The 56,028-nt window shown below is 45.4% G+C and carries 51 protein-coding genes (1 of these 51 cut by a window edge); 34 read left to right on the forward strand and 17 right to left on the reverse strand.

Translation table 11 applies throughout. From position 1 onward, the window contains the following. A protein-coding gene (locus R7Q48_RS19065) for a diacylglycerol kinase family protein (protein ID WP_318132408.1) crosses the window boundary here: on the forward strand, positions 1-198 show its 3' portion. 1,467 nt of this gene lie to the left of the window's left edge; the window shows 198 of its 1,665 coding nt (coding positions 1,468-1,665); its start codon lies off the left edge, out of view; the stop codon is at positions 196-198. 202 nt (positions 199-400) lie between these two features. On the opposite strand, the gene R7Q48_RS19070 is transcribed toward R7Q48_RS19065, so the two are convergent. After that, positions 401-799, reverse strand: a complete 399-nt coding sequence (locus R7Q48_RS19070; RefSeq protein WP_005379193.1) for a hypothetical protein — start codon at positions 797-799, stop codon at positions 401-403. A 148-nt stretch (positions 800-947) separates the two neighbouring features. Then, entirely contained in the window at positions 948-1,385 is a 438-nt protein-coding gene (locus R7Q48_RS19075) for a DUF2383 domain-containing protein (protein ID WP_065274999.1), read from the reverse strand. A 361-nt stretch (positions 1,386-1,746) separates the two neighbouring features. On the opposite strand from R7Q48_RS19075, the gene R7Q48_RS19080 reads away from it, so the two are divergent. The 4 genes from R7Q48_RS19080 to R7Q48_RS19095 are packed head-to-tail and all read left to right on the forward strand — an operon-like array spanning position 1,747 to position 3,988. Next, positions 1,747-1,995, forward strand: coding sequence for a hypothetical protein (locus R7Q48_RS19080; protein WP_005379196.1), 249 nt, complete (start codon positions 1,747-1,749; stop codon positions 1,993-1,995). A gap of 48 nt (positions 1,996-2,043) precedes the next feature. Beyond that, positions 2,044-2,556: a phage holin family protein gene (locus R7Q48_RS19085; RefSeq protein WP_005379198.1), complete on the forward strand. Its 513-nt coding sequence runs from the start codon at positions 2,044-2,046 to the stop codon at positions 2,554-2,556. Next, the gene (locus R7Q48_RS19090) at positions 2,546-2,872 is read left to right on the forward strand and encodes a hypothetical protein (RefSeq protein ID WP_005379200.1); all 327 of its coding nucleotides are present in this window, start codon (positions 2,546-2,548) and stop codon (positions 2,870-2,872) included. Before R7Q48_RS19085 ends, R7Q48_RS19090 begins: the two co-directional genes overlap by 11 nt. 45 nt (positions 2,873-2,917) lie before the next feature. Next, on the forward strand, positions 2,918-3,988 hold the full coding sequence (locus R7Q48_RS19095; protein WP_005379202.1) for an AI-2E family transporter: 1,071 nt from the start codon (positions 2,918-2,920) through the stop codon (positions 3,986-3,988). 18 nt (positions 3,989-4,006) lie between these two features. Here the strand turns inward: R7Q48_RS19095 and R7Q48_RS19100 are convergent, their stop codons facing one another. Then, positions 4,007-6,454 (reverse strand): EAL domain-containing protein, encoded by a 2,448-nt coding sequence (locus R7Q48_RS19100; protein WP_256903256.1) that lies wholly within the window; start codon positions 6,452-6,454, stop codon positions 4,007-4,009. A 194-nt stretch (positions 6,455-6,648) separates the two neighbouring features. After that, on the reverse strand, positions 6,649-7,554 hold the full coding sequence (locus tag R7Q48_RS19105; RefSeq protein WP_213912308.1) for a DMT family transporter: 906 nt from the start codon (positions 7,552-7,554) through the stop codon (positions 6,649-6,651). Positions 7,555-7,722: 168 nt separating this feature from the next. Here R7Q48_RS19105 and rmuC point away from each other — a divergent pair, with 168 nt between their 5' ends. From rmuC to tatC, 7 genes are all read left to right on the forward strand, one after another. Continuing rightward, positions 7,723-9,255 (forward strand): DNA recombination protein RmuC, encoded by a 1,533-nt coding sequence (rmuC, locus tag R7Q48_RS19110; RefSeq protein WP_213912307.1) that lies wholly within the window; start codon positions 7,723-7,725, stop codon positions 9,253-9,255. Between the two features lie 77 nt (positions 9,256-9,332). Beyond that, positions 9,333-10,112, forward strand: a complete 780-nt coding sequence (gene ubiE, locus R7Q48_RS19115) for a bifunctional demethylmenaquinone methyltransferase/2-methoxy-6-polyprenyl-1,4-benzoquinol methylase UbiE (protein WP_005379210.1) — start codon at positions 9,333-9,335, stop codon at positions 10,110-10,112. A gap of 11 nt (positions 10,113-10,123) precedes the next feature. Further along, positions 10,124-10,759 carry an SCP2 domain-containing protein gene (locus tag R7Q48_RS19120; RefSeq protein ID WP_005379213.1) on the forward strand — a complete coding sequence of 212 codons (636 nt, stop codon included), beginning with the start codon at positions 10,124-10,126 and terminating at the stop codon, positions 10,757-10,759. Then, positions 10,756-12,390: a ubiquinone biosynthesis regulatory protein kinase UbiB gene (gene ubiB, locus R7Q48_RS19125; protein ID WP_005379226.1), complete on the forward strand. Its 1,635-nt coding sequence runs from the start codon at positions 10,756-10,758 to the stop codon at positions 12,388-12,390. Before R7Q48_RS19120 ends, ubiB begins: the two co-directional genes overlap by 4 nt. 52 nt (positions 12,391-12,442) lie before the next feature. After that, on the forward strand, positions 12,443-12,688 hold the full coding sequence (gene tatA / locus R7Q48_RS19130; RefSeq protein ID WP_005382958.1) for a Sec-independent protein translocase subunit TatA: 246 nt from the start codon (positions 12,443-12,445) through the stop codon (positions 12,686-12,688). A 3-nt stretch (positions 12,689-12,691) separates the two neighbouring features. Then, positions 12,692-13,090: a Sec-independent protein translocase protein TatB gene (gene tatB, locus R7Q48_RS19135; protein ID WP_137281628.1), complete on the forward strand. Its 399-nt coding sequence runs from the start codon at positions 12,692-12,694 to the stop codon at positions 13,088-13,090. 68 nt (positions 13,091-13,158) lie between these two features. After that, positions 13,159-13,911: a twin-arginine translocase subunit TatC gene (gene tatC, locus R7Q48_RS19140; protein ID WP_005379234.1), complete on the forward strand. Its 753-nt coding sequence runs from the start codon at positions 13,159-13,161 to the stop codon at positions 13,909-13,911. 460 nt (positions 13,912-14,371) lie between these two features. Here the strand turns inward: tatC and R7Q48_RS19145 are convergent, their stop codons facing one another. Beyond that, positions 14,372-15,133: a TatD family hydrolase gene (locus R7Q48_RS19145; protein WP_203345744.1), complete on the reverse strand. Its 762-nt coding sequence runs from the start codon at positions 15,131-15,133 to the stop codon at positions 14,372-14,374. Positions 15,134-15,317: 184 nt separating this feature from the next. Here R7Q48_RS19145 and hemB point away from each other — a divergent pair, with 184 nt between their 5' ends. From hemB to polA, 3 genes are all read left to right on the forward strand, one after another. Beyond that, complete coding sequence (gene hemB, locus R7Q48_RS19150; RefSeq protein WP_256903267.1) at positions 15,318-16,379, forward strand: porphobilinogen synthase; 1,062 nt, start codon at positions 15,318-15,320, stop codon at positions 16,377-16,379. Positions 16,380-16,506: 127 nt separating this feature from the next. Further along, positions 16,507-16,941: a GNAT family N-acetyltransferase gene (locus R7Q48_RS19155; RefSeq protein ID WP_005379245.1), complete on the forward strand. Its 435-nt coding sequence runs from the start codon at positions 16,507-16,509 to the stop codon at positions 16,939-16,941. 618 nt (positions 16,942-17,559) lie between these two features. After that, positions 17,560-20,346, forward strand: coding sequence for a DNA polymerase I (gene polA, locus R7Q48_RS19160; protein WP_256903255.1), 2,787 nt, complete (start codon positions 17,560-17,562; stop codon positions 20,344-20,346). 747 nt (positions 20,347-21,093) lie between these two features. Here the strand turns inward: polA and yihA are convergent. Continuing rightward, the gene (gene yihA / locus R7Q48_RS19165) at positions 21,094-21,753 is read right to left on the reverse strand and encodes a ribosome biogenesis GTP-binding protein YihA/YsxC (protein WP_017635019.1); all 660 of its coding nucleotides are present in this window, start codon (positions 21,751-21,753) and stop codon (positions 21,094-21,096) included. Positions 21,754-21,912: 159 nt separating this feature from the next. Between yihA and R7Q48_RS19170 the strand changes: the two genes are divergently transcribed. From R7Q48_RS19170 to hemN, 5 genes are all read left to right on the forward strand, one after another. After that, a complete protein-coding gene (locus R7Q48_RS19170) occupies positions 21,913-22,530 on the forward strand; it encodes a c-type cytochrome (protein WP_005379248.1) in 618 nt (205 codons plus the stop codon). An 838-nt stretch (positions 22,531-23,368) separates the two neighbouring features. After that, positions 23,369-24,007, forward strand: a complete 639-nt coding sequence (locus R7Q48_RS19175) for a class I SAM-dependent methyltransferase (RefSeq protein WP_005379250.1) — start codon at positions 23,369-23,371, stop codon at positions 24,005-24,007. After that, positions 24,007-24,549, forward strand: a complete 543-nt coding sequence (yihI, locus tag R7Q48_RS19180) for a Der GTPase-activating protein YihI (RefSeq protein ID WP_005379252.1) — start codon at positions 24,007-24,009, stop codon at positions 24,547-24,549. The genes R7Q48_RS19175 and yihI overlap by 1 nt, the downstream gene beginning before the upstream one ends. A gap of 7 nt (positions 24,550-24,556) precedes the next feature. Further along, entirely contained in the window at positions 24,557-25,045 is a 489-nt protein-coding gene (locus R7Q48_RS19185) for a DUF2489 domain-containing protein (RefSeq protein ID WP_005379254.1), read from the forward strand. A gap of 184 nt (positions 25,046-25,229) precedes the next feature. After that, the gene (gene hemN / locus R7Q48_RS19190) at positions 25,230-26,621 is read left to right on the forward strand and encodes an oxygen-independent coproporphyrinogen III oxidase (protein WP_025768296.1); all 1,392 of its coding nucleotides are present in this window, start codon (positions 25,230-25,232) and stop codon (positions 26,619-26,621) included. Between the two features lie 69 nt (positions 26,622-26,690). Here the strand turns inward: hemN and add are convergent, their stop codons facing one another. The 6 genes from add to glnA form a co-directional block, all read right to left on the reverse strand. Then, positions 26,691-27,695 carry an adenosine deaminase gene (gene add, locus R7Q48_RS19195; protein WP_005382965.1) on the reverse strand — a complete coding sequence of 335 codons (1,005 nt, stop codon included), beginning with the start codon at positions 27,693-27,695 and terminating at the stop codon, positions 26,691-26,693. A gap of 147 nt (positions 27,696-27,842) precedes the next feature. Then, positions 27,843-30,389 carry an EAL domain-containing protein gene (locus R7Q48_RS19200; RefSeq protein ID WP_167415594.1) on the reverse strand — a complete coding sequence of 849 codons (2,547 nt, stop codon included), beginning with the start codon at positions 30,387-30,389 and terminating at the stop codon, positions 27,843-27,845. Between the two features lie 102 nt (positions 30,390-30,491). After that, a complete protein-coding gene (gene glnG / locus R7Q48_RS19205) occupies positions 30,492-31,895 on the reverse strand; it encodes a nitrogen regulation protein NR(I) (RefSeq protein ID WP_256903254.1) in 1,404 nt (467 codons plus the stop codon). 57 nt (positions 31,896-31,952) lie between these two features. After that, a complete protein-coding gene (gene glnL / locus R7Q48_RS19210; protein ID WP_017821940.1) occupies positions 31,953-32,999 on the reverse strand; it encodes a nitrogen regulation protein NR(II) in 1,047 nt (348 codons plus the stop codon). 132 nt (positions 33,000-33,131) lie between these two features. After that, positions 33,132-33,713, reverse strand: coding sequence for a DUF4124 domain-containing protein (locus tag R7Q48_RS19215; RefSeq protein WP_256903253.1), 582 nt, complete (start codon positions 33,711-33,713; stop codon positions 33,132-33,134). 195 nt (positions 33,714-33,908) lie between these two features. Further along, entirely contained in the window at positions 33,909-35,318 is a 1,410-nt protein-coding gene (glnA, locus tag R7Q48_RS19220; RefSeq protein WP_005379275.1) for a glutamate--ammonia ligase, read from the reverse strand. Positions 35,319-35,848: 530 nt separating this feature from the next. Between glnA and typA the strand changes: the two genes are divergently transcribed. Next, complete coding sequence (gene typA, locus R7Q48_RS19225) at positions 35,849-37,678, forward strand: translational GTPase TypA (protein WP_005379276.1); 1,830 nt, start codon at positions 35,849-35,851, stop codon at positions 37,676-37,678. Between the two features lie 72 nt (positions 37,679-37,750). Continuing rightward, positions 37,751-38,293 carry an AAA family ATPase gene (locus tag R7Q48_RS19230; RefSeq protein ID WP_005382971.1) on the forward strand — a complete coding sequence of 181 codons (543 nt, stop codon included), beginning with the start codon at positions 37,751-37,753 and terminating at the stop codon, positions 38,291-38,293. 31 nt (positions 38,294-38,324) lie between these two features. On the opposite strand, the gene R7Q48_RS19235 is transcribed toward R7Q48_RS19230, so the two are convergent. Then, positions 38,325-38,966 (reverse strand): DUF2959 domain-containing protein, encoded by a 642-nt coding sequence (locus R7Q48_RS19235; RefSeq protein WP_005382972.1) that lies wholly within the window; start codon positions 38,964-38,966, stop codon positions 38,325-38,327. Positions 38,967-39,000: 34 nt separating this feature from the next. Here R7Q48_RS19235 and R7Q48_RS19240 point away from each other — a divergent pair, with 34 nt between their 5' ends. The 3 genes from R7Q48_RS19240 (at position 39,001) to R7Q48_RS19250 (ending at position 41,375) form a co-directional block, all read left to right on the forward strand. Beyond that, positions 39,001-39,945: a virulence factor BrkB family protein gene (locus R7Q48_RS19240; protein WP_005379281.1), complete on the forward strand. Its 945-nt coding sequence runs from the start codon at positions 39,001-39,003 to the stop codon at positions 39,943-39,945. Further along, positions 39,917-40,351 carry a D-aminoacyl-tRNA deacylase gene (dtd, locus tag R7Q48_RS19245; protein ID WP_005379282.1) on the forward strand — a complete coding sequence of 145 codons (435 nt, stop codon included), beginning with the start codon at positions 39,917-39,919 and terminating at the stop codon, positions 40,349-40,351. The genes R7Q48_RS19240 and dtd overlap by 29 nt, the downstream gene beginning before the upstream one ends. A gap of 106 nt (positions 40,352-40,457) precedes the next feature. After that, positions 40,458-41,375 carry a bifunctional GNAT family N-acetyltransferase/hotdog fold thioesterase gene (locus R7Q48_RS19250; RefSeq protein WP_005379283.1) on the forward strand — a complete coding sequence of 306 codons (918 nt, stop codon included), beginning with the start codon at positions 40,458-40,460 and terminating at the stop codon, positions 41,373-41,375. On the opposite strand, the gene R7Q48_RS19255 is transcribed toward R7Q48_RS19250, so the two are convergent. The 4 genes from R7Q48_RS19255 to hslR all read right to left on the reverse strand — a co-directional run bounded on the left by R7Q48_RS19255 (position 41,361) and on the right by hslR (position 46,930). Beyond that, positions 41,361-43,481 carry an AsmA family protein gene (locus tag R7Q48_RS19255; RefSeq protein WP_256903252.1) on the reverse strand — a complete coding sequence of 707 codons (2,121 nt, stop codon included), beginning with the start codon at positions 43,479-43,481 and terminating at the stop codon, positions 41,361-41,363. The genes R7Q48_RS19250 and R7Q48_RS19255 overlap by 15 nt on opposite strands. Positions 43,482-43,671: 190 nt before the next feature. Beyond that, entirely contained in the window at positions 43,672-45,300 is a 1,629-nt protein-coding gene (gene pckA, locus R7Q48_RS19260; protein ID WP_054576821.1) for a phosphoenolpyruvate carboxykinase (ATP), read from the reverse strand. Between the two features lie 336 nt (positions 45,301-45,636). Then, complete coding sequence (gene hslO / locus R7Q48_RS19265; RefSeq protein WP_213877196.1) at positions 45,637-46,512, reverse strand: Hsp33 family molecular chaperone HslO; 876 nt, start codon at positions 46,510-46,512, stop codon at positions 45,637-45,639. Between the two features lie 31 nt (positions 46,513-46,543). After that, the gene (gene hslR / locus R7Q48_RS19270; RefSeq protein ID WP_005379292.1) at positions 46,544-46,930 is read right to left on the reverse strand and encodes a ribosome-associated heat shock protein Hsp15; all 387 of its coding nucleotides are present in this window, start codon (positions 46,928-46,930) and stop codon (positions 46,544-46,546) included. 253 nt (positions 46,931-47,183) lie between these two features. On the opposite strand from hslR, the gene gspC reads away from it, so the two are divergent. From gspC to gspK, 9 genes are all read left to right on the forward strand, one after another. Next, entirely contained in the window at positions 47,184-48,110 is a 927-nt protein-coding gene (gspC, locus tag R7Q48_RS19275) for a type II secretion system protein GspC (RefSeq protein WP_256903251.1), read from the forward strand. 36 nt (positions 48,111-48,146) lie between these two features. Continuing rightward, on the forward strand, positions 48,147-50,165 hold the full coding sequence (gspD, locus tag R7Q48_RS19280) for a type II secretion system secretin GspD (protein WP_005379295.1): 2,019 nt from the start codon (positions 48,147-48,149) through the stop codon (positions 50,163-50,165). After that, positions 50,165-51,667 (forward strand): type II secretion system ATPase GspE, encoded by a 1,503-nt coding sequence (gspE, locus tag R7Q48_RS19285; RefSeq protein ID WP_005379296.1) that lies wholly within the window; start codon positions 50,165-50,167, stop codon positions 51,665-51,667. The genes gspD and gspE overlap by 1 nt, the downstream gene beginning before the upstream one ends. Next, entirely contained in the window at positions 51,667-52,884 is a 1,218-nt protein-coding gene (gene gspF, locus R7Q48_RS19290) for a type II secretion system inner membrane protein GspF (RefSeq protein WP_033905910.1), read from the forward strand. The genes gspE and gspF overlap by 1 nt, the downstream gene beginning before the upstream one ends. A gap of 59 nt (positions 52,885-52,943) precedes the next feature. Continuing rightward, positions 52,944-53,387 (forward strand): type II secretion system major pseudopilin GspG, encoded by a 444-nt coding sequence (gene gspG / locus R7Q48_RS19295; protein ID WP_005379298.1) that lies wholly within the window; start codon positions 52,944-52,946, stop codon positions 53,385-53,387. Between the two features lie 29 nt (positions 53,388-53,416). Beyond that, positions 53,417-54,016, forward strand: coding sequence for a prepilin-type N-terminal cleavage/methylation domain-containing protein (locus R7Q48_RS19300; protein WP_017635010.1), 600 nt, complete (start codon positions 53,417-53,419; stop codon positions 54,014-54,016). Beyond that, complete coding sequence (gspI, locus tag R7Q48_RS19305; protein ID WP_017820691.1) at positions 54,003-54,392, forward strand: type II secretion system minor pseudopilin GspI; 390 nt, start codon at positions 54,003-54,005, stop codon at positions 54,390-54,392. Before R7Q48_RS19300 ends, gspI begins: the two co-directional genes overlap by 14 nt. Next, positions 54,379-55,056, forward strand: coding sequence for a type II secretion system minor pseudopilin GspJ (gene gspJ, locus R7Q48_RS19310; protein WP_047103742.1), 678 nt, complete (start codon positions 54,379-54,381; stop codon positions 55,054-55,056). Before gspI ends, gspJ begins: the two co-directional genes overlap by 14 nt. Next, on the forward strand, positions 55,049-56,028 hold a 980-nt coding region (gspK, locus tag R7Q48_RS19315), incomplete at its 3' end, for a type II secretion system minor pseudopilin GspK (protein WP_318132409.1). The genes gspJ and gspK, both read left to right, overlap by 8 nt.

Below are 56,028 nucleotides of genomic sequence, written 5' to 3' on the forward strand. Positions count from 1 at the left end.
ACGAGCGTAGGCGCACAGGAAGAATCGACACATTTTCAATACGCGACGGCTCAGAGCGTTACTATTTCTGCGAATAAACCGATTGAATATGTGATTGATGGTGAACTGTATTCTGATGAGCAACTGGCAATCAAGCTGCGTCCAAAGTCATTGAACGTATTTGTTCCAAGCCAGAGACGTAAATCAGCTTCGCTTTAACACAGATAATCCGCGGATAACGCGCCATTTGCTTCGTATTCTACATGGCGCTTTTTCTGTGCTGTTTGATGATTTGGTGTGCGTCGTAAAAAGGCTATCAAGGTCGCTGCGTAGATGCAGCGGCTTTTGTCTATCTGCACCTTTTTATTAGGTTGATTGGGGATGAGGGTTAAACAAAGTGAAGAAAGAAGGGCGAGTATAATTACTCACCCTGAGGTAAGTGCTTTTCAATTTCATCGTTTTCAACTTGTAAAGCAGCTAACCAATAAGAAACAAGTGCGGTTAAGTTGGTGTCGTCAATGGCTCTAAGCAGGGCTTTTAAATCATCTAACAGTAATTTATTCATAAAATGCATTTCTTTGTAATTACCTAGCTCGGCAACGCCGTATTCGGTGGCATTTTCTGCAATGAATTGTTCACCATCTTGGTCGAAAAACAGCTTCGCCATCTTTTTGATCATCACTTTTTCTATTTTCACGAATCGATATGCCGCTCTTGCGAGTGTCATATGTGATTGCGGGTTAACGAGAGGCAAACACGTTTGGCGATGGTGTGTCATTTTTACGAGTAGCTCCCTTACTCGATTGTTATCCAATGTCATAGTGACCTCTTTATTTGTGATTATTGTCGTGGGACATTTCTCGTGACGGTTATGTTAATGCGCCTGTGGGCTTGTCAGAAATGGCCAAAGCAAGTTGGCCATTTCTTTGCTCAATACCGAGCTTTATTGCAAGGGCGACCACCAGGTTTTAGCTAATAAGGCTGATGCTGCTGAGTTTTTCTTTGCAACTTTTTATATCGCTACGAACTTTCAGCAGAACCGAGTTATCCGCCTGCTCTGGGTGGGAAGTAATCAAATTCTCAATCTCTTTGAGTACCTTGCTTTCGACACCTTCAAGCTGTTCTAAATACATTGACTCTTTGTCAGAGGACACTTCCTTCATCACGTCGCTGTAGACCTCACGCGCCTTGATGGTGTAGGAAACCGGAGTGTCGTCGGCAGATTCTTCATTGTTACTTCCTAGAGAGTAGGGAGTGAGCTCAATGACTGCATGCTCACGTACTCTGAGCAGTTCTACCAACACATTATTCAAAGAAGTGTTGTCGATGTTCTCGATGGCCTTGTTGTAAATTTCATTTCCGCTTTCGATAAGCTCAATGATTGAGGCGATGTTTTCATTTTTCATATGCCACTCCTTATTTACTGGTGATAGGGGTGTTTGAGCGTATGGAATACAAACACGATGTTTCATCTTTAATTGCAGGTTGTATGCCAATGAATTTTAAGTCTTATTAATCAGTGACTTAATATCTTTTTTTGCAATAACTTGCTAACAGTCGGTAAGGCGCTAAGAAAAAATTACAAGAATGGCGGGGAAAGCTTGGAAAGAATTACACGTACAGATACGGCTTTTTATCGAAATGAAAATAAAATCAATAAAAAACAATAACTTAAAATTCTGGCATGGATATGGCTTTGTAGGGAGTAAGTGAGGTCAAACATTGTTTCACTTGATTCACTATTCAACTCATTAATGGAGGCTAGTTATGGCTACTACAAAAGAAAGCACAGTAAAACCTCAAGAGCAGTTAGAAGAAGCATATCACTTAGCGGAACAAGCCACGACGGAAGCCGTTGGCGCGATGAAAGACCAAGCCAAAGAGAAGCTGGATGTCGGTGCACAGCAAGTTCAGCAGGCGACTAAGTCGGCAGAAAATGTAATCAAGGAGCGCCCATTGCTGAGCATAGGCTGTGCCTTCCTTGCTGGTTGGGCGGTTTCGAAGCTGATCAAATAATAGTGGTCACCAAGGATTAAGCCACACAACAGAAAGGCGAGGCTTCACATGAATAACTCAGGGCAAGTTACCAATCAGCAATCAGGCTCGGCGGCTTCAGACAGCGGCCGAGCCCCTGATGGGGCAGAAGAACAGGATATCCAACAAACCATTAATGGTTTGAGTAGCATTCTTGCGCAATTGGACCAACTGACGAAATCGCTAAAAGCATGGTCAGGTTCAACGTTGGATTTGTTCCTCTTGGAGATGAAAGTTAACGTGTCCGCAGTGCGTCAGATTTTGCTGTGTACCGTTGTTTTTACCCTATTGTCGGTATTGTTCGTATTCAGTTTGTGCCTTGCCTCTGGGGTGGTGGCTTATCAGTTAACTGCCAACGTATATGTTGCCGTGGGTGTATTTATCACATCATTAGGCTTGGCATTATTTGCTTTAGCCTGGTGGCAGAAGCGTTTAGTTGGATTTCTTGGATTCAAAAATACGACAGAACAATTACAGGAGGGGTGGGATGCGCTCGCTACAAAAGCTCAATCGAGCCATGCGGATCAAGCGGATGGAAGGTAAAGCGTCTCTAGAGCAATGCTGTTTGTCGATGGAAATGTTCACGTTTACCACCAAGAAGTTTGTGAGAGAAAACCCTTGGACGACATTAGGCATTAGTGCTGTCGTTGCCGTTACCGCAGCAAAAGCAGGTCGATTGTCTCGACTGACTTCTTCTATTTCGTCAATGGGGCTATTGGTTAGCAGCGTGTCTGATATTACCGATTCGCTCACAAAGCCGGTCGCGGCAGCTTCTCTGGATGAGTCAGATGCGGAGCAAAATGGAAATGCAGCAACACAAGTAAGCAACGCTGCGACGACAGAGGGCGAACCACTCTAACAGCGGATTTCACCGCAAAATTTTCTTACCGATTCTGAGCTTATTATGACAGCGAAATTGAACATTCCTGCCAACACTGCGATTGGTGCAACGCTTCTCGTCCTGTTACTCGTCCCAGGGCTGTATTTTGCCAAGCCAATATTGTTACCTATTGTGCTTAGCACCTTTATTTCTCTGCTGTGCAGCCCTTTCATTAATTATCTTGAAGACAAAGGTTTACCACGTGCTATTACCGTCGTGTTGACGCTGTCATTCCTCGTTGGCGCCTCAATTATTGGTCTTGCCGCCATGTCGGAGCCCGCCAAGCAATGGTGGTCTGAGCTGCCCAGTATCGTGAAAAATGTGTCGCAAGAAGTGAGTGAAGTGACTAAAGCTTCGGCTGATCACCTTAATACTCCATTGAATATCGCCAACGATATGAGCATGGATGAGGTCGGGAACAACACCGTATTTTCTTTGGTAAAAACGCTCGCGACCACTACGCCGACGATTTTGACACAAGCGATGATCGTGCTGTTTATGGTTTACTTTATGCTCAATCATGGACGAAGCTTATTTCGAAAGTCAGTGTCTTACCTACATGGGTTCGCCAAACAGCGCCAAGCGATTGAGTTGGTCAAAGCGCTACAGAAAGACCTATCTCGATACATTGGCACCATCACTTTAGTGAATGCGGGGCTGGGGTTGAGTGTTGGGGCCGTGTTTTTTGTTCTAGGCCTTGAAGATCCATTTCTATGGGGCGCATTTGCAGGCGTGATGAATTTTGCGCCGTACCTCGGCCCTGTCATATCCATGGTGAGCTTTGGCTTTGTTGCTTATCTTCAGTTGGAGTCGGTCAGTTTTATGCTGACGGTGGTGTCTATCTATTTACTGCTCAATTTGATTGAAAGTCAGTTTGTTACACCAACACTATTGGGGAAAAGGTTTAACTTAAACCCGTTAGTGATTTTTGTTTGGCTTGTTTTTTGGGGCTGGCTTTGGGGCGGAATGGGACTATTGATCGGTGTGCCGTTGCTGGTTTGTATCAATATTTTGGTTGATCGTCTAGAGCTATGCCAATCAACCCAAAATCAAGCAAAACAAATCACCTCCGCGGACGTGGCACCGCGAGAGTGACTTGAGGATCAAGCTGGTTCAACGAAACAGTTTTTCAGCGCTCACTGGCTGACTAAACAAATATCCCTGACCATAAATACAGCCTTTTTCGAATAAATAATCGGCTTGTTCCCGAGTTTCTATCCCTTCCGCGACGACTTTCAACGACAGCGTTTTTCCCATGGCAATAATGGCATTCACAATCGCGTTGCTGTCGCTATTACTTGGGACATCACTGACAAATGAGCGGTCAATTTTCAGTTTGTTGATTGGCAAACCTTTCAAGTAAGACAAAGACGAATAGCCAGTTCCAAAGTCATCCAGAGAAATCTCAATACCAAGTTCTCGTAATTGATTTAACGATGCAATGGCTTGTTGAGGGTCGATCAGTAAAAAGCTCTCTGTGATCTCCAAATCTAACCGTTGGGCAGGGTATCCGGTGTTATCGAGGATAGTACTTAATCGCTGAATGAAATTTGACTGCTGAAGCTGCAACGCAGAAACATTGACGGCGATTTTGCTAAACTCGATGCCTTGGTCCAGCCAAGCATTACCTTGCAAACAAGCTTGTTGTAACACCCACTCACCAATGCTTTGAATCAGCCCTGTTTTTTCTGCAATTGGAATAAAGTCTGCTGGTGGTACAAGGCCAAACTCTGGATGCTGCCAGCGTAATAAAGCTTCCACGCCGACAATCGTATTTTGTTCCAAGTTGTATTGCGGTTGGAACTCTAACCGGAGTTGTTGTTTTTCTATTGCTTGATGCAAAGCGGATTGAATGCGTACATGGGATACGGATTTATCGGTCAAATCCGGTGAGTAAAACGCGTAGCCGTTGCGTCCATTTTTCTTCGCTAAGTACATCGCAGTGTCTGCGTTTTTCAGTAAGGTTTCACTGTCTTGACCGTCTCTTGGGTACAAGGCAATACCAATACTGGTCGAGACACGAAGTGAGTCGTGATTTGCTAAGTCGAATGGTTGCTGGAATACGCTTAGAATATCGCCGACGGTTTCCAGTAAGGCAACATCACTATGGATGTCTGGTAAAATAATCACAAATTCATCGCCGCCAATACGAGCCACATGCGCATTGAGGTGAAGCACATCTTGCAGACGAATCGCTAACTTAGACAGCAATTGGTCACCACAGAAGTGGCCCATGCTATCGTTGATGTGTTTGAAATGGTCGATATCTAAGAATAGGGTGGCAAACGTCTGCTGGTTTTTGTGTCCGGTTTCGATGTGTTGTTCGAGTAAGCTGAGTAAATGGGTGCGATTAGGTAGATTGGTTAATGGATCGTAAAAAGCCATGCGCTGCAGCTTTTCTTCGTGTGCCTTACGCACAGAGATATCTTCAAACACACAAATGTAGTTAATAAGGTGGTTTTTATCGTCCATTACGGCGCTAATGGTCGCTAATTGCGGATAAATGCTGCCATCTTTCTTTCTGTTGATGAATTCGCCTTTCCATTGGCCTTTGTTTTCGAGTTGATGCCACAACTGTTGATAGAAACCTTGATCATGATGGCCTGAGCGCAGAATTCGTGGGTTTTTTCCTATCACCTCTTCAGAGCGGTAACCTGTAATTTGGGTAAAAGCCGTGTTTACATCAATGATGTTGGCATTGCGGTCTGTAATGACCATGCCTTCTTGCGAATTGTTGAAAATTTGGGACGCTAAGGAGAGCTGCGTTTCTACCATTTTTCGGCGGGTGATGTTACGTGTCATCCCCAGAATGCCGATTAAGTTTCCCGCATGATCACGGACAGGAGACTTAATGGTTTCTAGCCAAGTGGGGTTATTGTTTTCATCAATTTGACGGCATTCTTCAACAATATTTTGCGTGCCCGTGGCTACCACCAATTTATCGGCATCAATGAATTTTTCCGCACGTTCATGGCTAAACAGAGCAAAATCGTCTTTTCCAATGATTTCACTGTTGGTTTTTTGCCACGCGTTTTCTACGCTTCGGTTGGTCATCGAATAAAGACCATCCATGCCTTTTATCCATACGTGGTCTTCAAGGCAGTCGATAAACTCTTGTAGTGTTGGTGTTGGCTTTATTTCCGCGCTTTGATGTCGCGTTTGTTCTTGCTGACAGTGCAAGTTGATATCAAAGCTGATCCGCCCCGCGATTGCGCTTAGCCATGCCGAAACAACCGTTGATTGATCATTAGGGTGAGTCAGTGTCAGTACGGCAAGCAATTCGCCATTAGGTAGCCAAATCGGTCCAATGCTCAAGGTTTGCTCTTCAAAGGGGGTATGGCTAACTGTAAAATCTGTCGGCGTAAAGTGATCGACAACTTGCGTTATCACATCGACGATAGCACGATGATTTTGGGTTGAGGTGGACACCTCAGTCGATAGCCACTGCTGAGTATCGCTCAGAGTATAAAGCTGTCCCTGAGCTTGAGTTACATTACAGCATTGTCGCAGAACGTGTTGCCAGTCTGCCATCAAAGGCGAAGGAATAGCGAAGCGAAACATAATTAATAACGAGTCCTAAATCGCCCAAAGGTAATTATATTAGAATCTAGCGTAAGCTATTGGGCTTTGTGAGTATCGTATCCAACGCGTAGCTAAATCCTAGCAGCGTAAAGTGCTTTCTATCATTAAAATGTTATCTATATCTCTTTTTTATCCAACTTATTGCATCGTTTTTTAGGGCTTTTGATAGGTGATTAAGAAGCGTTTACCGCTTTGGTTTTCTTGCCCCATGAGACTTGCTGAATGACTAAGCCACTGATGATCAATACCAGGCCAATCAAGGTTGAAGGGTGAATTTCTTCGCCGATGATGGTAGCTAACAACATGAGTGAGATAAATGGAGAAGCAAAGATCAGATTACTGATACGCGCGGTGTTTTGCGTTGATTTGAGTGCGCTCAGCCACAAAACGAAAGTGATCCCCATTTCAAACAGTCCGACATACGTCACCGCTGCCCAGCCTTTAGCTGAGATTGCCTGCCAGCTCGCACCTTCATAAAGACTTAAACCAATGGCGAATGGAATAGCGACCAAAAAGCCGAGCAGAACGCCAACCACAGGGTCGGCCTTATTTTTGGTATTTAAAATCCAGTAACCGGCCCACAGCAGCGTTGATAGCAGCGCAAGACCAACACCCAACGGGCTCTCAAATTCCATGCCTAAAAGATTGCCTTGTGTGGCAATCACTATCACGCCGACATAACTAAAACCGCAAGCCAGCCAGTCCTTACCACGGATCTTTTGTCCTAAGAAAACAGCGGCCATTAGCGTTAAGGTGATGGCCCAGCTGTAGTTGATCGCTTGAGCCTGAGATGCGGGCAGCAAGTCATATGCTTTGAACAGAATAACGTAATACGCCAAAGGGTTAATCAAACCAAGCAGTAGGTAATACCAAGGGTTTGAGAAAAATGTAGCGCTTAACTGGCCCAATTTACCTTGCACACCACAGATTACTGTTAGTGCAATCGCAGAGACGATGCTGGCAATGCATAGCATTTGAATCGGCGTAAATTCTGCCAGCGTGAGTTTAAATGCGGTTGCAACGGTAGACCAAAGTAATACTGCTGAGAGCCCAAATCCTAGGGCGCGACGCTCGTTCATGATGCCTCTGCGTGATGATGTGCCGCTCGGTTTGGATAATTTGAGCGGAAGAAAGAATATTATAGGAAGGCCTAGTGTATGCGAGGATTTTTCATCCAACAAACTGGACATTTATCCAGTGTCTAAATACCATTGTTATAGATACAAAACACAGGCTAACTCGCTATTATGCAATGGATTCTTGAGTACCAATCTCTCATTCTCTCTTCTCTTTGTGCTGCCACGCTTAGTGGTGTCGCTGCCGGTTGGTGGGTGAAACAGCGTTTTATCACCCAAGCTCAGCTTCTCGAGCAACAACTTTTTTCAGAAAAACAGCTTCATCAACAGCAACTTGAACAGGTCAAGCAAAGCCTTGCCGATGCTCAGCAAGAGTTGGATGCATTAGATGATGAGCGCGATAAAGCCGCGTTTGAAGTACGCCAAACACATGGAAAGCTGATGGCAGCAATGGAAAAACTACGTTACTTCGAGGCTGTAAAGCAAGAGCGCCAGCAATACTTTGATGAGCTTGGCCAAATGCGTGAACACAAATCACGTCTAGAAACGCAGCTGCGTGAACAGCAAGCTCGCCATGAGCAAATTAACCAAGCTAATGCCGAAAAACTGCAAATTTTAGAACAAGCAGAAGCACGCTTGAAACAACAATTTGAGCACTTGGCCAATCAACTGTTTGAAGAAAAAACCGCGAAGGTCGATTTGCAAAACCGTCAGAGTTTAGAAGGCTTGTTGTCACCGCTTAGAGAACAGTTAGAAGGGTTCAAAAAGCACGTTAATGACAGCTTTAGTCAAGAAGCTAAAGAGCGCCATACCTTAGTGCATGAGCTGAAAAACCTGCAACGTTTGAACGAGCAAATGACGCGCGAAGCGGTTAATTTGACCCAAGCGTTGAAAGGGGACAACAAACAGCAAGGTAACTGGGGCGAAGTGGTGCTCGCTAGGGTACTTGCCGAATCTGGCTTGCGTGAAGGGCACGAATATCAGACTCAGGTGAACTTACAAAATGAAGCAGGTAAGCGTTACCAACCTGATGTCATTGTGCATCTCCCACAAAACAAACAAGTGGTTGTGGATTCTAAAATGGCGCTGGTTGCCTATGAGCGCTACTTCAACGCCGAAACTGATGCTGAGCGCGATCAGGCTTTGAATGCGCACTTAGCTGCTCTACGTGCACATATCAAAGGGTTAAGCATGAAGGACTACCACAAACTCAAAGGTATTCAGAGTTTGGACTATGTTCTGATGTTTATCCCGGTTGAGCCGGCGTTCCAAGTCGCGATTCAAGCCGATCCGAGCTTGATTAAAGACGCGATGGAGCAAAACATCATTTTGGTGAGCCCAACAACGTTGCTGGTGGCATTGCGCACCATTGATAATCTATGGCGCAATGAACGCCAAAATGAAAACGCCAAAATGATTGCGCAGCGTGCGACAAAACTCTACGACAAATTACGATTGTTTGTAGACGACATGGAGGGGCTCGGCGGTGCGCTGGATAAGGCGAATCAAAGCTATCAAGGTGCGATGAACAAGCTTGCCACAGGGCGCGGAAATGTGATTCGCCAAGCCGAAAGCTTTAAACACTTGGGAGTTGAAATTAAACGACCGATTTCTTCCGACCTCGCGCAGTTAGCGCAGAGTGATGCATTTTCAGAAAATGACCCGTTAGTAGAAAGACATCCGGCTGAGGATAAAGTAAACTAATCGCCCGCAGTGCAGTGGGCGATTTTATTTGTCAACAAACGCCCCGTAGAGGAAAGCGCTGCCTAAGAGGAATTAGAATGACGGACACAAGTTTGCAATCCAATACAGCGTTAGAGAATGAAACCACTCACTTTGGTTTCTCTACAGTGGCAAAAGACGAAAAAGTGACTAAGGTTGCCGAAGTATTCCACTCCGTGGCAACAAAATACGACATCATGAATGACCTGATGTCTGGTGGTATTCACCGCCTTTGGAAGCGCTTCACTATCGATTGTAGTGGTGCTCGCCCTGGCCAACGTATTCTTGACCTAGGTGGTGGTACGGGTGATTTGACGGCGAAATTCTCGCGCATTGTTGGCGATGAAGGCCATGTCATCCTTGCCGATATCAATAACTCAATGCTTAACGTTGGTCGCGATAAACTGCGTGACAACGGTATTGTGGGTAACGTGCATTATGTTCAAGCCAACGCAGAAGAACTGCCGTTCCCTGATGATTATTTTGATGTTATCACCATCAGTTTTTGTTTGCGTAATGTGACAGACAAAGACAAAGCGCTTCGTTCAATGTTCCGCGTACTGAAGCCTGGCGGCCGTCTATTGGTGTTGGAATTTTCAAAACCAGTGCTAGAGCCGTTATCTAAAGTATACGACGCATATTCATTCCACTTGTTGCCGAGAATCGGTGAGCTAGTTGCGAATGACTCAGAGAGTTACCGCTACCTAGCGGAGTCAATCCGTATGCATCCAGACCAAGAAACGCTGGAAGGCATGATGCAAGACGCAGGTTTTGAAAACACCAAATACTACAACTTAACTGGTGGTATTGTGGCTTTGCATCGCGGTTATAAATTCTAAGGGTTAACGGCATGCCATTTGAACCACTTATCACCGCTGTGATTGAAACGTCACTGAATACACTGATCAAAGACGACCCTGCATTGGGCCGTCGTTTAGCGCGTCTAAAAGGTCAAGTTATTCAAGTTCACCTGAAAGAGATCAATAAAACACTGACATTCGTTTTTAGTCAGCAAATTGATGTGCTTGGTCATTACGAAGGGCAGCCTAACTGCTATCTATCGCTCAACTTGAGTGTGTTACCAGAGCTGCGCGATCAGGCCAACATCACTCGTCTTATTAAACAAGATAAACTTGAACTCGAAGGCGATATTCAATTGGCGCAGAAATTCTCTCAGTTGATGGTGGATTGCAAACCAGATGTTGAAGAGTGGTTGTCTCGCGTGACTGGCGATGTCGCCGCACATACCTTTGTGCAAGGTTCAAAAAACATCGGCAACTTTCTTGCGTCTCAAGCAGAAAAACACCAGCGTCATCTTGCGCAAGTAGTGACTGAAGAATGGAAACTGGCTCCCGCTCCGTTAGAAGTGGCCTATTTCTGCGACCAAGTTGATGAGGTTCGCAGCCAGGCTTCTCGCATTGAAGCTCGTTTAACGGCTTTGCTGAATAAGCTGGATGCAGATAAGCCTGCATTGGAGAAACCATGACGCCAGCAGAACTAAAGCGCTTATACCACATCGCCAAAGTACAACTGGAATACGGCTTAGATGAGCTGCTTCCCGATCACCAACTGACCAAAGCTCCGCTTTTACTGCGCAAAAGCTTGTTTTGGATTAAGAACAAGCATCCAGAAAAACCACTCGGTGAACGTCTGCGTTTAGCACTGCAAGAGCTGGGGCCGGTTTGGATTAAGTTCGGTCAGATGATGTCGACGCGCCGTGACTTATTTCCTCCGCATATCGCTGATCCCCTAGCTTTACTTCAAGACCAAGTCGCGCCTTTTGATGGCGAGTTGGCAAAAAAGCAGATGGAGCAAGCATTGGGAGGTCCGTTAGAAAAATGGTTTACCGAGTTTGATATCAAACCACTGGCGTCTGCGTCGATTGCTCAAGTACATACTGCGCGCATAAAAGACACTAACCAAGAAGTGGTATTAAAGGTTATCCGCCCAGATATTCGCCCAGTCATTGATTCAGATCTAAAACTGATGCACCGAATGGCGCGTATAGTCGCCGGAGCGATGCCTGAAGCACGTCGTTTAAAACCAGTTGAAGTCGTGCGTGAGTACGAGAAAACCCTGCTTGATGAACTCGACTTGCGACGTGAGGCAGCGAATGCCATTCAGTTGCGCCGCAACTTTGAAGGCAGCGAAGAATTATATGTTCCTGAAGTTTTTCCCGACTTCAGTAATGAAACTGTCATGGTTTCTGAGCGAATATATGGCATTCAAGTCTCTGATATTGAAGGCTTGAAAGCAAATGGCACCAATATGAAATTGCTCGCGGAACGCGGTGTGAGTGTGTTCTTCACTCAGGTGTTCCGAGACAGCTTTTTCCATGCTGATATGCATCCGGGTAATGTGTTCGTCAAACCCGAACATCCAGAGAACCCAATGTGGATAGGGCTAGATTGCGGAATCGTTGGTACACTTAATAGCGAAGACAAGCGTTATCTGGCGGAAAACTTCCTGGCGTTTTTCAATCGTGACTACCGCCGAGTGGCGGAGTTACATGTGGATTCAGGATGGGTGCCTGCGGATACCAATGTCGATGAGTTTGAGTTCGCGATTCGCATTGTGTGTGAGCCTATTTTTGCTAAGCCATTGTGCGAAATCTCCTTTGGTCATGTGTTGTTGAATTTGTTCAACACGGCACGTCGATTCAATATGGAGGTTCAGCCACAGCTTGTACTGTTGCAAAAAACGCTGTTGTACGTGGAAGGGCTTGGTAGGCAGCTATATCCTCAACTTGATTTGTGGGAGACCGCAAAACCATTCCTGGAAGAATGGATGATGAATCAAGTTGGGCCGCAAGCTCTAGTGAATGCGATTAAAGACCGCGCACCATTTTGGGCAGAGAAATTACCTGAACTGCCAGAGCTACTTTACGATAGCCTGAAACAAGGTAAAGCGATGAATCAACGTATGGATCAGCTTTATCAAGGGTATCGCCAGAGCAAGCGCCAGCAGGCGACAGGAAAGTTTTTGTTTGGCGTTGGCGCGACTTTAGTCGTATGCTCGGCAATATTGGTGAACGATGCTTTTGAGCAGCTTTCGTTGGCCTGCGGTATCGCAGGTGTCACATTTTGGCTGCTTAGTTGGCGAGCTTATCGTCAATAGACGTTAAACTCTTGAAATATTTTTGTTTGTTTAAAGACCCGAGGTAAAGAGAATGGGTGGTATCAGTGTTTGGCAACTTCTAATCATTGCTGTAATTGTTGTATTGCTATTCGGAACAAAGAAACTACGCGGTATCGGTGGCGATCTGGGTGGTGCCGTTAAGGGCTTCAAAAAAGCGATGAGCGAAGATGAACCTGCGAAAAATGACAAAGACGCAGACTTCGAACCAAAAAGTCTAGAAGAGCAGCAGAAAAAAGAAGCTGCTCCTGAAACGAAAAAAGACAAAGAGCAGGCGTAAAACGTGTTTGATATCGGTTTTTGGGAACTGGTATTAATATCTGTTGTTGGTCTGGTCGTTCTTGGGCCGGAGCGTTTGCCTCATGCTATTCGCAGCGTGTCTCGCTTTATCGGTGCCGCTAAGAGTATGGCAAATAGCGTCAAAGACGAATTGTCACACGAGCTGAAAGTCCAAGAGCTGCAAGAAAACTTGCGCAAAGCAGAACAAATGGGGATGGATGATTTGTCCCCTGAGTTGAAATCTTCAGTCGAAGAATTGAAGAAGGCAGCGCAATCTGTAAATCGTCCTTACGCAAAGAACACCGATTCAGAGGCTGAGCCTGTAAAAACAGAGCCAGCAGTCGAAGAGGTCGTGAAAGCGCAAGAGAGCAAGGTTACAGCGGCAGATAAGAAAGCCGAATAGTCTCATTAGGAGGAGCTACTAGTGATTGGTAGCTCCTTTTTGATCTGGTTTTTAATAAGAGGTTTGCCATGTCTACCGTCGAGCAGACACAACCTTTAATTAGTCATTTGTTGGAGCTTCGCAACCGACTACTGCGTTCAATCCTCGCAGTGTTGGTCGTGTTTGTTGGACTAATTTATTTCTCTAACCACATTTACGAGTTTGTTTCCGCACCTTTAGTAGAGCGTCTACCTGAAGGCGCGACCATGATTGCTACGGATGTAGCGTCACCTTTTTTTACGCCACTTAAGCTGACGTTAATTGCTTCGGTATTTATTGCGGTGCCGTTTATCTTGTATCAAGTGTGGGCATTTGTAGCGCCAGGTTTGTACAAGCATGAACGTCGATTGATCATGCCACTGCTGTTCTCTAGTTCGCTATTGTTCTACTGTGGAGTGGCATTTGCCTACTTCGTGGTATTTCCATTGGTGTTTGGCTTCTTTACCGCCATCTCTCTTGGTGGAGTAGAGTTTGCAACTGATATCTCGAGTTATCTCGACTTTGTGCTGGCGCTATTTATGGCGTTTGGTATCGCATTCGAGGTGCCTGTTGCGATTATTTTATTGTGTTGGACTGGGGCCACTACACCAGAAGATTTAAGACAGAAACGTCCTTATATTATAGTGGCTGCGTTTGTCGTAGGTATGGTGTTAACGCCACCAGACATGATCTCGCAAACCTTACTCGCTATTCCGATGTGTTTACTGTTTGAAGTCGGTTTGTTCTTCGCGCGTTTTTATACTCGTCGAAGCGAAGAAGTAGAAGCGGAAACCGAAGAATAAGGCTAATCTAGATGTGAAAAGCGGCTCAATTGAGCCGCTTTTTTTTGCGGTTGGTTTTTTCTTGGGCTAATTACTTAACTTTCATGACGTAACCACATTTTGTGCATACGTATACTTCCTTGATGCCCAGCAGCTTTTGAAAAAAACTGCGCGGTACGCGTTGTAAGTAAGCACCATGTGTACACACTTCAACTTCCATATTCATGCTGTTTTACATTTGTGCTAATTAATGGGCGTAAATCAGTATAGAAAAATAATGTGTCGAGTTGTCGACAGTTTTGCAAAGCGGACGAAGTAAAGTGACGATATGAGAAGTAAGTAGAGTTGCTAGTTAATTATTATGTTTATCAATAATTTTGTATGGATTGTTCTACTATTTCAACGGGTTGAATCGTTCATTCAATAGTTTAGGTGATAAAAAAGCGACGTTGATTTCGTCGCTTTTTTCAATTCTCGTGAATTAAATATTAAACAGCGTTTTGGCATTCTCAGTCGTTATGGCATCGATGGTTGCGATGTCGACATCACGCAAGTCGGCAACACGTTGTGCAACGAGAGAAGTGTAGGCTGGTTCATTACGTTTACCACGGTGTGGCACCGGCGCTAAATATGGACAGTCGGTTTCTAAAATGACCCACTGCATATCCAAATGTGGAATGACTTTATCCATCCCGCCATTCTTAAAGGTTGATACGCCACCCAAGCCTAAGTGGAAGCCTAGCTCATTGATTGCTTGTGCTTCTTCTAAGCTGCCTCCAAAACAGTGGAATACACCACGCAGACGACCATCTTGCTCTTGTCGTAGCAAAGTGAGTGTTTCTTCAATCGAATCACGAGTGTGGATAACGACTGGTAAATCCATCTCTTTTGCCCAGTTAAGTTGAGCTACGAACGCCATTTCTTGCTCAGCACGATAGGTTTTATCCCAATATAGGTCGATACCAATTTCGCCCACCGCAATAAACTTGTGTTTCTCAAACCAACCGCGGATGATCTCCAACGTTTGTTCAACATTGCTGTCCACATAACAAGGGTGCAGCCCCATCATTGAGTGGCATACGTCAGGATATGCCGCTTCGGTTTTTAGCATGGGCTCAATTGAGTCCAGATCGATGTTTGGCAACAGGATTTTATTAATGCCTTGCGTTAAGGCGCGTTGTACTACTTCATCGCGGTCGTTATCAAATTCGCTAGCATAGATGTGCGCGTGGGTATCGATCATCGTTACTCTCTGTGCTTCATGGTTGGTTTCGTATTCGAAGTATACTTGAGTGTGAGTGCTGGGTCATTTTCAGTTTTTTTCATTACCTTTTTCCAGATTGTCACTCGCAACATGCATCAAGAGTGATATGATTTTGTTCACCAGATGATTTGATCATCATAACCGTCCAGACAAGGAGAAAATGGTGTCTGTATCAATTCAAGGTCCATTCCCTGCACGCCGTATGCGTCGTTTACGTAAGCACGATTTTAGTCGTCGTTTGATGGCTGAGAACCAACTTTCTGTTAATGATCTGATTTACCCAATGTTCATTCTTATGGGTAAAGATCGTCGTGAGAACGTGGAGTCCATGCCGGGTGTAGAGCGTTTGTCGATTGATTTAATGCTAGAAGAAGCACAATACCTTGCAAATCTAGGCGTTCCAGCAATCGCGCTTTTCCCTGTCGTAAACCAAGACGCTAAAAGCTTATGTGCTACTGAAGCCTACAACCCAGAAGGTTTGGTTCAGCGAGCAGTACGAGCGCTTAAAGAACACATTCCTCAAATTGGTGTAATCACAGACGTGGCACTCGACCCATTCACGACACATGGCCAAGACGGCATCATCGATGAAGATGGCTACGTAATGAATGATGAAACCACAGAAGTATTGGTTAAGCAGGCTTTGTCTCATGCAGAAGCGGGTGCTGACGTAGTCGCGCCTTCAGACATGATGGATGGCCGAATTGGTAAGATCCGCGAAGCATTAGAAAACGCGGGCTACATTCATACTCAAATCATGGCTTACTCGGCTAAGTACGCATCGAACTACTACGGACCATTCCGTGATGCGGTTGGCTCTTCTTCAAATCTAAAAGGCGGCAACAAGAAAAACTACCAAATGGACCCTGCAAACATTGACGAAGCGATCCATGAAGTGGCGCTAGACATCAATGAAGGTGCGGACATGGTGATGGTTAAACCTGGTATGCCATACTTAGATGTAGTTCGCCGAGTTAAAACCGAACTTCAGGTACCGACGTTTGCTTATCAGGTGTCTGGTGAGTACGCGATGCATAAAGCGGCGATCATGAATGGCTGGCTCAAAGAGCGTGAAATTGTGATGGAATCACTATTGTGCTTCAAACGTGCAGGTGCAGATGGCATCTTAACGTACTTTGCGAAAGACGTTGCTGAGTGGTTGGCAGAAGAGAATGCACAAACTGCTCAACACCTAAATCGTACTCCGGAAGCGACAGAAGAGTAATTATCGCTCAGTGAGAAATACCAGACCAACAAGAGTTGTTCGTCTGTATATACCCAAGTAACCTCAGGCGGATTACAACAGTAACAATCCAAGGTGCTTGGGTATTTTTATTTTGGAGAAGAGAACAATGACAATGCTGATTCGTGAAGGCACATTGGAAGAAGCACTTCAAGTTGTGGCGCGTGTTACCGAGTTTTCGAAAGGAGAAACGGTAGACTCCATGACTCAACGTTTAGAAGAGAAAAACAGTTTAATCCTCGTTGCAGAAAAAAATGGCACGATTGTCGGCTTCAAAATAGGTTACGAATTAGAGGATGGTGTTTTCTATAGCTGGTTAGGTGGTGTTGTCCCTGAAGCTCGAAATGAAGGCGTGGCACAGCTGCTTTTGGAAGCTCAAGAGGATTGGGTGGCAGAACAAGGCTACAACACATTAAAAGTGAAATCTCGAAACCAGTTTCCGGCTATGCTTCGCTTGTTATTGAGAAATGGCTATATCATTGAAAAGTTTGAAGAAAAAGTAAATCTTCGAGAGTCTCGAGTGCATTTCATTAAAGCAATGTGAAAATAAATGAGATTTTTTCTCATTTAACTGTTGACTACGAAATGAGAATCATTATTATTAAACCTGTCTTAGGGAATGAGGAAAGTTCACAAGGACGTTGAGTGACTTATTAACAGAAGTTAATTAACTGAAAGTTGAGAAGTGATGAAACATTTTTCCGAGAACTTGCACGAATTCTTTTTGACACGACATTGCTCACATTGCTTCCAGTGTAATTTATAGCTTCTTGGTTAAGCTGCTCTATTTACAGAATTTGCTTTACCACTTCTGCTAGGCGACCCCATTCGGGTCGCTTTTTTCTTTTCTACGATTTCTATTTGACGTCACTATTAATATCTTTTCCACATGCGATGATCATTTTAGGATCGTTGATCTTCTCGCCGTCATGCGAATTTATTATTATAAATCAATAGGTTGAGGTGGTGTTTTCTTGTGTTTTTTGTTATTGGATAACCAGTGGATAATTTCTATAAACAGAGTTATCCACAGGGGTGGTGTTTTCTTGAATAAAGTCGGAAAAATTTACGCGACCTAGATCGAGCGAACAAGATAGATTCAGATCAGCAGTCATGGCATCCTAGGCAGATCTCTCAAGTACTGAATTGGATACAGACAATTATGGCAAGTATTCCTGAAAATCCGTTGATCCTTATCGACGGCTCTTCTTACCTATATCGCGCTTTTCACGCCTACCCGGGCACCATGAGCAATGGTGAAATTCCAACTAATGCCGTTTACGGCGTCGTGAACATGTTACGCAGCATGATGCGTCAGTTTGCGTCTGAGCGCATCGCGGTGGTTTTCGATGCAAAGGGAAAAACCTTTCGTGATGATATGTATGCAGAATACAAAGCGAATCGTCCGCCAATGCCGGATGACCTGCGTTGTCAAATTGAACCATTACACAATGTTATTCGTGCAATGGGTTTGCCGCTGATCTGTGTTCCTGGCGTCGAGGCGGATGACGTCATCGGTACGTTAGCATACCAAGCATCACAAAAGGGCATGCCTGTATTGATCAGTACTGGTGATAAAGACATGGCGCAGCTAGTGGATGATAACATTACCTTGATCAACACCATGACGAACGTCGTAATGGATCGTGAAGGTGTGGTTGAAAAGTTTGGCATTCCACCTGAGTTGATCATCGACTACTTAGCACTGATGGGCGATAAAGTAGATAACATTCCTGGTGTACCGGGTGTCGGTGATAAAACAGCGACCGCACTACTGCAAGGTATTGGTGGTCTGACGAAGTTGTATGAAAACCTCGATGATATTGCAGGGCTTGGTTTCCGTGGTTCTAAAACCATGGCGAAAAAGCTCATCGACAACAAAGAAAATGCCATGCTTTCGTATGAGCTCGCGACCATCAAATTGGATGTTGAGCTTGAGGAAACGCCAGAATCATTGCTGAAAGCGGAACCAAATAAAGACGAATTAGTGAAGCTGTATGGCCAACTGACGTTTAAATCTTGGTTGAATGAACTACTTGAAGGCGGTTCTGGATCTGTGGAGGCCGTAGAGCTTGCAGGATCTTCACAAGCTTCTTCTTCTCAAGCCGAGATGGAAACTTCTGCGGTAACAATCGATCGCAGCCAATATGAAACAATTCTGGATAAAGAAACCTTCAATGCTTGGCTAGATAAACTTCAAACGGCTGAGCTGTTGGCATTTGATACGGAGACCGATAACCTAGATTACATGCTAGCGAATCTAGTTGGTTTGTCATTCGCTGTCGATGAAGGTATTGCGGCTTATGTGCCAGTTGCACATGACTATTTAGATGCGCCTGAACAGCTTGATCGTGATTGGGTACTAGAACAGCTGAAGCCAATTCTTGAAGATGCAGCGAAAGCAAAAGTCGGTCAAAACTTAAAGTATGATGCGTCTGTACTCGCTCGTTACGACATTGAGCTAAAAGGTATCAAGCACGACACGATGTTGGAATCGTATATCTACAACAGTGTCGGCGGTAAACACGATATGGACAGCTTGGCGCTTCGCTTCCTACAGCACAGCTGCATTTCTTTTGAGCAAATTGCAGGTAAAGGCAAAAATCAGCTTACGTTTAACCAAATCGAACTGGAACAAGCATCGCCATACGCGGCAGAAGATGCGGATGTGACCCTTCGTCTGCACAATCGCTTGTTTGCTAATATCGAGCAGGATGAAAGCCTGAAGACAGTTTACGAAGAGATTGAAATGCCGTTAGTGCCAGTTCTTTCGCGCATTGAACGCACTGGGGTCTTTATTGATGAAATGAAGCTAAGTGCGCAGTCGGTCGAGATTACCGCTCGCCTTGATGAGCTTGAAAAGAAAGCGTACGAAATTGCTGAGCAAGAGTTTAATATGAACTCTCCAAAGCAATTACAAGCCATCCTATTTGAAAAAATGGGTTTACCGGTTGTGAAGAAAACGCCATCAGGCACACCATCGACGAATGAAGAAGTTCTGCAAGAACTCGCGCTAGACTACCCGCTACCAAAACTGATTTTGGAATACCGTGGTCTGGCGAAGCTAAAATCAACTTACACCGACAAACTGCCGAAGATGATCAACCCATCAACGGGTCGCGTGCATACTTCTTACCACCAAGCAGTGACCGCAACGGGTCGTCTATCTTCTACTGATCCGAACTTACAGAACATTCCAATTCGTAACGAAGCTGGCCGTCGTATTCGTCAAGCGTTTGTCGCGCCATCAGGGCATAAAATCTTAGCGGTCGACTACTCGCAAATCGAACTACGCATCATGGCGCACCTTTCTGGCGACCAAGCGTTGTTGGATGCATTCCGTGATGGCAAAGATATCCACGCGGCAACCGCAGCAGAAATCATGGGTGTTTCTATTGAAGACGTTTCAAGTGAGCAACGTCGTCGTGCGAAAGCGGTTAATTTCGGTCTTATTTACGGCATGAGTGCGTTTGGTTTGGCGAAGCAATTAGGCATTCCTCGTGGTGAGGCTCAAGCGTACATGGATACATACTTTGAACGTTACCCAGGCGTGATGCAGTACATGGAAGACACACGCAGCACGGCAGCAGATAAAGGGTATGTTGAAACGATTTTTGGTCGACGTTTGCATTTACCAGAAATCAAATCGCGCAACGGGATGCGTCGTAAAGCTGCTGAACGTGCGGCAATCAACGCACCAATGCAAGGTACGGCTGCGGACATCATTAAGAAAGCGATGCTGTTGGTTGATCAGTGGATTCAGGAAGAAGGCAATGGTCGTGTGAAGTTATTAATGCAAGTACACGATGAATTGGTCTTTGAAGTTGAAGAGTCATCATTGTCCGAAATTGAAAGTAAAGTACAGAAATTGATGGAATCTGCAGCAGAGCTAAAAGTACCGTTGGTTGCAGAAGCAGGTCACGGTGATAACTGGGATCAAGCTCATTAGTCACTTTTAGACCAAAATAACCAATTAATTATGAGCCAGCGCACAAACGCTGGCTTTTTTTTGAGATTAAAAAAGCTAGCGCAAAGTTAACTTTGATGTTGCTTAATAAAAATTTCATGAAAAAAAACTACAAAAATTCTTTGCAATTCTGACCAATTGTTGTACATTAATACTCGTAGGGTACAGAGGTAAGATGTTCTATCTTTCAGACCTTTTGTTTCACGTTATTGGATTAGGCTGATTCAGCCGCCCCAGTCAGTTTTTGACTGGGGCGTTTTTTATTGGGCGAAAGAAAATTATTCTTTTGGATCAGCAGCTTAAAGTTAGCCTTCAAAAACCTTCTTTTTTGACCTTTCTAAGTCACTGCAAAATCTCGATTTTTCCTTCAAATTTATTGCGTTATTCATCCTGTAAATTTACGCCAGTCACACTATTATTTTTTCTTGAAAGAAACTAAGTTACATCTTTTTGAAGATTTGCTTGGCTTAACTGTCTGAATTGTAACGCTATTGGGTGTTTTTGGAGTGAATGTTTGGTGATACACAGGAAACAAGAGCGCTTTTTAACCTATTGAAATCGAATCTCAGTTCAGCAATGCTTCGTCACATAACAATAATTACCAATTTTTCTCTCCCGTTATCCCTGCCAGGAAGGCGGGGATTTTTATTGCCTGTTATTTAGTTCAGATAAACAAAAGCCCCACCAAATGGCAGGGCCGTGTCGAAGAAATTTAACAAATATTGTTAATTATTCTTCATCGCTCGCTGGTATCTCTTGTTCGTCTTCTTCTATCAGGTGTGCTAGTGCTGGTGCAAACCAGGTATCCAGTTTTGCACGTAGCTGATCGACACCTAATCCTTTAAGTGAAGAGAACACATCAACAGAAACGTCACCACCGAAAGTTTCTACTTGCTTACGAACTTTCAGTAGAGTTTGTTTGCGTGCACCACTTTTTAGTTTATCTGCTTTGGTTAGCAAAACCTGCACAGGAATGTGGCTATCGATGGCCCAGAAAATCATTTGTTGGTCGAGATCTTTCATTGGATGACGAATGTCCATTAGAACCACTAAGCCTTTTAGGCACTCGCGTTTCTGTAGGTATTCACCCAAAGATTTCTGCCATTTGTTTTTCATCTCTACCGGTACTTGAGCAAAACCGTATCCAGGTAGATCGACAATGTGACAACCTTCTTCTACTTTGAAAAGGTTGATTAATTGCGTACGACCAGGTGTCTTTGATGTCTTGGCTAAGCTTTTTTGATTAGTTAGACGGTTAAGTGCACTCGATTTACCAGCGTTTGAGCGTCCTGCAAACGCAATTTCGACACCTTCGTCTTCCGGCAGGTGACGAATATCGGGTGCGCTGGTGATGAAATGCGTATTTTGGTAATGAATTTTTACGCTCACTGTTAACTCCATCTCGACTTTGTGTAGTCGATTGATTACTTTTTTGTGAAAATGTGTAAAATAACCGTGCTCGGCATAAGGTCGCCTATTGTACCATGAGTGTACGCGGTATGTTCACATTCCGTGGTACTGGAAGCTTGATAATTATAATGGAATGTCATGAAGAAATTAGCGCTAATTTTGAGTCTTTTAGCCAGTTGCTCAGTATGGGCCCAAGGTAATATTGAGGCTGGTAAAGCAAAATCACAAACCTGTGTCGCCTGTCACGGAGCAGATGGCAACAGTGCAATAACAACGTACCCGAAACTCGCAGGCCAACACGCTAAGTATCTTGAGAAGCAGTTAAAAGAACTTAAGCTAGGCATGACAAGTGGTGGTAAACAAGGTCGTTACGATCCTGTAATGAGTGGTATGGCAATGCCACTGAGCGATGAAGATATCGCAGACCTATCTGCTTACTACGCTTCGCTACCAGTTTCAGAAAACTCAACACCTGAAGATGTAGTAGCAAAAGGCAAAACGCTTTATACCGCTGGTGATGCCGAGCGTGGCCTAACCGCATGTATTGCATGTCATGGTCCTCGTGGCAATGGTACTGAGCTTTCAGGTTTCCCGAAAATTTCTGGTCAGCATGCTGACTACATCAAAGCTCAGCTAGAAAAATTCCGTGATGGCGACCGTGGTAATGATATGAATGCCATGATGCGCGACATCGCGAAGAAAATGACAGACGAAGATATCGAAGTGCTGTCTAAATACGTTGGCGGTCTGCACTAATATACCTAAATCGCTCAAGATCCTGCATCTTGAGCTGGTTGGGTAGATGTCCCTACATCGTTCGAGCAACTTGTACAAAAATGCCCTAGTGAATCCACTAGGGCATTTTTGTTCGTGACAGATATCACAGTCGAGTTTGGATACGAAAGCGATAGTTGGCTCGGCAGTTTGTGAGACATTTGCCATACTTGATGTTGGCTTTTTCTTGTTAGTGTTTTTAAGTTTTTGATTAAATGATAATTTTGATTTTTTAGAAAAATAGGCGGATTATTTTTTCAACCCATTACTTGTGAGCATAACTGGATGGCGTAAAGTAGAAGTCGTTCACAGGGAGTGAATGTAAGGATTTAAGACCACGGTTTAGGTCTCCAAGGATGTAGCTCGGATGCTTGGTGATTTAGAAAGGGATTTAGATAGGTAGGGAGCCTATCAGATAAGGATGGTCATCTCGTCTGACGGTTAAGACAGTGAAACGGATCAGGCACAGGAAGTTGCTCAGTAGACAGGAAGTAAACGGATAGCCAAAACTCATCAGGAAGATGAAAAACAACTCTTTTTGGCAGGGAAAGCTCTAAAAACAAAGGGATCATTGGTGCACCAAATGTGTGCAACACAGTTTCGCCAATTGATGGCACTTAGAAAGCGACAGTCTGACTGTCGCTTTTTTTATATCCGTTGACTTGCTCAGTCGTAACTTGAATTGAGATTACTGCACTTATTTAGCTTTATAGGTTGTAAACAAAGTTTTTTAACAAAAATTGCTGAAAAAATACTCAACAACACTCCAATCCGAGTTCACTTTCTGGTATGTTTCGCATCCCTGTTTGAGGAAGTCAGCATGCATACCTGTCCTTTATGCCAAAATCAGCGCACTCACCATTATTTTGAAGATAAGCGTCGTGAATATCTTCAATGTGAGCAGTGCAGCTTGGTATTCGTAAATCCAGACCAACGTTTGGATGCGGAAAGCGAAAAAGCTCACTATGATTTGCATGAGAACAACCCCGATGATTTGGGTTACCGACGCTTTTTGTCGCGTATTGCTGACCCGATCACAGAGCGAATTTCTCCACAATCAAATGGTATCGACTTTGGTTGTGGTCCTGGCCCAACGCTCTCCTTGATGCTGGAAGAGGCGGGGCACAACATGGCGTTGTACGATCTCTACTACCACCCTGATACGTCGGTTTTAGAAAAAACGTACGACTTCATGACAGCAACAGAGGTGATAGAGCACCTCTACCACCCAGATTTGGTGTGGAAGCAATGGTTGAATTTAGTTAAGCCAGGGGGCTGGATAGGCCTGATGACGAAAATGGTCATCGACGTGGAGGCTTTCAAATCATGGCATTATAAGAACGATCTCACTCACGTAGTGTTCTTTAGTCGTGACACGTTCCAGTTCCTAGCAGAGCGGGATAAGCTCGAACTCGAATTTATTGGTAATGATGTAATTTTACTGAGGAAACCCCAGTAATGAGCCGTAGTAAAAAATCTAGAAAACCGGGTGCCGCTGGTGCACCTGAGTTTGTTGTAACTCGTAACCGTACAGAATCTGATGTGGAAGGCCGCTTACGCAAGCGTGCTAAAAAGCGTAAAGGTCTGAAAACGGGTAACCGTAACTCAGAAGTTAACGAGCAGAAAAAGCAAGCTGCTGCACAAAATCGCGACCCGCGCTTAGGCAGCAAAAAGAAAATACCTCTGATTGTTGAACCTGCGAAGAAAATGACGAAGCAAGAGCGTCGTTTGTCGGCAGAGCAAGAACTAGAGATGCTAGAAAATGACGCGCAATTGAACGTGTTGCTAGACCGTATTGAAGCGGGTGAAAACCTGGGCACAGGTCTACAGAAATTCGTCGATGAGAAACTCGATCGCATTGAGAAGCTAATGGACCAACTAGGTTTGTTGGAACCTGAAGAAGAGGAAGACTTCACTGCACCTGCTGAGAAAAGCACGCGCAACGATGATGACTTGCTGGCAGATTTCGACGACATTAATTTCGACGACTATAAAGGATAATTAAGCTATGAATGTAACCTTATTAGCTATTGCTGGTGTTGTGATTATCATCGCACTCGCTTCTTATGCAGGTTACCTTCTGCTTCAATTGAAAAAGCAAAAGGAATTGCAGCTGAAGCATCAAAAATTGGCGATAGACAAACGTAACGCCAACATTTTTGAGAATGTGCATACCTTGTGTCAGGCGGGCATTCAAGGCCAGTGCGATTTATCTGAAATCAGTATCCGTGTGTATAACATCATGGATTATGTACAAGGTGAAGACCGCGTTGATTTCGATAAAACGTACCCTGCGATTTCTGAGCTTTACCACATCGTGAAAGATATGGCGCGTGGCGAAGAACGCCAACAACTTGCCAAGAAAGAGCGTATGCAACAGAACTTGACGCGTCATAAAGCGGAAAGCCGCCTCACTGATGCGATTATTGAGGAGCTCAAAGTGTTGCAGAAAAACGTCCAGCCACTGAATAATCAAATCAATATTCAGATGATTTAAGCGCGACCCCCAATAGTCTCCTTATGGCTAATGGGGGTATCGTGATCACGCTAGCACTTCTTTAGTTTTATACTTAAAAAGCCAGTCGGCGTTGCCACGCTTGTCATCGTCGTATGGCAAAATAGCGGTTCTGAATATCGGGTGACGGCTTTCGTTGCCCTAGCATTTAACGGAAAGTACCACCATGTCGAATCAACACACTGAATCGAAACAGCAAATCGTCTGGGATCAAGCGGTATTGGATAAGTACAACTATTCCGGGCCTCGTTATACGTCGTACCCAACGGCGCTAGAGTTTCATGAAGCGTTCACCATTTCTGATTATGATATGGCATGCACTCAATACCCAGAACGCCCATTATCGCTGTACGTACACATTCCGTTCTGTCACAAGCTTTGTTACTACTGTGGATGTAATAAAGTCATTACGCGCCACTCGCACAAAGCGGATGAATACCTCGACGTGCTTGAACACGAAATTCGTCAACGTGCTGCATTACTTGTTGGTCGCACCGTGACGCAATTGCATTTTGGTGGTGGTACACCGACGTTTCTCTCTGAAAAGCAAATCACGCGTGTAATGAGCCTGCTACGCCAAGAGTTTACTTTTAGTAGCGATGCTGAAATCAGTATCGAGGTTGACCCGCGTGAAATCGAGCTGACCATGCTGGATCATCTGCGTAGTGAAGGCTTCAATCGCTTGAGCATCGGTGTTCAGGACTTCAACAAAGAAGTGCAAAAACTGGTGAATCGTGAGCAAGATGAAGAGTTCATCGTTGCGATGGTTGCGCGCGCAAAAGAGTTAGGCTTTCGTTCGACGAACCTAGATTTGATTTACGGTTTACCGAAGCAGACCAAAGAATCTTTTGCCAAGACTCTAGAACAAGTGCTAGAGATGCAGCCGGGCCGTCTATCCGTGTTTAACTACGCGCACATGCCACAGCTATTTGCAGCGCAGCGTAAGATTAAAGACGAAGACCTGCCAAAGGCAGAAGAGAAGATGGCGATTCTGCAAGACACCATCGCGACACTGACCGGTGCTGGCTACCAATTTATCGGTATGGACCACTTTGCTTTGCCGGACGATGAACTTGCTGTTGCCCAGCGCGAAGGTATTTTGCATCGCAATTTCCAAGGCTACACCACACAAGGTGAATGTGACTTGGTTGGCTTTGGTGTTTCTGCAATCTCGATGATCGGCGATGCGTACGCGCAAAACCAGAAAGAGCTGAAGAAATACTACGCTCAAGTCAACGAACTTCGTCACGCTCTATGGAAAGGGGTCTCTCTGGACTCCGATGATTTGCTCCGTCGCGAAGTGATTAAGCAGCTGATTTGTAACTTCAAGTTAGACAAGAAAGCCATTGAGTCTGAGTTTAAAGTGAGGTTTGAACAGTACTTTAAAGAAGATTTGCAGCTACTTCAGACCTTTATTAACGATGAGCTGGTGGAAGTGGATGATAATGAAATTCGTGTGACGCTGCGAGGTCGTTTGTTGATCCGTAATATTTGTATGAGCTTCGATAAATACCTACGAGCAAAGGCACGTCAGCAACAGTTCTCTCGTGTTATTTAATCAGAGATACAGATTCAAGATATAAAAAATGCCAGCAGATGCTGGCATTTTTTTATGTTTTCGCTGGATTTAAGCGCGATCTTTTACTTTTTCTCTCAGTTCCGATTTTTCTGCTTCTGAAAGGAACGCAATCTCAAGGCCATTGATTTGCGCTTGGCGAATCTGGTCTTGGCTCAGGCCAGCGGCTGGTGCCGCTACTTCGTATTCGTATGGCAGTTCGATGCCTTCAACCGCTGGATCGTCAGTGTTCAAACACGCAAGAACGCCATGCTCTAGGAACTGCTTGAGAGGGTGGTTTTCTAGCGTTTCTACCGTACTTGTTTGGTAGTTTGACGTCAGGCAAGATTCAATACCAATGCGGTTTTCTGCTAGGTAATCCATCAGTTTTGGATCGTGAATCGCTTTTACGCCGTGACCGATACGAGTTGCGCCCAGCTCATTGATTGCTTGCCACATGCTCTCTGCACCTGCTGCTTCACCAGCATGGACCGTTACCCCAAGGCCAGCATCGCGTACTTGCTTGAAGTGAGACACAAAGCGATCACCCGGTTGGCCTAGCTCGTCACCCGCAAGGTCAACGGCAACGATGTGATCTTTCTGGCTCAGAATGCCGTCCAGTTCTTGTTGACATGCGTCAGTACCAAATGTACGACTCATGATACCGATCAGGTTGGCTTTCACGCCAAAATCGCGCATACCCGCTTGCACACCGTCCACGACGGCTTCAACAACCCCCGCTACTGGTAGTTTGTGTTTCATCGCCATGTAGTAAGGAGAGAAACGCAGCTCAGCGTAATCGATTTGTGCATTTAGCGCGTCTTCTACGTTTTCGTACGCGACACGACGACACGCATCTAGATCGCCCAGTACCGCAACACCCCAGTCGAGCTTAGAAAGGAAAGCAACAAGAGAGGGTTCCGCTTCGACAATTTGAACGTGAGGAGTGAGAGACTCAATATCGTACGCTGGTAGGGCAATGCCAAACTTTTGGCCTAGCTCAAGAATCGTTTTAGTACGAATGTTACCGTCGAGGTGACGGTGCAAATCAGTAAGAGGAAGGTTCTTCGTTATCATTTTGTCGATCCGGATAGTTATGAACTGGAACAGGGCCCAAACATCATCTGTGACAATACATGGGTAAGATTTGCAGTTAAGTATAAATAACAGTTGGGTAGATTGTCAGTAGAGGATGACTAGGAAATCAACGATTCTCGCTCTTTTCTACTTCATGTTCACCAAATGTGTTGGCCATTCTTCTAGTGGCATAGGGCGGCTGTAGTAGAAGCCTTGCACCTGATTACAGCCTAAAGAGCGGAGTAATTGTGCTTGATTGCTATCCTCGACACCTTCCGCGACGACATTAGTTTTGAGACCTGCTGTGATATTGATGACGGCAGCGACGACTGAACTGTTTAAGTTTTCTTGCGTGAGTTGATTGATGAAGGTGCGATCAATCTTCAAGCAGGTAAACGGCAGAGAGTGGAGGTAACCCAGTGATGAGTAGCCGGTGCCAAAGTCATCTATCGCGATACCAATACCCATTTCACGCAGTTTAGTCATATTTTCTAGTGTGGTCGGTGCGCTATCAATGATACGTGATTCTGTGATCTCTAGTGTGAGGTTACTTGCTGGTAATTTCGTGATATCCAATACGCTTGTCACCGTATCAACAAAACTTGGGCAGGATAGTTGATTAACAGAGATATTCACATGCAGTTGGAAGTCCGACGGCCACTGTTTGCTTTCGATCGCTTGGTAAGTGTCGCGACAAGCTTGTAACAGAATCTGTTGGCCGATGGCTTTGATCATGCCGCTTTCTTCCGCGATTGGGATAAAATCTAATGGTGACACCATACCTGAGTCGCTATGCCAACGCGCCAGTGCTTCGGCGCCACACACCGTGCCACTGACGAGATCCACAATCGGTTGGTAATGAGGAATAAACTCTCGGTTTTCAATACCAGTTTGGATCTTGGTCAGCATTTGCGTACGAAACTTTGAAGCGCTCGCTAGTTCTGGGCTGTAGTGACAAACACCAGTCAGTGAGTCTTGTTTAGCGTAACTTAATGCGATGCTGGCGTTGCGTAACCATAAAGGCATGGTTTCGTTTGGCTGGGTTTGTACAATACCAAGTGAAATCTTCATCACTACATTCTCGCCTTCCACCATAAATGGGGTGGAAAAGAGTTGCTGTAATCGACGTTCGGTTTGTTTAATTTTGGTTTCAGTGTCGACATTTGAGAGAAACACCGCGAACTCATCACCACCAATCCGAGCCAATAATGCGTTGTCACGAAACTGCTGTTTTAGCCTTTCAGCGATGCTGACCAACAACTGGTCGCCGTTGTGATGACCCACACTGTCGTTGATATCTCTAAATTTGTTGATGCCAAGTAAAAATAAACTGCCGTGACAAAGATCAGACTGATTTTCACAGATTTCGACCAAACCCTGACGACTATATAAGCGTGTTAGAGAGTCATAAACCAACTGTTCACGCAATGCTTTGAATGAAGCTCTTAGATTGTTCGCCATTTCATTAAAAGCATGAACCAGTACGGTTGTCTCATACACATAACCAGGCTTTGGCATGCCGCTATCCCAATCCCCATTTGCCAGGTGCTGAGCGGCGGCGGCCGTCGCGTTAATTGGTCTGGTAACTCGGTTGAAAATGATCCAACTGATGGCGATACCAAATAGGCTTACAATAATGCCAACGAGCCAGCTCTCTTGCTGGCTTTTTGGTAACAGGCCGAGAAGCTCAGACTCCGAAATGGAGGTGCCGATAAACCATGTTAAGCCGTCTTGGTCTCGATACGGGGTTAGCCGACTGAAAATACGTTGGCCATCATGTTCAAATGAAAAAGTATAAGGTTGCTTGGTGTTGTTGAGATCGAAAGACCGGACTCGGCTCGCACTGATTTTGATGATCGGGTCTGCGTTTTCAGCGGCAAGCAAACGCTGCCCTTTATCCGAAAATTTTGTGCCCCATGAGATGACGCTTCCCGGGCCTGAGTGAGCGATTAAACGATGATCTGGGTCCATGATGTAGACCGACGCTTTAGTGTTGTATTTTAACTCGCGCAGGAATTCGTTGAATGTATTGATACGAATGTCTGTCACCAAAACACCAGCAAATTGGTCGTGTTTGTACACCGGCGTCATGGCTGATAGCGTAATATCCTGGCGTTCATCAGCATTGGTATAAATTTCAGACCAAGTGGCGTTTTGGCTCTCTGCAACGGGCTTATACCATGGGCGAGTGCGAGGATCGTATTGGGAGATAACCGTTCGAATGTTGTTACTCACATGGTTGGTTCCATAAATAACCAGATCACCATCGGTGTGGCGATCTTGCACCATTAAGGTGTAATCGTCGGAAAGTTCGCGGCGAAAGCCTGCAAAGTCGCCGTTTTCTGAACCAAATGCGATTACATCCAACTGCGGTATAGATTGGTAAAGATTTTTGAATGCACTTAGCAGGTAGTTTTGAATGTCTGAGGTATCATGAGGGTGATAAAGGTTGTGATAGCTGACGTTGTGCGCGAGAGCCATAACCGCAGTAAAAGGCTTACGTAGATAGCTATTGAGGTGGTCGTGGACACTTTCGGTTAACACGGAAAGTTGCTTGTCACTGATATCCGTGACCACTTCTTCGTAACTTTGTTTTTGGACGTAGACAATGACACCGATCGCCAGTAAGAAGATCATGACAAATGGAATCAGAACAGCAGTACGCAGTGTAATTTGAGTCGTAGCAGTAGACATCGCCTAATCACATAGATGGTGGTGCGCCACAATTGTACTGATGTTTTTATTAATATCGAGTGACAAACGACGCTCGTTGTTAACGCACCACGTAAGTGATTGTCAGTACAATTCTTTTAATTTTCTGGTGAGTGTATTTCGCCCCCAGCCTAATACTTTAGCGGCATCTTGCTTATGACCTTTAGTGTGCTCTAAGGCTGCTTCTAATAAAATGCGTTCAAATTCTGGTAAAGCGTAAGAAAGTAGTTCTTTATCTCCTGCTGCGAGTGAATGCCGTGCCCAATCCGCCAATTGTTCTTGCCAACTACCATGTGCAGAGTCTGAAATGGATTTTTTCTCTTCGAGTAGTTCGCTTGGCAAGTCATTTGGTAACACCTCGCTACCACTGGCCATAACGGTTAACCAACGGCAAATATTCTCTAATTGACGCACGTTGCCAGGCCAATCAAGGCGGTTAAGAATCTCTACGGTTGACGGGTGGAGAGTTTTTGTTTCCACACCAAGCTCATCAGCTGCACGGATAAGAAAATGCTGTGTAAGCTTTTCAATGTCTTGCTTACGCTCACGCAGTGCCGGGATCTGAACGCGAATCACGTTTAAGCGATGAAATAGGTCCTCACGGAAGTCACCTTCGTGCACCAGCTTTTCTAAGTTCTGGTGTGTTGCCGCGACAATTCGTACATCGACACTGATCGGAGAGTGACCGCCCACTCGATAAAACTGCCCGTCAGCTAGAACGCGTAGTAAACGAGTTTGAATGTCTAATGGCATGTCGCCGATTTCGTCTAAAAATAGAGTGCCGCCATTGGCTTGTTCGAATCGTCCTTGACGAACATTGTTTGCTCCCGTAAACGCGCCTTTTTCGTGGCCAAACAGTTCTGATTCAATCAAGTCTTTGGGAATCGCCGCCATATTGAGCGCAATGAAAGGTTTGTTAGCACGTGGACTGTGACGGTGCAGTGCATGAGCAACGAGTTCTTTACCCGTGCCCGATTCACCGTTAATCAAGACTGAAATAGAGGAGCGAGAAAGACGACCAATGGCGCGAAACACCTCTTGCATCGCTGGTGCTTCACCGATAATTTCAGGCGTTTCTGCTGGAATGTCTTCTGGAGAGAGCTGCTCGCGTTTGTTTTCGTGGCTGTGTGCAATGGCTCGTTCAACCAGAGTTAAAGTTTCATCAATATCAAAAGGTTTTGGTAAATATTCAAAAGCACCTTTTTGGTACGCATTCACTGCTGCATCTAAATCTGAGTGCGCGGTCATGATAATCACGGGAAGGTCTGGGTAATCGCGCTGTACTTGTTTTAGTAGCTCCAACCCATCAATACCTGGCATGCGAATGTCTGATACTAGAACATCCGGCACTTCGCGTTCGAGCGCCATTAACACGCTTTCCCCATCGGCATAGGTTTCACATTTGATGTCGGCAGAGGAGAGCGTTTTCTCCATTACCCAGCGAATTGAACTGTCGTCATCAACGACCCAAACATATCCTTTACTCATGTAGTAATCCTTGCAGCAAACCGAAAAACTGACGCGACTTGAAGTCCATTAGCGCACTCAGATCGGCAGATAAATAGTAAATGTTGTGTGACCAGGCCAGCTTTCTACGTCTATTTTTCCATTGTGCTGGTCGATCAAATTTTGCGAAATAGATAGCCCTAATCCAGTTCCTCCCTCGCGGCCACTGACCATGGGATAGAACAGCGTGTCTTGTAGTTCCGGTGGAATACCTGGGCCGTTGTCTGTGATTTCGACACGAGCAGCGAGTTTACAGCGTTTGCCGTGAATATTGGCTTGATGCACCGTTCTGGTGCGAATGGTTATTTTCCCGTGCTCTTGATGGCTAAGAATTTGTGCGGCGTTGCTGACGATATTAAGCATTGCCTGCTCGATTTGGTCTGTATCCATCAAAATCTCTGGCAAGCTTGGGTCATAATCTCGTTCAATGATGATTGAGCGTTGTGACTCTAATTCAACCAGTTGGCGAACCTTTTCAAGAATTTGGTGCAGATTCTCTTGTGTCTTCTTACCTGGCTTTTGCGGTCCTAGTAATCGATCCACGAGCGCCCTTAAACGGTCTGCTTGCTCAATGATGATGTGTGTATATTCGGTGAGAGAGGGCTCTGGCAGCATTTTTTCTAGCAATTGCGCCGCACCGCGTAAGCCGCCAAGCGGATTTTTAATCTCATGTGCAAGCCCTCGGACTAACAGCTTCGCTGCTTGTTGTTGGGCGTGTTGGTTCAGTTCTTGAGAGAGTCGGCGCTGCTGATCAATTTTGCGCATCTCGACCAGAAGCATCAACTGCTTTTGCCAAGTGATAGGGCTAACCGTCACCTCTAGCATTAAAGGGCGGCCATCAACAACGAAAGTGACGTCACTGTCGGTGATGCTTTGGCCACTTTGCAACGGTTGAGTGAGCAGCGCGAGATCCAGCGACGCATGCTGAATCAATTGAGAAAGTGATTGTTCAATAATTCGTTTGGCGCTTTGAGAAAACAGCAATTCGGCAGCCGGATTGGCATAACGGATGGCCAATCCATCATCAAGAATCAGCGTTGCTGTCACCATATTGTTGAGAATGGCACTAGGAAGACTGGTATCCACATTACGTCCTTGTTTTGCTTTAAGATTGTGCGATGCACAATAATGGTGCAATTGAACGTTAAGTATGGCGAATAAATCTTAGAAGAAAAAGTGAAAAGCACCGCTGAGATGTGATTTTTTTCACCAGATATTCTATTTTGCCCCTTTTACGGTCGGCTTAACACTTGCTCTATGTAAATGCACCGTTATAGGGCTAGTAGATGCAATAAGCTTGCCGCTTCTTTTCGCGTGCACAGCAAGTGTGTGAGTGCCTCGGTCAATATTGTTTAACTGCCACACTATATGGCTTTGTGGCGCACCATAAGGTTTTCCATCGAGTAACAATTGCAATTGCTCACCGATACCAAGCTTGCGATTGGTTTCTAATTGAATATTGATGATGCCTCGATTGCTGCGGATGGTCTCGTTGTGCTTGGGAGTCAGCATCGAGAGTTGTAATGGAAGAGGCTTCTCGGTTGTTTTCTCTGGCTTGTTTTGTGATGCAGTAGATGGCGTAGTCTGAGGTGCGAGCGATTCAGTACTTTCTACCTCAGGAGCTGGTGCGCTGGCTTCAAGGTTTGGCAGTGCGATCGCTTTTGCTCCTTTGTTTGGCGTATCACTAAAGTGAACCACGCCATTTTCATCTACCCACGTATACGCGACCTGCGCGAAGGTGATAGGGGCGATTAACAATCCGCTGAGTGCACACAGTGATGGAATAAGCTGAACTTTCATTGCTCACCTTCTCTTGTTCGATGATTTCACGTTTCAATGGCTTAGCTCTTTGACCTGTAAGGAAAAATTCTAAGCGTATTTTTATTGTCCTCTCATGTTAAACGTCGAAGCTTGAGTGGCGAATACAAAAAAGGCCCGCCTGCGAGGCGAGCCTAATATTTTATTGCTGTGTTTACATTTTACACAGTGTCGACCTTACACAGAGTAGTAAAGTTCGAACTCAACAGGGTGAGTTGTCATGTTCACACGCTCTACGTCCTGAGACTTAAGGTCGATGTATGAATCGATGAAGTCGTCAGAGAATACGCCGCCCGCTGTTAAGAACTCACGATCAGCATCTAGCTCTGCTAGCGCGTCTTTTAGTGAGTATGCAACAGTTGGGATTTCTGCTGCTTCTTCAGCTGGAAGATCGTAAAGGTCTTTATCCATCGCTTCGCCTGGGTGGATCTTATTCTTGATACCGTCAAGACCAGCCATAAGCATTGCTGCGAAACATAGGTATGGGTTCGCCGCTGGGTCACCGAAACGAACTTCGATACGACGTGCTTTCGGGCTTGGTACCACTGGGATACGGATTGAAGCAGAGCGGTTACGCGCTGAGTAAGCTAGCATTACTGGTGCTTCGAAGCCTGGTACAAGACGTTTGTACGAGTTTGTTGATGGGTTAGCGAATGCGTTGATTGCACGAGCGTGTTTGATGATACCACCAATGTAGTAAAGCGCCATTTCAGATAGACCGCCGTACTTGTCACCAGCAAATAGGTTTACGCCATCTTTTGCTAGAGACTGGTGAACGTGCATACCGCTGCCGTTGTCGCCAACAAGTGGTTTAGGCATAAACGTCGCTGTTTTACCAAACGCGTGAGCAACGTTGTGTACAACGTACTTGTAGATTTGGATTTCGTCAGCTTTGGTTGTTAGCGTGTTGAAACGAGTTGCGATTTCGTTTTGACCCGCCGTTGCCACTTCGTGGTGGTGCGCTTCAACAACAAGACCCATTTCTTCCATTACTAGACACATAGCAGAACGGATGTCTTGAGATGAATCTACTGGAGCTACTGGGAAGTAACCACCTTTAACGCCTGGACGGTGACCTTTGTTACCTTCTTCGTAGTCAGAACCTGTGTTCCATGCTGCTTCTACATCGTCGATCTTGAAGAAAGAGCCTGACATGTCTGTCGAGAACTTCACGTCATCAAATAGGAAGAATTCTGGCTCAGGACCGATAAGTACAGTATCTGCAACACCAGTAGAACGCATGAAGTCTTCAGCGCGTTTTGCGATAGAGCGTGGGTCACGGTCGTAGCCTTGCATTGTTGCAGGCTCTAAGATGTCACAACGGATATTTAGTGTTGCGTCTTCCGTGAATGGGTCAAGCACAGCAGAAGATGCGTCAGGCATCATTACCATGTCTGATTCGTTGATACCTTTCCAGCCAGCAACTGATGAACCATCGAACATTTTACCTTCTTCGAAGAAGTCTGCGTCGATTTGGTGAGCAGGGATCGAAATGTGCTGCTCTTTACCTTTTGTATCAGTGAAGCGTAGGTCAACAAACTTAACTTCGTTTTCTTGGATCAGCGATAGAACGTTTTCTACTGACATCTTGGATAACCTCCAGTGTTAATAAGCGGTAAAAGCTCGATTTATGAATTATTCATGAAACCTGGCATTGATTAATCAATTTGACTTTTCATTAATCGATGCTGTTTTAACTAAAGCCAAAACCGTGCCAAAAAAAATATTCCATTAATTTCAAGCAATTGTGTTTTTGAATGCTAGTTTGGTGCACTTGCTTGCACCAAAATGATCTTTGCTTGCACTATTATGGTGCCAAAAATCATTGTTGCACCATAATGTGACAGGTACATTGCGTATTCAGCCCAGTTTTTGAGCAAGAGTCAATTTGAATTATGCATCGATTGGAATAAAGTTGCGTTTAATCAATTCGTTCTGAGGAAGAAAATGGGCATTAAGCGTAAAAATCGCAGAAATGCTCGGGAGTAGATCACATATTTCTAGGCTTTTTGCTAAAATCTGGTACATTATGGCCGTTTTTTTAATCAGCAAATGTCGCCAGAGAGCACCCGTTCTCAGCGTGGGGGCATTTCATCTATCTAAGTGAATCAATATCCATGGCTACTCCACAGATTGATAAATTAAGAAATATCGCGATCATCGCGCACGTTGACCACGGTAAAACCACGTTGGTTGACAAGCTGCTACAACAATCAGGCACGCTTGAGTCTCGCGGTGAAGCTGAAGAGCGAGTCATGGACTCGAACGACATCGAGAAAGAGCGCGGTATTACCATTCTTGCTAAAAACACAGCAATCGACTGGAACGATTACCGTATCAACATCGTAGATACTCCGGGACACGCGGACTTCGGTGGTGAAGTTGAGCGTATCATGTCGATGGTAGACTCTGTACTACTTATCGTTGACGCAGTTGATGGTCCAATGCCTCAAACGCGTTTCGTAACACAAAAAGCGTTTGCTCACGGTCTAAAACCAATCGTTGTAATCAACAAGATTGACCGCCCTGGCGCACGTCCTGATTGGGTTATGGACCAAGTGTTCGACCTGTTCGACAACCTAGGTGCAACTGATGACCAGCTAGACTTTAAAGTAGTTTACGCATCAGCACTTAACGGTTGGGCTTCTCTAGAAGAAGGCGAAACTGGCGAGAACATGGAACCACTATTCCAAACTATCGTTGATGTTGTTGACGCGCCAAATGTTGACCTTGATGGTCCACTACAGATGCAAGTTTCTCAGCTAGACTACAGCTCTTACGTTGGTGTTATCGGCGTGGCTCGCGTAACTCGTGGTAGCGTTAAACCAAACCAGCAGGTAACCATTATTGGTGCTGACGGTAAAACTCGCAACGGTAAAGTGGGTACAGTAATGGGCTACCTTGGCCTAGAGCGTCACGAAGTGGAACAAGCTAACGCGGGTGATATCATCGCAATCACTGGTCTTGGCGAGCTGAAAATTTCTGACACTATCTGTGCACAAAACGCAGTAGAAGCATTACCACCATTGTCTGTTGATGAACCAACAGTAACGATGACATTCCAAGTAAACACGTCTCCATTCGCGGGTAAAGAAGGTAAGTTCGTAACGTCACGTAACATCCTTGAGCGTCTTGAGAAGGAACTGGTACACAACGTTGCACTACGCGTTGAGCAAACAGACGATCCAGATAAATTCCGCGTATCAGGTCGTGGTGAACTTCACCTTTCTATCCTGATCGAAAACATGCGTCGTGAAGGCTTCGAGCTAGCAGTATCTCGTCCAGAAGTAATCATCAAAGAAGAAGATGGTCAGTTGATGGAACCGTTCGAAACGGTAACTATCGACGTAATGGAAGAGCACCAAGGCGGCATCATGGAGAACATCGGCCTACGTAAAGGTGAGCTGAAAGACATGTCTCCAGACGGTAAAGGTCGTGTGCGTATGGACTTCGTTATGCCATCACGTGGTCTGATCGGTTTCCAAACGGAATTCATGACACTGACTTCAGGTTCAGGTCTTCTTTACCATACGTTTGATCACTACGGCCCTCACAAAGGCGGTAACATCGGTCAACGTGTAAACGGTGTACTAATCGCGAACGCGATGGGTAAAGCGCTAACTAACGCACTGTTCAACCTTCAAGAGCGTGGTCGTCTATTTATCGGTCACGGTGTTGAAGTTTACGAAGGTATGGTTATCGGTATTCACAGCCGTGACAACGACCTAACGGTAAACGCACTGAAAGGTAAGCAGCTAACCAACGTTCGTGCATCAGGTACAGATGACGCACAGGTTCTTACTCCGCCAATCAAGATGACTCTTGAGCAAGCACTAGAATTCATCGATGACGACGAGCTAGTAGAAGTAACGCCTGAAAGCATCCGTATCCGTAAGAAGTTCCTAACGGAAAGCGACCGTAAGCGTGCTTCTCGTGGCGCGAAATAATTTTCGTTAAGCGATTCAATTAAGAAGAAGCCTCGAGTTATGCTCGGGGCTTTTTGTTTTCTGGAGTTGAATATGAACCCGATTATTATCACCGGTGGGCCTGGTGCGGGAAAAACAACACTGCTGAATGCGCTAGACGCGTGTGGTTATGCCACGTTTCCTGAAGGGTCTCGCGACTTGATTGAGCAGCAAAGCCAGTTAGAAAATGGTATTTTGCCGTGGACGAATTTACCTGAGTTTGCCAAGTTATGCCTTGGGTTGATGGACAAACAAAAGAGTGATGCGCGTTGTCATGATGTTGCGTTTGTTGATCGCGCCATCCCCGACATCATTGCATACCTACAAGTGGGCGGCTGTAAGGTTGACCAAGCTTTCTTAACCGAAAGCGCTGGGTACCATAGTCAGGTGTTTACTTGTCGACCTGAAGCATCCATTTACGTACAAGATGAAGTGCGTCCACACAGCTTTGAAGAAGCATTGGAGATTCATCAGTCGTTAGTGAGTGTCTATACTGAGTTGGGTTATGAAGTGATAGAAGTACCATGGGGAACTGTGCCAGAGAGAGTCGGCTTTGTTCGAAGAGTCATCGGTTTACTCGGTAAGGTCGCCGACTAAAACCTCCTCACTAGGAGGAGGTCTAAATCATTTACTTTTGATTGAGCTTTTGTAGGAATTTATCGGACTCTGCAATCGCTTCGTTCATTTGTTTGATCGCAAACTGAATGTCTTTCTCTAAGCTAGAGAACTCACCTTGCAAAGAACCAATCGCACTGGCGTTAAGGTTGTGTTTTAAGTACAACGTGTTGTCACGTAGCGTATCCAGTACCGGTGTCATCTTTTTCTCTGCACGCTTCATAGCGCTAAGCATGGTTTTGTACGAGGCTTTGGTTTCACGTAGCTTTTGCTCGCTTGAACGACGCAGTTTCGCACTCGAGTACAGCTCTAGCTCATCTTGCCACTCATCAAACAGTGCGCCGGATACGTCTTCAATCGCAGCAATACGGTCACGTACGTCTTGAGCCGCTTTTTCGCTATCTTCGTATTTGTCATTGATGTTGTTGTAGACATTTTCTAGCTCACCACCATCAAAGTTGGTGATCGCAGACAAGGCTTCAAGTGCACTGGTGAATTCTTCTTGTGCATCTTGTTGAGATTCTTTGGCATCTTCGACGCGGTCGACCATAATATCTCGTTTATGATACCCAACCTGCTCCATTGCTGAGTAATAAGCAGATTGACACCCTGTTAAAGTGAAAATTGATAGTACAATTGCTAATAAATAAGGCATTCTTATGTCCTCGGCGCTAATTATGGGATGAACTATGAACCAGTTATCAGAGAGTTACAAGGCGAGATTAATCAATCTACTGCCAAGTTGCGTCGCGTTTTTTAAGTATCTTCTTAAGCGATTAACGCATGACCGTGTGAATGTGAACGCGGGCTATCTTGCCTACATTACCTTGTTATCCATCGTGCCAATGCTGACGGTATTGTTATCAATATTGTCGAAATTTCCCGTTTTTGCGAACGTTGGTGAGGTGCTGCAAGGCTACATTATTGAGAATTTTGTGCCAGCTTCTGGAGAAGCTGTACATACGGCATTACAGGAATTTGTGGCGAATACGGGCAAAATGAGCGCGGTTGGCGGTGGGTTTTTATTCATCGCAGCGGTCATGCTGATTTCCAACATTGATAAGAACTTAAACTACATTTGGCGAGTTAAAGACAAGCGCCGTTTAGTCTTTTCATTCTCTATGTATTGGATGGTACTCACGTTAGGGCCGATCATGGTCGGTGCGAGTATTGCGGCGACGTCGTACGTGACTTCGCTGCAAATTTTAGAGAATGAGACATTATCTGGTGCGTTTAATCTATTTCTGCGTTGGCTACCGTTGTTGCTGTCCTTTTTTGCTTTTCTTGGCTTGTATATTCTAGTGCCGAATAAAAAAGTACACCTCGCTCATGGTGCCATGGGGGCAGCAGTCGCCGCGATACTGTTCGAGTTGAGTAAAAAAGGCTTTGCACTCTACATCACTCAGTTTCCGTCTTATCAGCTCATCTACGGCGCGTTAGCGGCGATTCCTATCTTATTTGTTTGGGTGTATTTATGCTGGATGATCGTGTTATTGGGGGCGGAAGTTACGGCTGCGCTTGGTGAGCGAGAGCACTGGAGTGAAGATTTAGACATGATACACTCGACCGCTGAATCTCAGTTAACAGATGAAGGAAGCGAGAGTAGTGATAGCGCTAATTCAACGAGTCAGTGAAGCAGCCGTCCGTGTGGATGGTGAAGTCGTAGGAGAAATTGATCGTGGTCTGCTGGTCTTATTGGGCGTAGAGAAGGACGACGATGAAGCTAAAGCAAAGCGTTTAATGGAGCGTGTTACAACCTACCGTGTGTTCGAAGATGACGAAGGCAAGATGAACCTAAACGTTAAACAGGTGGAAGGTAAAGTGCTGGTGGTTTCTCAATTTACGCTGCCTGCGGATACAAAAAAAGGCACGCGAGCTGGCTTTTCTCGCGGTGCGCATCCTGTTGATGCAGAGCGCTTGTATGATTACTTTTCTGACTTGTGTGAAGAAGTCTTACCCACACAGCGTGGCCGCTTCGCTGCCGATATGAAAGTGTCTTTGGTGAATGACGGTCCAGTGACGTTTTGGTTGCAGGTCTAATCTGGTAACACAGGCGCCATAGTCTAAGCTTTAACTCCAAGCTCATGGAATTGGCTTGGAGTAATTTTTCCGACACTGATTAGTGTTGTGCTTTCAAAGGATTGATATGTTCAAACTCATTACTCCCAAAACCGATAATCAGATAAACAAGTATTATCAGTTTCGCTGGCAACTGCTTCGTGAGCCATGGCGTATGCCGATCGGCTCAGAGCGCGATGAATACGACGAAATGAGCCATCACCGCATGATTGTTGATGGACGAGGTCGTCCTATGGCGATTGGCCGTTTATACATTACACCGGATAATGATGGCCAGATCCGCTACATGGCGGTTAAAAATAATCGCCGTAGCAAAGGAATGGGTTCGCTGGTTTTGGTTGCACTAGAGTCGTTAGCGCGCCAAGAAGGAGCGAAACGCTTGGTGTGTAATGCCCGTGAAGATGCCATCGCCTTTTATGAAAAAAATGGCTTTGAGCGTCGAGGCGAGCTAACCGATGAGCGTGGCCCTGTGCGCCATCAGCAAATGGTGAAGCAACTGGATCCGATGGCCAATGTGTTACGTCGCCCTGAATGGTGTACTGAGCTTCAACAGCGCTGGGAGCAACAAATCCCAATTAGCGACAAAATGGGGATCAAAATTAACCAGTACACGGGTTACCAGTTTGAATGCTGTGCGCAGCTTAATCCTAACCTTAATCCGCATAACACCATGTTCGCCGGGTCAGCTTTTACCTTAGCAACCCTGACAGGGTGGGGGATGACGTGGCTGCTGCTTAAAGAGCGTGGGTTGCACGGGGATATTGTGTTGGCCGACAGCTCGATTCGTTATCGTCAACCAGTCGAACAAAACCCCGTGGCGAGTACTTCGTTGGATGGGATCAGTGGTGACCTAGACCGGTTGGAGTCGGGACGCAAAGCACGCATCGTTATTCACGTAGTGATTTATAGTGGTGACACGCCAGCTGTGGATTTTGTCGGTACCTATATGTTGATACCGAACTACTCGCAGTTACTCAGTTGCTGATGGGGTAAGCGCCGACTGACCTGCTGGGCGCTTATCTGTTTCACCTTCTTGCTCTGTCGGTGAGAGGATTTGTTCTTCTGCTGCGGAATGCGTGTTGGGTACTTCATCTTCTTCGATAACTTCTTCGTAAAGCTCTTCCTCTTGAATCTCCAAGTTGATGTTATCAATCACGATAGGTTGCTCGATGGAAGGCTCATTTTTCTGTGGAGTCTCAATATCAGTAGGCTCGGCCAGTTTTGATGCGTTCACGCACTCATTACGGTGGGTTTCACCACTTAGTAGATCGCCTTCAATGTTTCCGCACGACTCTTCCAATTGATAAGTAATGCCACTTAGCGGGTTGTTGGCCATATCAAATGTTCCCCAAACCTTACCACTTATGGCTTTTCCTGAGATGGTGACCGGCTTTATGGCAACTTCCCCTCGTTGCGCGCTTAAACGCAGTGGACTTAAGGTAATGGCTTTGAACGAATGATTCGCTTGGGACTTCAAGCGGGTATCTCGGAGGTTGGCTTCCACTTCACCCGACAAGCTGTAGGCCAGCATGTTGCGATCACCTGACAACCCTTGTAGATCGAGGCTGAGATCGGAAAAACCATCAATAGCCAGTGTGTCGGGTAAAAAATAATCGTGGAAGAGCGATAAGGGAATACCATCAGCATTGACGTTGAGCGCCCAAGGTTGGCTCGGGGTACTCAAATCTATTTGTCCGATGCCTTCTACGTAGCCTTGCTCGAGTGGCGCAAAAAGGCGAGTCAATTGCCAAAAGCCATCTTTGCTTTGCATGGCAAGTGCTGCGTGAGACGTGAGTATTTGGTCATAGCTGGCATTGACAACGCTGACTTCCAATTCGCCTTGCCAAAGGCCCCAACGTTGAGCCGACTGTTTAATATCAAGCTGTTGCCCTTCGATATTTAAACCGGAAAGTTGCCAATAAGGTTCGTGAGATAGCTGGATAATTTGGCTGCGCTCAATGTCGAGTCGTTCGATTGCAACATGCTCTAACTCGCTGGTGGCGGCGTGCCACCAATTTAGGTTGTCTTCTGGCTGTGTTGCCCACTTGAGGCCTTGAATAGAGGCTTCTTTGAGCTTCCATTGTGTTGGCGTGAACAATCCAGAAACTTGCACTCGACCTTGCTGCCAATCTAAGCTGAGCTCGTTGAGCTGGATTACTCCTGGCTCGATAGCGGCACTCAAACGTGGCTCTATTGCGGTTTGCTGCTGGAATCGAACGCTATCCGCCTGCAATGACACTTGAGCTTTTGTCTTCCAGAGAGACAGTGGCAGTGTGGCGTTTTCCACAGAAAGATCCAAGTTCTGCCAGTGCCAGTCGCCCCATTCAATATCGGCGTTAAGCAAATCTAAGCTATTAATATGATTAATGTTAAATGGTAGATCGTGCCAAGGTTTTGCAAGCAGTGATTGGCGCTGCGTATTACTCAGTTTCAGCTTGTTGATGGTCACATTTACTAAAGACCAGCCTTGAGGATACTGCTCCCCTTGCCCAGATATTTGACTGTTACGCCAGTTAAAAGAGGTGCCATAAAGCGTACTGTCTTGCGGTTTGTAGTCTATATCGACTAAGACTTGATTAAAGGCTTCGCCATTCCAATAGAGTTGGTCAGCTGCAAGTTGAACTTCGCCATATGGTATTAATTGACCATTCCATTGTGGTGATTGAATTTGAAGGTCAATGCCATTGGCAGAGAACTGCTCGTCGGCGTAATCAATATTTTTGAGCGCGATTTGATGGAATAAAACGTTGTCTAAAGGTGGGAGCTTTGGTGCGCCATACTGCAAGCTCATACCATCAATCAATAAACTATCAACGATCCATTTACCATCGCGATAAACATCGGGATTCATCCATAAATCGACTTGCTCGATGTAAGACGCATCGTCTCCGCTGGTGTTCACGCGTTGTAAAGTTAGGTGATAGGGAAAGCCATAACGCACGCTTCCGGCCCGGAAGGGAAGAGAAAAGGTGTTTGACAGCAAGCGCCAGGTTGCGTCCGCGTAAGATGTTGTTAGCAGCGCAATCGTAGCGGCTGGAATGGCAACTAAGATAACCAGTAACAGAAGTAGAACTCGACGCGCTGTTTTCATCTTTGCTAGAACCTACGTGTGTTATGAAATAAAACTAGATAGGCTTTAGCTTGTATCAATATTCTGTGGTATTCAATAAAAAGCCCCTCAAAAGAGGGGCTTGAAGCAATTTTTGTAACTTGGCCTACGTAAAGGTGATAAGTTAATGCCAACTTTTCACTGCGTTTACGCGACGTCGCTGTTACTCGATTTAATCAATCTGAGGACCAGCCGCAACCAGGGATTTACCTTCAGCGTTGTCTGTGTATTTATCAAAGTTATTGATAAAGCGCTCTGCTAAATCTTTCGCTTTGCTTTCCCACTGAAGTGGGTCAACGTACGTGTCGCGAGGGTCTAGAATGCTAGGATCCACACCTGGTAGTGACGTTGGTACTTCAAGGTTGAAGATTGGAATGTGCTTAGTTGGTGCTTCTTCAATCGAACCATCAAGAATGGCATCAATAATTCCGCGTGTATCTTGAATAGAGATACGTTTGCCAGTGCCGTTCCAACCAGTATTCACTAGGTAAGCCTCAGCGCCCGCTGCTTCCATGCGTTTTACCAGTACTTCCGCGTATTTTGTTGGGTGGAGCGTTAGGAACGCCGCGCCGAAACAAGCAGAGAAAGTTGGTGTTGGCTCAGTAATACCGCGCTCTGTTCCCGCTAGTTTGGCGGTAAAGCCAGACAGGAAGTGGTACTTAGTTTGCTCAGGTGTCAATTTAGATACTGGAGGCAGTACGCCAAATGCATCGGCTGATAGGAAGATCACTTTATTCGCGTGACCGCCTTTTGATACTGGCTTAACGATATTATCGATATGGTAGATAGGGTAAGAAACACGTGTGTTTTCTGTTTTCGAACCATCATCAAAGTCGATAGAGCCATCGCCACGTACTGTTACGTTTTCTAGCAGTGCATCACGACGAATTGCATTGTAGATGTCCGGCTCCGCTTCTTTCGAAAGTTTGATGGTTTTTGCGTAACAACCACCTTCGAAGTTGAAGACACCGTCATCATCCCAGCCGTGCTCATCATCACCAATTAGCGCACGTTTAGGATCAGTCGACAGGGTCGTTTTACCCGTACCAGATAGACCGAAGAATACCGCTACATCGCCATCTTTGCCCATGTTAGCGCTACAGTGCATTGATGCGATGTCTTTTAGTGGAAGGAAGTAGTTCATCATCGCGAACATACCTTTCTTCATTTCACCGCCGTACCAAGTACCGCCGATAAGTTGCATGCGCTCAGTTAGGTTAAATACGGTGAAGTTTTCTGAGTTCAGGCCTTGCTCTTCCCATTTTGGATTAGTGCATTTTGCGCCATTCATTACCACGAAGTCTGGTTCAAATGTCGCTAACTCTTCTTCTGTCGGGCGAATAAACATGTTTTTAACGAAGTGCGCTTGCCATGCGACTTCTGTGATAACACGAATGCTCAAACGTGTATCTGGGTTTGCACCACAGTAACCGTCAACAACAAACAAGCGTTTGTTAGAAAGCTGGTTTGTGACCAGTTCTTTTAGCTCGTCCCACACTTCAGGAGTGATTGGCTTGTTATCATTTTTCACTTGATCAGACGTCCACCACATATGTTCTTCTGTCGTAGCGTCTTTGACGATGTATTTATCTTTTGGTGAGCGACCAGTAAAGATGCCAGTGTCAACGGCAACCGCACCTAGTTCAGTAACCACGCCGCGCTCATAACCGGTTAGGTCTTCACGCGTTTCTTCCTCAAACAACATTTCGTAGCTTGGGTTGCGAATAACCTCTTTTACGTTATGCAGTCCGTGCTTGGTTAGATCAAGTGTTGCAGCCTTAGTATGTTCCATAACGGTCATAGGTGCTCCTTATAAGGATTTTGTAGGGATTTTGTAAGAATGTTTTAATTTTAATCTGCTCACCATGCTAGCAACGGGGCGGGGAGAAAACAGGGAGATAGCTCAAAATTTACCCATGATTTCAATAAGGTTTTAGGTAACCCGTCACATATTGGTGGGAATAGTCTATCGTGCACGCAATCCTTTGCGCTAGGGCAAAATCATTATTAATTGTTTAAAATTAAGCAGTTGTTTTATTACGCTTGAGGCTAGTTATTACGAGGGGTTGATCACAAAAAGGCCAGCATTAAGCTGGCCTTTTGTAGGGTAAATTACGTGCTTGATAAGCTATGTAAATTAATGCAGGGTTTTCTTGTCCGTAGAAGCTTGTGCATACAGTTCAGTGACTTCAGATTCGTCGAACGTATAAGTTGTGCCACAGTAATCACAATGTAAAGAAACTGATCCAACTTCTGCCAAAATGTCATAAATTTCAGATTTCTCAACGGTGATGATTGCGGCACCGCTACGCTCACGAGAACAGCCACAATGAAACTCGACAGGTTGCGGCTCGTACAGACGAACTTTGTCTTGGTTATATAGTCGATACAATAACTCGTTCGCTTCTAAACCAAACAATTCTTCATCTTTTACTGTATCAGTGAGCTGCTCTAGATGTTCGAAATCATCTGGAGAGCCAGTGCCGTCAGGGATCACTTGAATCAACATACCTGCTGCGTGTGCTTTGCCCTCATGCTCACCAGTGCGGATCCATAGGCGCGTTTTTAACTGCTCTGAGTTTGCAAAGTAGCCTTCTAGCACTTCTGCTAAAGTGTCACCTTCTAATCCAACGACACCTTGGTAACGCTCGCCGTTTTTCGGTTCGATAGTGATCACAAGGTAGCCCTTACCCATTAGATCGTGAATGTTTGCGTCATCGGCAATATCGCCTTCCCAGCGAGCTACGCCACGGACACGTTGGTTATGGTCACCGTTGATAACGGCAAGAGACACAGGACCATCGCCTTGTAGCTGGATGGTGATCGAACCTTCGAACTTAAGAGTGGCAGTTAAAAGAGTAGTTGAAACGAGTAGCTCACCCAGCAGTTTCTCTATTGCTGCCGGATATTCCTTGCTGGAGATAACACGTTGGTACGCTTCATCCAATTGTACCAACTCGCCACGTACTGAAAGATCTTCGAATAGGTAGCGGTTTAAAACATTATTTGCCATGGAGTGCTTTCCTCGTTGGTAATTCCGGCTTTTATTGGTGTTTGAACTTAATGATGTCTCGGCGCTGCTTTTTATCTGGGCGGCGTTCCGGACTTGGGTTGTGGGCATTAAGCTTACGTTGAGTCGCGTGTTCCTCACGTTTCGCTATACTTTCATTAGTTTCGCGATATAAGGTTTGTGCGATGGGAGCGCCTCGGCGTTGATCTGAGATTTGTTCGATGATCACGATTTTTTCTTCGTTGCCTTGACGAAGTCTTACTTCAGCGCCCACTTCAACGATTTTACTCGGCTTGCTTCGTTGGCCATTATAGTGGACTTTACCGCCATCGACCATGTTACGCGCGATGGAGCGGGTTTTGTAAAATCTTGCGGCCCATAGCCATTTATCTAGCCTAACGGCTTCATTTAGGGAACTCATAGAACACTACGCTATCTAATCACTGCCCGAATACGGCAATGAGTGATGGATTATTCACCTACAGATGGAGTCAAGGCGTATTTTTTTCAAGGGAGTTGGCAAAAACTGCATAAGAAAAAGGTATGAAAGACAACTTGTGATATAGTTCACTGCTCTTTGTTGAGTAATAATTTTATTGCAAATTTAGCAATTTAAAGTCGATAGCTATCGTTATAGCTTAAATGACGGACGTTAGAATAAAGGAATCCATTCAGTGAAACGTTTAGAGCTAAGTGCAGGATTATCAAGCAGACCGCTACTGGCTCAGATCAAGTCCAATCATTATACCATTCAAGCCAAACTTAGCTTGTTGCTTACCTGTCTGTTTATTGCGATAACCGGATGGATACTTGGCAAAATTGTGTGGTTAGCCATACCTCAATCGTCGGAAGTGCCGCAATGGCGTCCATCGGCGAGTGGCGTTGTCGCGAGCAATAAAGGCGACGCGATAGATTTTAATGCCCTTCAGAATGCCAACCTATTCGGTAAATACACTGAGCAAAAAGCGGCAGTTGTAGAACAGCCCATTGTTAAAGACGCCCCTAAGACGCGCCTTAACCTCACGCTAGTCGGTGCGGTTGCCAGCAGTGATGCCAATACCAGCCTTGCTGTTATTGCTAACCGAGGTAAGCAAGCTACGTACGGTTTGGGTGAAGAAATCGAAGGGACACGTGCGACGCTAAAAGCGGTATTGGTGGATCGCGTCATCATTGATAACCAAGGTCGAGACGAGACCTTAATGATGCAAGGTATAGAATATAAGAAGCTATCTGAATCGCCGCAGGTAGCTAGGGCGCAAGCTCAGCGAGCAGAAGCAGCGACGTCTGACGTTGGAGAGAAATTAGAGCAAATCCGCGAGGAAATTGCGAAAGATCCACAAAGCGTTTTTAAATACATCACCATTTCACCCGTCAAAAAAGACGGAGACATTGTTGGTTATCGAGTATCACCTGGTCGTGATGCCGCATTATTTAATGATGTAGGGCTACAACCCGGTGATATTGCGGTTCAACTGAACGGGATCGATTTAAGTGATCCGTCTTCTTCAGTACAACTGATGCAAGTGATGAGCGATCCGCAAGAATTAAATTTAACTGTTGAGCGAGACGGCCAACAGTACGATATCTATATCCAATTGTAAGACTTAGGCAACCGGCGTAAGTTCAGGGAGACATACGTGAAACATTGGTTCAGCAAAAGTGCTTGGCTACTAGCAGGAAGTTTACTCTGCGTACCAGGTGCAATGGCAAACGAATTTAGTGCGAGCTTTAAAGGCACTGATATTCAAGAATTCATCAACATAGTGGGTCGTAACCTCGAAAAGACCATCATTGTTGATCCTTCAGTACGCGGTAAGATCGATGTCCGCAGCTATGACGTACTTAACGAAGAGCAATATTACAGCTTTTTCCTTAATGTCCTTGAAGTATACGGTTACGCAGTCGTAGAGATGGACAATGGGGTACTTAAGGTTATCAAAGCAAAAGACTCAAAAACCTCAGCAATCCCTGTGTTAGGTGATGGCAGCGCGCAAGGCGATAGTGTTATCACTCGAGTTGTCGCGGTGCGTAATGTGTCGGTCCGTGAGTTGTCTCCTCTACTTCGTCAGCTGATTGATAACGCCGGTGCCGGTAACGTGGTTCATTATGATCCAGCGAATATTATCTTGATTACTGGTCGTGCGGCAGTAGTGAATCGCTTAGCAGAGATCATCAAGCGTGTTGACCAAGCCGGCGATAAAGAAATTGAATTGGTGGAGCTGCGTAATGCATCTGCTGCTGAAATGGTACGCATTGTCGAAGCACTGAATAAAAGTGCGAATCAGAAAAGCACGCCAGAGTTCCTTGAACCTAAAATTGTGGCCGATGAACGTACTAACGCGATTTTAATTTCTGGTGATCCAAAAGTAAGAGCCCGCTTGAAACGTTTGATTCGTCAACTTGATGTTGAAATGGCGACAAAAGGTAACAACCGAGTTGTGTACCTGAAAAATGCGAAAGCTGAAGACTTGGTGGATGTATTGAAAGGTGTTTCCGATAACCTGCAAGCTGAAAAGCAAGCCGGTCAGAAAACATCAGGCGCATCGCGTGGTGAGGTCGTCATTGCTGCTCACGCTGCAACTAACTCGTTAGTTTTAACAGCGCCACCAGATATTATGATGGCATTACAAGACGTCATTTCTCAACTCGATATTCGTCGTGCTCAGGTTCTTATTGAAGCGTTAATTGTCGAAATGTCTGAAGGTGATGGTATTAACCTAGGTGTTCAGTGGGGTTCATTAGAAACGGGTGCTGTAATTCAGTACGGTAACTCAGGAGCCCCGATTGGTCAGGTGATGGTTGGTCTAGAAGAAGCAAAAGATCAAACCCGAACTGAATACTATACCAACTCTAATGGCGAACGAACGCCATATGATGTTACTGAATCAGGTGACTACTCTACGCTAGCGTCAGCACTTAGCGGAGTAAATGGTGCGGCAATGAGTATTGTCATGGGTGACTGGACAGCGCTAATTAGTGCTGTTGCTTCTGACTCCAACTCAAACATTCTATCTTCTCCAAGTATCACTGTAATGGATAATGGCGAAGCATCATTTATTGTGGGTGAAGAGGTTCCGGTTATTACGGGCTCTACGGCTGGCTCAAACAACGACAACCCATTCCAAACGGTTGACCGTAAAGAAGTCGGTATCAAACTCAAAGTAGTGCCACAAATTAACGAAGGTGACTCTGTACAGTTAAACATTGAACAAGAAGTTTCCAACGTATTAGGCGCGAACGGTGCGGTTGACGTTCGCTTTGCTAAACGACAGTTAAACACCTCTGTCATGATCCAAGATGGTCAGATGTTGGTTCTTGGTGGTTTGGTCGATGAACGCGCACTTGAAAGTGAGTCTAAAGTGCCGCTATTGGGTGACATTCCGGTACTGGGCCATCTGTTCAAGTCAACTAGCACGCAAACAGAAAAACGTAACTTGATGGTGTTCATCAAGCCGACGATTATTCGCGATGGTGTGACGGCTGACGGTATTACGCAGCGTAAATACAACTTTATTCGCGCAGAACAGCTTTATAAAGCGGATCAAGGGTTGAAGTTGATGGCAGACGAGAAGATCCCGGTTATGCCAGCCTTTGGCCAGGAGCGTCAGCACCCAACAGAGATTCAAGCGTTTATTGATCAAATGGAAAACAACTAATGGTTGATATGTTAGACACAGCGCCAAGTATGCGTCGTCTGCCATTCAGTTTTGCCAACCGCTTTAAACTGGTGCTGGAGACAGAGCATCCTGAGCGTCCACCTATTCTTTACTATGTCGAGCCGCTTAACCCTGCGGCTCTGGTTGAAGTCCGTCGTGTATTAAAGAAAAGCTTCGTACCGCAACCTATCGATAAAGAAGCCTTTGATAAAAAGCTGACCGAAGCATATCAACGCGACTCGTCTGAAGCGCGTCAGTTGATGGAAGATATTGGTGCTGATAGCGATGATTTCTTCTCTTTGGCTGAAGAACTGCCGCATGATGAAGACTTATTAGAATCGGAAGACGATGCGCCAATCATCAAATTGATCAACGCCATGTTGGGCGAAGCGATCAAAGAAGGTGCGTCGGATATTCATATTGAGACGTTCGAGAAAACCCTTTCGATTCGTTTCCGTGTCGATGGCGTATTGCGTGAAGTCCTGACTCCAAGCCGTAAGCTAGCGCCTTTGCTAGTTTCTCGTGTGAAGGTTATGGCTAAACTAGATATCGCAGAAAAGCGTGTGCCTCAAGATGGCCGTATTTCGTTGCGTATCGGTGGTCGTGCGGTGGACGTGCGTGTATCTACGATGCCGTCCTCACATGGTGAGCGCGTGGTAATGCGTTTGTTGGATAAAAACGCGACTCGTCTTGATTTACATAGTTTGGGCATGACACCTTCAGTGCATGACAACTTCCGTCACTTGATTGGCCGCCCTCACGGTATCATCTTGGTGACGGGCCCGACAGGTTCTGGTAAATCCACCACCTTGTACGCTGGCTTGCAAGAGATCAATAGCAACGAACGCAACATTCTAACGGTTGAAGACCCGATCGAATTTGATATTGATGGCATCGGTCAAACTCAGGTGAACCCAAAGGTCGACATGACGTTTGCGCGCGGCTTGCGTGCCATTCTGCGTCAGGACCCGGATGTGGTGATGGTCGGTGAGATTCGTGACTTAGAAACCGCACAAATTGCAGTGCAAGCGTCCTTAACGGGTCACTTGGTAATGTCTACTCTCCACACCAACACCGCAGTGGGTGCGATTACGCGTCTACGTGATATGGGTATTGAGCCATTCCTTATTTCTTCTTCGTTATTAGGGGTGCTAGCGCAGCGCTTAGTTCGAACGCTTTGTCCAAGCTGTAAAGAGCCGTATGAAGCCGATGCGGAACAGAAAAAACTGTTTGGTATGGAAGCGCATGAACCGTTAGAACTGCACCGAGCAAAAGGCTGTGAAGCGTGCAACCAAAAAGGCTACCGAGGTCGAACAGGTATCCACGAGCTCATTATGGTTGATGAGCAAGTGCAAGAGTTGATTCATCGAGAGTCTGGTGAACAAGAAATTGAGAGAGCCGTTCGCGCCCATACGCCAAGTATTCGCAGTGATGGTTTAAGCAAAGTACGTCGTGGTATTACGTCACTTGAAGAAGTGATGCGAGTGACGAAGGAAACCTAATGGCGGCATTTGAGTACAAAGCGCTAGATGCAAAAGGCAAGCATAAAAAAGGCACGATAGAAGGGGACAACGCCCGACAAGTGCGCCAGCGACTCAAAGAGCAAGGGATGATCCCGATTGAAGTGGTCGAGACGAAAGCTAAATCGGCTAAGTCTTCAGGTTCAGTCAGCTTTAAGCGCGGTATCTCAACATCTGAGCTGGCACTCATCACACGGCAATTGTCTACGCTAGTCCAATCAGGAATGCCTTTGGAAGAGTGTTTGCGTGCGGTCTCTGAGCAGGCTGAAAAGCCGAGGATTCGTTCTATGTTGGCTGCGGTTCGCTCGAAAGTAACAGAGGGTTATCCGCTTGCCGACAGTTTTGCCGATTACCCACACGTGTTTGATGAACTGTACCGCTCCATGGTTGCGGCGGGTGAAAAATCAGGTCACCTCGATACCGTATTAGAGCGTTTGGCAGACTATGTCGAAAACCGCCAAAAGATGCGATCTAAATTGCTTCAAGCCATGATTTATCCTGTAGTTTTGGTGGTATTCGCGGTTGTCATCGTTTCGTTCTTATTGGCGACAGTGGTTCCTAAAATCATTGAACCCATCATTCAGATGGGCCAAGAGTTACCTCAATCGACGCAATTTTTACTGGCAGCCAGTGAGTTTGTGCAAGATTGGGGGCTGATTATTTTCGTTGTGCTGGTGGTGCTTTTCTATGGCCTCAAACTGGCGTTGCAAAAGCCAGACTTTCGCTTAGCTTGGGACAGAAAAATCTTGAGCTTACCGCTAATAGGTAAGATCTCTCGAGGTTTGAATACCGCACGATTCGCACGAACGCTTTCGATCTGTACTTCCAGTGCGATTCCAATTCTAGAGGGTATGCGCGTTGCGGTAGATGTTATGTCTAACCGTTATGTGAAGCAGCAAGTGTTGCTTGCAGCGGATAACGTTCGAGAGGGCGCTAGTCTGCGTAAGGCGTTGGACCAAACCCGCTTGTTTCCACCAATGATGCTACACATGATCGCCAGTGGTGAGCAAAGTGGTGAATTAGAGAGCATGTTGACGCGGGCAGCCGATAACCAAGATCAAAACTTTGAATCAACAGTCAATATTGCTCTGGGTGTGTTTACTCCTGCGCTGATTGCATTAATGGCTGGATTAGTGTTGTTCATTGTGATGGCGACCTTGATGCCAATGTTAGAAATGAATAACTTGATGAGCGGATAATTTCGAATTAAGACGTGTCTACTAACGGCATGGCTTTAATCTAACTTTCGGAGAAAAAAATGAAGTTTAAGCGTAGTAAACAACAGGGTTTTACACTTTTAGAAGTGATGGTTGTTGTGGTTATCCTAGGTATTTTGGCAAGTTTTGTTGTTCCAAACCTATTGGGTAACAAAGAGAAGGCTGACCAACAAAAAGCGATTACGGACATTGTCGCGTTGGAAAATGCCTTAGATATGTACAAGTTGGATAACAGCGTTTACCCAACAACGGACCAAGGTCTAGAAGCATTGGTTAGTAAGCCATCTAACCCAGAGCCACGCAACTACCGTGATGGTGGTTACATCAAACGTCTTCCTAATGACCCTTGGGGCAACCAGTACCAATACTTAAGCCCAGGTGATAACGGTACAATCGATATCTTCACTCTAGGCGCAGATGGCCAAGAGGGTGGAGAAGGTCCAGCTGCAGATATTGGCAACTGGAACATGCAAGATTTCCAATAATTGAGCCTAAGCCAGCACTAATGAAACAAATGCGAAAACATAACGGTTTTACATTGATAGAAATTCTATTGGTGCTGGTTTTGCTATCTCTTACGGCTGTGGCCGTGATCTCGACGTTACCGACTAGCCAAAAAGATCTTTCCAAACAGTATGCTCAAAGCTTTTTTCAGCGTTTACAGCTGCTCAATGAAGAAGCGGTGCTGAGCGGTAAAGATTTTGGCGTTCGAGTGGATGATGCCAAATCGACCTACGCTCTACTGAGTTTAACCTCAGAAGGTTGGCAGCCTCTGAAATTAAAGCAGATTCCGAGCAAAACCAAGCTAGAAGAAGATATTACGCTACAACTCGAGCTCGGAGGTGGTGCTTGGGATAATGATGAGCGCTTATTCAAACCAGGTTCTCTTTTTGATGAAGACATGTTCGCAGAAGAAGAGGACGAAAAGAAAATTGAGCCACCGCAAGTGTTTATATTTTCCAGTGCCGAAGTCACGCCATTTACCCTGTCTTTTTTTCCGCAAAATGGTGATGCCTTTAATGACGGTTGGCGAGTCATTGGCAAAGAAAGTGGACAAATTTTGTTATTAGCTCCGGGCGAAGAAGTGAAAGAGGATGAGAATGCGCAATTTTAAGCAAGCTCACCCAAATTTGAGTCATCGCCGGACGAGAGGCATGACCTTACTGGAAGTATTGGTCGCACTGGCAATTTTCGCCACCGCTGCCATCAGTGTCATTCGCTCCGTGAGCCAGCATATTAATACAATCAGTTATTTAGAAGAAAAAATGTTTGCAGCCATGGTTGTGGATAATCAGATGGCAAATGTGATGTTGAATACCGGAGAACTCAAAGCGAAAAACGGCACAGAAGAGCTGGCAGGACGCACTTGGTTCTGGAAAGTCACGCCAGTCGCCACGACGCAGCCATTGCTGAAAGCATTTGATGTGAGCGTCTCGGTAGAGAAAAGCGCGAGCCCTGTAGTAACGGTACGAAGCTATGTGGCGCAATAATAATCCCCGCGCAAATACGCGCCAAAGGGTAAAAGGTTTTACACTTATTGAAGTGTTGGTATCGATTGCCATCTTTGCCAGTTTAAGTGTCGCTGCGTACCAAGTGGTATCGCAAGTACAGCGTAGCAATGCGCTATCACAAGAACGAACCCAACGCTTAAACGAAATTCAGCGTGCCATGGTGATGATGGATAACGATTTTCGTCAAATGGCGATGCGTCAAACACGTACTAATGGTGAAGAGCCTGCTAGCCGGCTAATTTTTTGGTCCGATTACCTGTTGGACTCCGATACCAAAGGACTGATGTTTGCCCGTTTAGGTTGGCACAACCCTCAGCAGCAGTTCCCTCGTGGAGAAGTAACCAAGGTTGGCTATCGCCTAAAAGAAGAAACACTGCAGCGAGTATGGTGGCGCTATCCTGATACGCCGGTTGGGCAACAAGGTACTGTTACTCCATTGCTAACGCAGGTCGAGTCATTTGATATGCGTTTCTATGATGGTAAGCAATGGAAAAAAGAGTGGGCTGAAGAAAAAGCGCTGCCGAAAGCGGTTTCTGTTGTTCTCACTCTCAAAGACTATGGAGAAATTGCCCGCACTTATCTCACTCCTGATGGCACATTGAGTCAGAAAGAGGAAAGTTCAGGAGACAGCAATAATGGTTAACCGTCAGCGCGGTGTTGCTTTGATTATAGTGTTGATGTTGCTGGCGATTATGGCGACGGTTGCTGCCAGTATGTCGGAACGTTTGTTCTTGCAGTTTCAGCGAGGCGCTAATCAAATCAATTACCAGCAAGCGTATTGGTACAGCCTTGGCGTCGAGGCGCTAGCAAAAGTGGGTATCGAGCAAAGTTATAAAGACACCGACACGATTAATATGAGTCAACCGTGGGCGATAAAAGAGCAAGTCTATCCGTTAGATTATGGTCAAGCGGCGGGACGAATTAGAGACAAGCAAGCGTGCTTTAATCTAAATGTATTGAGTCGTGTGCAACCAACGGGTCAGCAAATTACAAGACCATATTTAGTGAATGTATTGCAGCGCCTATTAGAAGAGTTGGATGTCGAGCCATATCAAGCAGAAATCATTGCAGACTCTACTTGGGAATACATTGATGCTGATGACTCTGTCCGTTCGACTACTGGGGTTGAAGACAGCACATATGAAGCGATGAAGCCTTCCTATTTGGCATCAAATGGTTGGATGGCAGATGCTTCCGAGTTACGGGCTGTCTATCAGGTGAGTGGTGAAATTTTCCAAAAATTGGAGCCGTTGGTCTGTGCATTACCAAGTGATGACTGGCGTTTAAACGTGAATACGATTGATGTTGAGCAAGCTCCGATTTTGGTGGCAATGTTCTCACCAAACTTAAGCAGTAGTGATGCGATTCAGCTAATTGAAAAACGCCCATTTGATGGGTGGGATAGCATTGATGAATTTTTAGCAGAGTCAGAAATGGCTGGCTTAAGTGAAGATGTAAAGAAAAACGCCAAAGGCTATTTGGGTGTGGATAGCGCCTTTTTTGAATTGGATGCACAAGTGTTGGTGGATGAATCACGTGTACGTATCCGAAGCCTTTTGCAAAGTACAAATAGAGAAACGGTGACCGTAGTTCGCCGTCGTTTTGGAGGGATCAG

Source organism: Vibrio sp. 378 (assembly GCF_033339435.1).

Coding starts and splice junctions, on each gene's coding strand:
- gspF (WP_033905910.1), top strand. CDS start 51,667: ATGGCGGCATTTGAGTACAAAGCGCTAGATGCAAAAGGCAAGCATAAA.
- R7Q48_RS19170 (WP_005379248.1), top strand. CDS start 21,913: ATGAAGAAATTAGCGCTAATTTTGAGTCTTTTAGCCAGTTGCTCAGTA.
- R7Q48_RS19090 (WP_005379200.1), top strand. CDS start 2,546: ATGGAAGGTAAAGCGTCTCTAGAGCAATGCTGTTTGTCGATGGAAATG.
- R7Q48_RS19255 (WP_256903252.1), bottom strand. CDS start 43,481: ATGAAAACAGCGCGTCGAGTTCTACTTCTGTTACTGGTTATCTTAGTT.
- hemN (WP_025768296.1), top strand. CDS start 25,230: ATGTCGAATCAACACACTGAATCGAAACAGCAAATCGTCTGGGATCAA.
- R7Q48_RS19100 (WP_256903256.1), bottom strand. CDS start 6,454: ATGTTTCGCTTCGCTATTCCTTCGCCTTTGATGGCAGACTGGCAACAC.
- R7Q48_RS19095 (WP_005379202.1), top strand. CDS start 2,918: ATGACAGCGAAATTGAACATTCCTGCCAACACTGCGATTGGTGCAACG.
- R7Q48_RS19300 (WP_017635010.1), top strand. CDS start 53,417: ATGCGAAAACATAACGGTTTTACATTGATAGAAATTCTATTGGTGCTG.
- tatA (WP_005382958.1), top strand. CDS start 12,443: ATGGGTGGTATCAGTGTTTGGCAACTTCTAATCATTGCTGTAATTGTT.
- R7Q48_RS19215 (WP_256903253.1), bottom strand. CDS start 33,713: ATGAAAGTTCAGCTTATTCCATCACTGTGTGCACTCAGCGGATTGTTA.
- gspG (WP_005379298.1), top strand. CDS start 52,944: ATGAAGTTTAAGCGTAGTAAACAACAGGGTTTTACACTTTTAGAAGTG.
- gspE (WP_005379296.1), top strand. CDS start 50,165: ATGGTTGATATGTTAGACACAGCGCCAAGTATGCGTCGTCTGCCATTC.
- R7Q48_RS19120 (WP_005379213.1), top strand. CDS start 10,124: ATGCCATTTGAACCACTTATCACCGCTGTGATTGAAACGTCACTGAAT.
- glnA (WP_005379275.1), bottom strand. CDS start 35,318: ATGTCAGTAGAAAACGTTCTATCGCTGATCCAAGAAAACGAAGTTAAG.
- R7Q48_RS19105 (WP_213912308.1), bottom strand. CDS start 7,554: ATGAACGAGCGTCGCGCCCTAGGATTTGGGCTCTCAGCAGTATTACTT.
- R7Q48_RS19185 (WP_005379254.1), top strand. CDS start 24,557: ATGAATGTAACCTTATTAGCTATTGCTGGTGTTGTGATTATCATCGCA.
- R7Q48_RS19155 (WP_005379245.1), top strand. CDS start 16,507: ATGACAATGCTGATTCGTGAAGGCACATTGGAAGAAGCACTTCAAGTT.
- add (WP_005382965.1), bottom strand. CDS start 27,695: ATGATAACGAAGAACCTTCCTCTTACTGATTTGCACCGTCACCTCGAC.
- R7Q48_RS19230 (WP_005382971.1), top strand. CDS start 37,751: ATGAACCCGATTATTATCACCGGTGGGCCTGGTGCGGGAAAAACAACA.
- R7Q48_RS19250 (WP_005379283.1), top strand. CDS start 40,458: ATGTTCAAACTCATTACTCCCAAAACCGATAATCAGATAAACAAGTAT.
- gspI (WP_017820691.1), top strand. CDS start 54,003: ATGCGCAATTTTAAGCAAGCTCACCCAAATTTGAGTCATCGCCGGACG.
- R7Q48_RS19080 (WP_005379196.1), top strand. CDS start 1,747: ATGGCTACTACAAAAGAAAGCACAGTAAAACCTCAAGAGCAGTTAGAA.
- R7Q48_RS19175 (WP_005379250.1), top strand. CDS start 23,369: ATGCATACCTGTCCTTTATGCCAAAATCAGCGCACTCACCATTATTTT.
- R7Q48_RS19240 (WP_005379281.1), top strand. CDS start 39,001: ATGAACCAGTTATCAGAGAGTTACAAGGCGAGATTAATCAATCTACTG.
- hslO (WP_213877196.1), bottom strand. CDS start 46,512: ATGGCAAATAATGTTTTAAACCGCTACCTATTCGAAGATCTTTCAGTA.
- pckA (WP_054576821.1), bottom strand. CDS start 45,300: ATGACCGTTATGGAACATACTAAGGCTGCAACACTTGATCTAACCAAG.
- R7Q48_RS19145 (WP_203345744.1), bottom strand. CDS start 15,133: ATGATCGATACCCACGCGCACATCTATGCTAGCGAATTTGATAACGAC.
- yihI (WP_005379252.1), top strand. CDS start 24,007: ATGAGCCGTAGTAAAAAATCTAGAAAACCGGGTGCCGCTGGTGCACCT.
- typA (WP_005379276.1), top strand. CDS start 35,849: ATGGCTACTCCACAGATTGATAAATTAAGAAATATCGCGATCATCGCG.
- hslR (WP_005379292.1), bottom strand. CDS start 46,930: ATGAGTTCCCTAAATGAAGCCGTTAGGCTAGATAAATGGCTATGGGCC.
- glnG (WP_256903254.1), bottom strand. CDS start 31,895: ATGAGTAAAGGATATGTTTGGGTCGTTGATGACGACAGTTCAATTCGC.
- tatC (WP_005379234.1), top strand. CDS start 13,159: ATGTCTACCGTCGAGCAGACACAACCTTTAATTAGTCATTTGTTGGAG.
- R7Q48_RS19085 (WP_005379198.1), top strand. CDS start 2,044: ATGAATAACTCAGGGCAAGTTACCAATCAGCAATCAGGCTCGGCGGCT.
- R7Q48_RS19075 (WP_065274999.1), bottom strand. CDS start 1,385: ATGAAAAATGAAAACATCGCCTCAATCATTGAGCTTATCGAAAGCGGA.
- R7Q48_RS19200 (WP_167415594.1), bottom strand. CDS start 30,389: ATGTCTACTGCTACGACTCAAATTACACTGCGTACTGCTGTTCTGATT.
- gspJ (WP_047103742.1), top strand. CDS start 54,379: ATGTGGCGCAATAATAATCCCCGCGCAAATACGCGCCAAAGGGTAAAA.
- ubiE (WP_005379210.1), top strand. CDS start 9,333: ATGACGGACACAAGTTTGCAATCCAATACAGCGTTAGAGAATGAAACC.
- R7Q48_RS19070 (WP_005379193.1), bottom strand. CDS start 799: ATGACATTGGATAACAATCGAGTAAGGGAGCTACTCGTAAAAATGACA.
- rmuC (WP_213912307.1), top strand. CDS start 7,723: ATGCAATGGATTCTTGAGTACCAATCTCTCATTCTCTCTTCTCTTTGT.
- polA (WP_256903255.1), top strand. CDS start 17,560: ATGGCAAGTATTCCTGAAAATCCGTTGATCCTTATCGACGGCTCTTCT.
- R7Q48_RS19235 (WP_005382972.1), bottom strand. CDS start 38,966: ATGCCTTATTTATTAGCAATTGTACTATCAATTTTCACTTTAACAGGG.
- ubiB (WP_005379226.1), top strand. CDS start 10,756: ATGACGCCAGCAGAACTAAAGCGCTTATACCACATCGCCAAAGTACAA.